This window comes from Micromonospora sp. NPDC051300 (assembly GCF_044455315.1).
In the GTDB taxonomy this organism is placed as follows: Bacteria; Actinomycetota; Actinomycetes; order Mycobacteriales; family Micromonosporaceae; genus Micromonospora; species Micromonospora robiginosa.
In genome coordinates, this window is record NZ_JBITEP010000040.1 from 1 (window position 1) to 42,093 (window position 42,093).

Below are 42,093 nucleotides of genomic sequence, written 5' to 3' on the forward strand. Positions count from 1 at the left end.
CGTTGCGGGCGGCGGCGGGGCCGCAGTAGTAGAAGTTCGGCTGCGCCTCGTAGCGCACGTCCAACTCCCGCTCACCGTGACCCTTGCGGTCGGCGACGACGGTGCTCTTCTCGGCCGGGGCGGCGTGGGCGGCGATGGCGGGGCCGGCGATGCCGCCGGCGGTGGCGGCGATACCGGCAGCGGTCAGCACGGTCTTACGCAGCAGGGTGGTAGCCATGATGGTTGCCTCCCAAAGGGGGTGGACGCGGCACGGGGGATGCCACGTGCGGGGGGAAGTCTTGAAGGGGGTGGGCCCGGCGGCGCGGGTGGCCTGCTCGGGGACCCGGGGAGCCGGTGCCGGCGGGGTGGCCTGCTCGGCGGCTCGGGGGGTGTAACCACGGCCGGTGGCCGGTCATTCCGACGCCTGCCGAGTCGTGCGCTCGGCGGCGCCAGGGGATGTAACGACGGCCGGTGGCCGGTCATTCCGACCGGGTGCCTGCGGCGGGGGCCGGGCTCCACGCGGTCTGCCAGGTATAACGCCGCGCCTGCGGCCCCGATTCCGTCAGGCTGATGGCACCGATCACAGCCAACCGCCCGAAACCGGACAAACTTCGCCGACGTCGGGTGGGGGCGTCGGGACTCCCGGGCGTGTCGCCGCCGGAGAAGAAGTAGCCCTGAGAGCGGTATGCCTCAGAGGCATATTTATGCCTCTGAGGTATACCGCGCAAAACTACACCTCACGTGGGAGCCGTTACGCACCGTGCGGGTGAGCCCGGGACGCGGTCGGTGCCCGCCTCGGCGTGCCCGGTGCGGTCAGCGGCGACTGCGGGATCGGCGAAGCGCCCAGAACCCGCCAGCCACGGCCGCGGCGGTCGGCAGAAGGCAGCAGAGCAGCAGGACGGACAGGTGCCACGGCTTGATCGCTCCCATGGGCCGAAGGGTAGGCGCCGGGGTCCACCACGGCCGCGATCAGGACGGTGTGGTCGCCGGGTCGGCGTCGAGGGCGGCCAGGATCGCCTCGGCCGTGCGCCGGCCCACGCCTGGCACCTCGGTGATCTCCTCCACGGTGGCGGAGGAGAGCCGCTTCAGCGAGCCGAAGTGCCGCAGCAGCGCCTTGCGCCGCACCTCGCCCAGGCCGGGCACGTTGTCCAGCGCGGACTCGGTCATCCGCTTGGAGCGCCGCTGGCGGTGGAACGTGATGGCGAAGCGGTGGGCCTCGTCGCGGACCCGTTGCAGCAGGTAGAGCGCCTCGGAGGTGCGCGGCAGGATGACCGGGTAGTCGTCGTCGGGCAGCCAGACCTCCTCCAGCCGCTTGGCCAGCCCGCACAGCGCCACGTCGTCGATGCCCAGCTCGGTGATCGCCTTCGCGGCGGCGGCCACCTGGGGCGGGCCGCCGTCGACCACCACCAGTTGCGGCGGGTAGGCGAACCGGCGCGGCCGACCGGTGGTCGGGTCGATGCCGGGCCGGTCGGGGTCGGCGGCGGTCTCCTCGCCCAGCTCACCGGTCTCGGCCCGCGCGTCCAGGTAGCGGGCGAAGCGCCGGCGCAGCACCTCGGACATGGCGGAGAGGTCGTCGGTGGCGCCCCGCACGATGAACCGCCGGTATTCGCTCTTGCGGGGCAGCCCGTCCTCGAACACGACCATGCTGGCGACCACGTCGGTGCCCTGGATCTGGGAGACGTCGTAGCACTCGATGCGCAACGGCGAGGTGCGCATGGCGAGCGCGTCGGCGATCTCGTCGAGGGCCTGACCGCGGGTCGTCAGGTCACCGGCGCGCTTGAGCTTGTGCCGGGCCAGCGCGTCCTTGGCGTTGCGCTCGACGGTCTCCAGCAACGACCGCTTGTCGCCGCGCTGCGGCACCCGCAGCGACACCCGGCTGCCCCGCCGGGTGGAGAGCCAGTCGGCGAGCGCGTCGGCGTCGGCGGGCAGCTCGGGGACGAGCAGTTCCCGGGGGACGTCGGCCTCACCCTGCTCGCCGCCGTAGACCTGGGTGCAGAAGTGGTGCACGAGGTCGCCGGTGGTCAGCTCCTCGGTCTTCTCCACCACCCAGCCGCGCTGGCCGCGCACCCGACCGTCGCGGACGTGGAAGACCTGCACCGCGGCTTCGAGCGGGTCGTCGGCGAACGCCACCACGTCGGCGTCGGTGCCGTCGCCGAGCACCACGGTCTGCTTCTCCATGGCCCGCCGCAACGCGGCCACGTCGTCGCGCAGCCGGGCGGCCCGCTCGAACTCCAACTGCTCGCTGGCCTCCAGCATGTCCTTCTCCAGCCGACGCACCATGGTGTCGGTGCGCCCGGCCATGAAGTCGCAGAAGCCGTCAACGATCTCCCGGTGGCGCTCCGCGCTGACCGTGCCCACGCACGGCGCCGAGCACTTGCCGATGTAGCCCAGCAGGCAGGGCCGGCCGACCTGGGCGGCCCGCTTGAACACCCCGGAGGAGCAGGTGCGCGCCGGGAAGACCCGCAGCAGCAGGTCGAGCGTCTCGCGGATGGCCCAGGCGTGCGAGTAGGGCCCGAAGTAGCGCACCCCCTTGCGCTTGGCGCCGCGCATCACCTGCAGGCGCGGGTATTCCTCGTCGAGGGTGACCGCCAGGTAGGGGTAGGACTTGTCGTCGCGGTAGCGGACGTTGAACCGCGGGTCGTACTGCTTGATCCAGGTGTATTCCTGCTGGAGCGCCTCGACCTCGGTGGCGACGGTGATCCAGTCGACCGACTCGGCGGTGAAGACCATCTGCCGGGTGCGCTGGTGCAGGTTGACCGGATCGGCGAAGTAGGAGTTGAGCCGGCTGCGCAGGTTGCGCGCCTTGCCGACGTAGATCACCCGGCCGGTGCCGTCGCGGAAGCGGTAGACCCCTGGAGACTCCGGGATGGTGCCGGTCGCGGGACGGTAGGTCGAGGGGTCAGCCACGCGTCAAGCCTAGTCCGCACCCCCGACAACCGGCCGTCGCCGCACCCCGCCCGCGGACGGCGGACGGAGGCGGCGCGGGCGGTCAGGCCAGCGTGATCTGGTCGCCCTCGACCTTGATCTCCTTGCCCGCCAACGGCTTGGTGGCGGGGCCCGCCTTGACCGAGCCGTCGGCGATCGAGAACCTGCTGTTGTGGCAGGTGCAGTTGATGGTGCCGCCGTCGACGTTCGACACCGGGCAGCCCTGGTGCGTGCAGATCGGGTCGAACCCCTTGAACTGGCCGGCCTCGGGCTGGGTGATCACGACGCCCTTGCTGGCGTACACCGCGCCGCCGCCGACCGGGATGTCGGTGGTGCGGGCCAGCGGACCGCTGCTGTCCCGGTTGCCGCCGCCGGCGTCACCGGTCCCGCTGGCGCCCGGTCCGCCGCTGCTCGGGGCCGTCCCCGGCGTCGCCTCGTCGTCGCCGCACCCCGCGAGCACCACGGCCGCGCCGACCGCGCCGGCGCCCGCGAGCAGGGCTCGGCGGCTCTGGGTGACCGGCCCGGTCAGCACCTGATCATCGCTCATCTCCGGCCTCTCTCTCGGCTGTCGCCACCAGTCATGATCCGTGGCCACACTGCGGTACACGCACCACCGTGGTGCACGGTTCATACTGGCGCGTCACGAAATGGGCACCGGCACGGGCCCCGGCGAGCGGGCCGACCGACCGGCCCGCTCGCCGTACGCGTCGGTCAGCGCACGCCCGCCGGCACCTTGCGGGTCCGCGACTTGGTGACGCCGTTGGCCTTGGCCGCCCGGGTGGTGGCCGCCTTGGCGCCCTTGGCCTCGCCGGCCAGCTTGAGGATCGGCCGCAGGAACTCGCCGGTGTGGCTCTCGGCGACCTCGGCGACCTCCTCCGGGGTGCCGGTGGCGAGCACCGTGCCACCCCGGTGGCCACCCTCCGGGCCCATGTCGATCAGCCAGTCGGCCGTCTTGATCACGTCGAGGTTGTGCTCGATGGTGATCACCGTGTTGCCCTTGTCGACCAGGCCCTCCAGCACCATCAGCAGCTTGCGGATGTCCTCGAAGTGCAGGCCGGTGGTGGGCTCGTCGAGCACGTAGACCGTCCGGCCGGTGGAGCGCTTCTGCAGCTCGGAGGCGAGCTTCACGCGCTGCGCCTCCCCGCCGGAGAGCGTCGGCGCCGGCTGGCCGAGCCGCACGTAGCCCAACCCGACGTCGACGAGCGTCTTCAGGTGGCGGTGGATGGCCGGGATGGCGGAGAAGAACTCGGCCGCCTCCTCGATCGGCATGTCCAGCACCTCGGCGACGGTGCGGCCCTTGTAGTGCACCTCCAGCGTCTCCCGGTTGTAGCGGGCGCCCTTGCACACCTCGCACGGGACGTAGACGTCCGGCAGGAAGTTCATCTCGATCTTGATGGTGCCGTCGCCGGAGCACGCCTCGCAGCGCCCGCCCTTGACGTTGAACGAGAACCGGCCCGGGCCGTACCCCCGGACCTTGGCCTCGGTGGTCTCGGCGAAGAGCTTGCGGACGTGGTCCCAGACCCCGGTGTAGGTGGCCGGGTTGGAGCGTGGGGTGCGCCCGATCGGCGACTGGTCCACGCCGACGACCTTGTCCACGTGCTCCAGGCCACTGACCCGGGTGTGCCGGCCGGGCACCAGCCGGGCGCCGTTGATCTGGTTGGCGAGCACCGCGTAGAGGATGTCGTTGACGAGCGTCGACTTGCCCGAGCCGCTGACCCCGGTGACCGCGATGAGCTGGCCCAGCGGAAAGCCGACGGTCAGGTTGCGCAGGTTGTGCTCGCGCGCGCCGTGCACCACCAGCTCGCGCCCCGGCGTCTGCGGCCGGCGGGTGGCCGGGGTCGGGATGGCCCGGCGCCCGGCGAGGTAGGCGCCGGTGACCGACTCGTCGTTGTCGAGCAGCGCCGGCACCGAACCGCTGTGCACGATCTTGCCGCCGTGCTCGCCCGCGCCCGGGCCGATGTCGACGATCCAGTCGGCCACCCGGATGGTGTCCTCGTCGTGCTCGACCACGATCAGCGTGTTGCCCAGCCCGCGCAGCCGCAGCAGCGTCTCGATCAGCCGGTGGTTGTCGCGCTGGTGCAGGCCGATCGACGGCTCGTCGAGCACGTAGAGCACGCCGACCAGACCGGAGCCGATCTGGGTGGCGAGCCGGATGCGCTGCGCCTCGCCGCCGGAGAGCGTGCCGGCCGGCCGGTCCAGGGAGAGGTAGTCCAGGCCGACGTCGAGCAGGAACTTCAGCCGGGCGTTGATCTCCTTGAGCACGCGCTCGGCGATCATCTTCTGCCGGTCGGTCAGCTCGATGCCGGCGAGCAGGTCGGCCGCCTCGCCGACGGAGAGGTTGCAGACCTCGGCGATGCTCTTGCCGGCCAGGGTGACCGCGAGCACCTCCGGCTTGAGCCGGGCGCCCCCGCAGGCCGCGCACGGCACGTCACGCATGTAGCCCTCGTACTTGTCGCGGGACCACTCCGACTCGGTGTCGTTGTGCCGGCGCTCGATCCACTGCACCACGCCCTCGAAGCCGGTGTAGTAGGAGCGCTCGCGGCCGTACTTGTTGCGGTAGCGCACGTGCACCTGGTCGTCGGAGCCGTGCAGGATCGTCTTCTGCGCCCGGGACGGCAGCGCCCGCCACGGCATGTCGACGTCGAAGTGCTGCGCCTCGCCGAGCGCCTCCAGCAGGCGCAGGAAGTATTCCAGGTTGTGCCCGGTGGCCCAGGGCTGGATCGCGCCCTCGCGCAGGGTGCGCTCCGGGTCCGGGATGACCAGTTCCGGGTCGACCTCCTTCTTGGTGCCGAGGCCGGTGCACTCGGGGCAGGCGCCGTAGGGCGCGTTGAAGGAGAAGACCCGGGGTTCCAGGTCCTCGATCGCCAGCGGGTGGTCGTTCGGGCAGGCCAGGTGCTCGGAGTAGCGCCGCTCCCGGGCCGGGTCGTCCTCCGGCAGGTCGACGAAGTCGAGCAGCACCAGGCCGCTGGAGAGGCCGAGCGCGGCCTCGACCGAGTCGGTCAGCCGCTGCTTGGCGCTCGGCTTCACGCTGAGCCGGTCGATCACCACCTCGATGGTGTGCTTCTCCTGCTTCTTGAGCTTCGGCGGCTCGGTCAGCGGGTGCACCACGCCGTCGACCCGGGCCCGGGCGTAGCCCTTGGCCTGCAGCTCGGCGAAGAGGTCGACGTATTCGCCCTTGCGGCCGCGCACCACCGGCGCGAGCACCATGAACTTGGTGCCCTCCGGCATGGCGAGCACCCGGTCGACGATCTGCTGCGGGCTCTGCTTGGAGATCCGCTCGCCGCAGATCGGGCAGTGCGGCTCGCCGATGCGGGCGAAGAGCAGGCGGAGGTAGTCGTAGACCTCGGTGATGGTGCCGACCGTGGAACGGGGGTTGCGGGAGGTCGACTTCTGGTCGATGGAGACCGCGGGGCTCAGGCCCTCGATGAAGTCGACGTCGGGCTTGTCCATCTGGCCGAGGAACTGCCGGGCGTACGACGACAGCGACTCGACGTAGCGGCGCTGCCCCTCGGCGAAGATGGTGTCGAACGCCAGGCTCGACTTGCCCGAACCGGAGAGCCCGGTGAAGACGATCAGGGCGTCCCGGGGCAGGTCGAGACTGACGTCACGCAGGTTGTGCTCGCGCGCGCCACGGATGATCAGACGGTCGGCCACGGTGCGTGTGCTCCCGGAAGAAGAATGTGAGGCGAAGTCTGTTTTTCATGAGTTGCCGGAGCGGTTTCCCGTAGTCGCAATGCGCAGGGAAAGCGCCCCGGCAACTCTAGCCCCGAGGTGTGACAACTTCCGTGGCGCGCACATTCCCCCAGCTCAGGACGCGCCGGGAGCGGGCGGGGTCGCCGGACGCCCGGCGCGTCGCCGCCCGCCCCGCCAGCCGCCCCGCCGCTCGGCGGCCAGCCGGACCGCGCGCCGGCCGCTCTCGTACGCGATCTCCCGCTGCAACCGCCGCAAACTTCCCCAGCGGCGCGCCGACAGCTCGCCCCGGTCCAGCGCGTCCCGCACCGCGCAGGCCGGCTCGGCGTCGTGCGCGCAGTCGGCGTACCGGCAGCCGGCGGCCAGCTCCGCGATGTCGGCGAACGCCCGGTCCAGCCCGGCGGCGCCGTCGAGCAGGCCGACCGCCCGTACGCCTGGGGTGTCCAGCACCGCTCCCCCGCCGGGCAGCGGCACCAGCGCCCGCCAGGTGGTGGTGTGCCGGCCCTTGCCGTCGACCCGGCGGATCGCCTGGGTGGGCATCACCTCCGCCCCGGCCAGCGCGTTGACCAGGCTCGACTTGCCGGCGCCGGAGGGGCCGAGCAGGCCCAGCGTGCGGCCCGGGGCGACGTGCCGGCGCAGCGGCGCCAGGCCGGTGCCCCGCTCGGCGCTGACCGGCAGCACCGGCACCCCGGGAGCCAGCTCGGCCAGGTGCCGGGCCACCGCTGCCGGGTCGGCGGCCAGGTCGGCCTTGGTGAGCAGCACCAGCGGCTCGGCTCCCGACTCGTGTACCAGGGAGAGCAGCCGCTCGATCCGGGCGGCGTCCGGCGCCGGGTGCACCGGCTCGACCACCGCGGCGGCGTCGACGTTGGCGGCCAGCACCTGGCCGCTGGCGTCCTTGCCGGCGGTGCGCCGCACCAGCGCGGTGCGCCGGGGCAGCACCGCCTCCACGGTCACCGGGCCGTCCGGCCAGGTGGCGAGCTGCACCCAGTCGCCCGCGCAGGGCAGCGCGGTCAGGTCGCGGGCCGCCGCCGCGAGCACGCCGCCGCCGAGGCTGGCCCGTACCGGGCCCTCCGGGCGCAGCACCGTGCACACGCCGCGGTCCACCCGGGCCACCCGCCCGGGTCGGTCGTCGAATCGTCGGTCGAGGTGGTCCGCCCAGTCGGCGTCCCAGCCGAGGGCGGTCAGGTCGAGGGTCATGGGGTCCTCATCGGTGTCGTGGAAGTGCGGGGCGGAACACGCGCTGCGACCGGCATGCCCACCACCTCCCTCCCGGCGCCGCGACCCGAACGTGTCGGCCCCGACGGTAAGGGGCGCGCCGACGCGCCGAAAGCGATTTCCCCGGCGGCGCGCCGCGCCCCGGCCCGCTACTGTCGAACCCGATGACGACTGATCCCCTGCTGCTGACCGGCGAGCTGGCCGCGGCCAACGACCGGCTGCTGCGTACCGTGACCGGCCTGACCGCCGCGGACGTCGCGGCGCCGTCGCCGCTGCCGGGTTGGACCCGCGCGCACGTGCTCACCCACCTGGCCCGCAACGCCGACGGCTTCGTCAACCTGCTCACCTCCGCGCGCACCGGCGAGTCGATCCCGATGTACGCGTCGCTGGACGCCCGCGCCGCCGACATCGAGGCGGGCGCCGGCCGGGGTCCCGCCGACCTGCTGGACGACCTGCGTCGCAGCGGCCAGCGGTTCGACGCGGCGGTGGCGCAGATGCCCGCCGAGGCGTGGGGCGCCACGGTGCAGACCCGGCGCGGCCCGTGGCCGGCGGCGCTGCTGGTCTGGGGCCGGTTGCGCGAGGTCGAGGTGCACCACGTCGACCTGGCCGCCGGCTACCGGCCGGCGGACTGGCCGGAGGCGTTCGCCCAACGGCTGCTGCACGAGGTGACGAACGGCCTGGCCGACAACCCCGGCGCGCCGGCCATGGTGTTGCGCGTCGAGGGCGGCGCGCACGAACTCGTCGTGGGCGACCCCGAGGGGGCGCCCACGATCACCGGCCCCGCGCCGGAACTCGCTGCCTGGCTGACCGGCCGGGGCACGGGCGAGCTGCTCACCGTCGACCCCGACGGCCCCCTGCCGACTCCACCGGAATGGATCTGAACGCCGTCATGACCTACACCGGAGACGTCACGCCCGGCGGCCCGCCGGCCGTACGCGAGCTCGACCGGCTCACCGTCAGCAAGCTGTCGGTGGGCCCGATGGACAACAACGCCTACCTGCTGCGCTGCCACGCCACCGGCGACCAGTTGCTCGTCGACGCCGCCAACGAGGCGCCCCGCCTGCTGGAGCTGATCGGCGACGGCGGGCTGGCGACGGTGGTCACCACCCACCGGCACATGGACCACTGGGTCGCGCTAGAGGAGGTCGTGGCCAAGACCGGCGCCCGCGCGCTGGTGCACGCCGACGACGCCGAGGGCCTGCCGATCGCCGCCGAGGCGCTGCGCGAGGGCGACACCGTCGCCGTCGGCGACTGCGAGCTGGAGGTGATCCACCTGCGCGGGCACACCCCGGGGTCGATCGCGCTGCTCTACCGCGACCCGGCCGGCACCCCGCACCTCTTCACCGGCGACTCGCTCTTCCCCGGCGGCGTGGGCAACACCGACCAGGACCCGGAGCGCTTCGGCCAGCTCATCGACGACGTCGAGGCGAGGATCTTCGACCGGCTGCCGGACGAGACCTGGTTCTACCCGGGCCACGGCAAGGACAGCACGCTCGGCGCGGAGCGGCCCGCCGTGCCGCAGTGGCGGGCGCGCGGCTGGTGACCGTGCCGGGCCCGGCCTCCCCCGTGGCGGCCGGGCCCGGCCCGTTCAGCCGGTCACCGCGCGCAACCGGCGGCGGGTGCCGAGCAGCACCGGGCCGGCGAGCAGCAGCCCGACCGCCATGGTGAGCACCGTCGGGTCGAGCGCGCCGGGCAGCAGCCCGGTGAGCGCCCGCGCGGCCAGCCCGAGCGCCACGTAGAGCCCGGCCCAGGCGGTGGCGCCGAGCGCCGCGCAGGCCACGAACCGCCGGTACGGCATCCGCAGCCCGCCGGCGGCCAGCGGCAGCAACGCGTTGAACACCGGCAGGAACGGCGCCACCAGCACGATCCGCCCGCCGCCGCGACGCAGCAGCGTCTCGGCGGCCGCCCAGCGGGACTCGCCGATCCAGTCGCCCAGCCGGCCCCGGCGCAGCCGCCCGCCCCAGAGCCGGCCGGGCGAGGAAGCTCAGCGACCACCCGGCCACGCAGCCGGCGACCACGACCGCGACGGTGACCAGGCCACCGACCGGCCGCCCGGTGCCGACCGCGGCCAGGACCGCGGCGTCGCCGGGCACCAGCACCCCGAGCAGCGGTACGGCGTCGGCGAGCATCACCGCGCCCAGCAGCCCCATCAGCAGTGTGGTGGGCAGCTGCCCGAACTGGGCGAGGAGATCCGTCATGCCTGGCACGCTATGCCCGCTCGGCCGTCCGGGACATCGGGCGTGATCCCCCACACGCCCCCGAGACCGCATCCGGCGGATTCCCCGAGGGTCAGCGTGGACGCAGCACCTGCACCCGGCGCACCGGGGAGTCGACGGCGGGCTCGGTGGTGGGCACCGGGTAGCTGGCCACCAGCTCCAGCCCGTCCGGCGGCAGGTGCCCCCGGTCCGGGTCGCCGAGGAGCACCTCGACACCCCGGTCGGCGCAGCGCCGCAGGTAGGGCAGGACCCGGGCGGCCAGGTCCGCGTCGTAGAGGACGTCGCCGGCCACCAGCAGGTCGGCGCCGGCCACGCCGTCGAGCAGGTCGTCGCCGTCGGCGGTGACCCGGACCCGGTTCGCCCGGGCGTTGACGGTCACGGCGGCCAGCGCGTACGGGTCGACGTCGTTGGCCATCACGTCGTCGGCGCCGGCCAGCGCGGCGGCGATGGCCACCAGTCCCGAGCCGGCGGCCAGGTCGAGCACGCGCCGCCCGGCGGCGAGTTCGGGGTGGTCGAGCAGGTGCCGGGCCAGCGCCTGCCCGCCGGCCCAGACGGAGGCCCAGTACGGCGGCGGAAGCGACCGGCCGGCGGCGGCCTCCATCCGGGCCCACCAGAGGATGGCGTCCTCGGCCAGGTGCAACCGCACCTCGGGGACGAACGGCGCGGCCATCAGGCGCAGCCGGTCCGGGCCCGCCCCGGGCGCCGTGATCTCCCGTTCCAGGTCGGTCAGCGCCGTCGGAGTGCTCATCGGGGCAAGCATGCCGCGCCCCGGCGGCCGGCGGCGGCATTTCCGGCGCCTAGGTATTCGCGTGCCACGCCGGCACTTCCGGCAGCGGATCCGGGTCGGGGCGGTTATCGTCGGACAGGTACAGGGCGATCACCGGCCGCGGGCCGGGGCTCACCCGCATTGAACAGGGAGAGACGCATGGCAACCGGCACGGTCAAGTGGTTCAACTCGGAAAAGGGCTTCGGCTTCATCGAGCAGGACGGCGGAGGCCCGGACGTGTTCGTCCACTACTCGGCCATCCAGAGCAATGGCTACCGCGAGCTGAACGAGGGCCAGAAGGTCGAGTTCGAGGTGACGCAGGGCCAGAAGGGCCCGCAGGCGGACAACGTTCGTCCGATGTGACGATGTGCCGGTGGCGGCGGTCGGTTCCCGACCGCCGCCGCAGCGCGCTACCCGACGGGCGTCGCCGGCAGGTTTCGGCGCCGGCGTAGCGGCCCGACCATCAGCAGCAGCGGGGTCAGCGCCAGCCAGGCGGTCATCACCCGGATCGCCCCGGCCGGCCCCCACGCCGCGCCCAGCGCGCCGGCCACCAGCGCGGCGAGCGGGATGGTGCCGTAGTTGAGCAACTGCATGCTCACGGTGACCCGGCCGAGCAGCCGGTGCGGCGTGTAGGTCTGCCGGAAGCTCCCCTTCACCACGTTGCCGATCGCCACGCCCAGGCTCACCAGCGCGCCGCCGAGCACCAGCCAGGCGGTCCGCGCGCCCGGGCCGGCGAGCGGGATCAGCAGTGCGGGCGGGCCGGTCAGCGCGCCGGCGAGCAGCAGCGCGCGGGCGCTGCCGACCCGGCGGGCCAGCGGGGCGGCCAGCGCCGCCCCGACCACCCCGCCGAGGCTGGCCAGTCCGATCAGGAGGCCGACCAGCCCGGCCGGCAGCTCCGCCGAGCGGACCAGGAAGACGACAAGCACCGCCTGGTAGCCGGTGAGCCCGATGTTGCTGGCCGCGCCGAACACCGTCAGCACCCGCAGGTACGGGTCCCGGGTGACGAAGCGCAGCCCGTCGGCCACCTCCCGGCGCATCGACGCGGTCGGCGAGGGGCGGCGCGGCCGGGGTTCGACCGCCCGGATGCGGTGCAGGCACAGCGCCGACACCAGGAAGCTCACCGCGTCCAGCGCCACGGCGGTCACCGCTCCGGCGAGTTGCGCGATCAGGCCGGCCAGGCCGGGGCCGAGCAGGTAGCTCGCGGTCTGCGTGGCGTGCAGCCGGGAGTTGGCCGGCGGCACCTGCTCGGGCGGCAGCAGGGTGGGCAGGTAGACCTGGTCGGCGGTCTCGAAGAAGACCCGGGCCAGCCCGGCGCCGAGCGCGACGGCCAGCAGGTGCCCGACGGTGAGCAGGTCCAGCAGCGCGGCCAGCGGGACGCTGGCGAACAACGCGGCGGCGCACAGGTCGGCGGCGATCATCACGGGGCGGCGGCGGACCCGGTCGACCCAGGCGCCGACCGGCAGACCGGCGAGCAGCCAGGGCAGCCAGGCCGCGGCGGTCAGCACCGCCACCTGGAACGTGCTGGCGTCCAGCACCGCCACGGCGACCAGCGGCAACGCCACGGTGGTCATGTTGCTGCCCACCGCGCTGATCGTGTGCCCGGTCCAGAGCAGCCGGAAGTCGCGGTGCCGGAACAGCCCGCCGGGCGGCGCGACGGCCTGCGGCGCGGGCGCGGCGGCCGGGGCGGTCACGGCCGGCCCGGGACGCCGTGGGCGAACACGAAGACCGGCTCCCGGGTCTGTCCGTCGTCGGGGACGGCGCGGTCCGCCCACCGCATGAGCAGCGCGACGACCTCGCCGCTGAGCTGGGCCAGCTCGTCCGGGGTCAGGTGCAGCCAGTGGTCGGTGCTGAACGGCCCGTCGCCCCAGGCGGCGTGGGCCTCCTCCCCGGCGGCATGCCAGGCCCGCACCAGCTCGGCGTGGCGCTCCAGGTTGAGCGAGCTGGCCGCGTCGGCCACCACCCGGGCGGACGGGTCGTCGTCGAAGTCGGTGTTGGACCAGCGGACTCCCCTGCTCCGGGGCTTCCACCAGCGCTCGCGGCGGTCGCGGGCCAGCTCGGGCGCCTCGACCAGCAGGTCGGCGCCGGCCAGCACCTTGAGGTGGTGGCTCACGTTCGCCGGGGACTGGTCGGTGCGCTCGGCGAGCATCCCGACGGTGCAGGGGCCGTAGACCTTGAGCACGTCCATGAGCCGGCGGCGGAGCGGGTGGGCGAGCGCGGCGAGCACCCGCGAGTCGGTGACCTGTCGGACCGTGGGCTGTTCCATGGGCCCGAGTCTGACATCCGCAAGAGATGTTGCGCAACACTCATTGCGGAACACTTGTTGCGGAAATCCGGCGCCCCGGCGTCGCGACGCTGCAGTCGTCGCGACGCCGGCGGATCAGGCGGTGAGCCGCCGGGACAACTCGTCGGCGACGTTCCGGGCGATCTGCGGCGGGATCGCCGCGGCGATCTTCTCCGGCGGCAACCCGGCCAGGACGCCGGTGATGATCTGCTGCTCGTCGGTGAAGTCCTTACCGGACAACGCGTTCACCTGGGCCACCAGCGCCGGCCAGCCCTGCAGCATCGTCAGCATCTGCTGCAACGGCGAGTTCGCCGCCGGCTGAGTGATCAGGCCGGTGGTGTTGGCCGGCGAGATCAGCCAGTTACGCAGGTTCTGCAGGTCGGCGAAGACGTCGCCGACGGTACGACTGGACGAGCCGGTGTCGCGCACGAGCTTGTCGGTCTGTTCCATCTCGGGCTCCGGTTTCGGTGGGGCGATCAGGCCGATCGCGGTGAGGTAGCGGCGGAACAGCGGGGTCTGGTCCCGGCCCGCCTTCGTCGAGTCGCGGAAGAAGCTGATGTGCGTGTGGTAGAGGTGGCTGCTGTCGCCTGTGGTGCGCTTGCCCAACCGGTCCCACCGCCGCACGGTGCGGCCGTCCGGGGAGTAGATGATCTCCCGGATGTCCCGGGAGTCGGTCGCGTTCGCCGCACACTGCGCCACCAGCCAGGTGGAGAACGTGCGCAGCGTGTGGGTGGCCCCGCCGGAGCGGACCGAGAACGTCCCCACGTCCAGTGCGGACGCGTACAACGTCAACCCGGAGCGGTCCCGGGTGGACTCCACCACCGAGTAGTCGTTGGTGACCACCCGGTCCGAGCCGCAGTGGTAGCCGCCCCGGTGGCTGGGATCACCGACGATGCCGACCTCCGCCGGCTCGAGGTCGGAGTCCCGGACGACGTTCTTGTCGACGTTGAGATAGGCGAGCAACAGGGTGCGGACGGCCAGCAGGTTTGCCGGGGCCGACGTCATGGCAGATCCCCTCCGATCGATGGCCGGCACGGGCACTGCAGTCACGACGCGTGATGAGGTGAGATCTGCGGACGCGCCCCTACCGGATGACTGCACGACAACGGGCACTTGCCTGAAGACTATCCCCCGTTCGGGGAAATGCCCAGGTCAAGGCCAAGATTTGCGATTATCTGCCCGGAGTGGACGACGCCGGCACGAGCGGCAGGAGCACCGCCGACGGGTGCGCGGGGTCGTGCAGCACCTCCCGCCAACCGGCACGGAGTGTGACGGCGGTGCCGAGCGGCTCGCCGGTGCCGGGATTGCGGGCGTACCTCGGGTGGGCGCCGCCGGAGACCTGCAGCCGCAACCGGTGCCCCGGGGCGAACCGGTGGGCGGCCGGCCAGAGCGCGACCGGCACCCGGAGCACGCCGGACCCGTCGGCCGGGAACCGTCCCGGCTCGACCCGGACCAGGCCGTCGCACACGTTCCAGGACCGTCCGCCGCGGTCCACGTCGCACAGCCGCACGAACACGTCCAGGTAGGACAGCTCGCTGCGCAGGTGGATCTCGGCGTGCACCGGCCCGAGCACCTCCACCGGCTCGCGCAGCGGGTCGGTGGTGTAGGTCAGCACGTCCGGCCGGGACTCCACCGCGCGGTTGTCCACCGCGCCCGCCCGCTGGGCGACAAGCAGCGGCCCGCCCAGCGACGGGGTCGGGTCGGCCGGGTCGTACCGGATCCGGTCCGGCCCGCCGCCGACCGGCGGGGCGGGGTCGAGGCCACCGTCGGGTTGCAGGTGCCAGCGCGTCACCGTGGCCGGCGGCGGCCAGTCCGGCAGGTCCCGCCAGCCGCCCCCGACGCCGCCGATGTGCACCCGCACCGGAGCCCGGGGCGGCACGGGCCGGCCGGCCAGGTGTTCGGCGAACCAGTCCAGACCCTCCCGCAGGGACGCGACCAGCAGCCCGGGGCTGCCGTGGGTCCACGGTCCGACAGTCAACGTCGGGCGGGCACCGGCGGCCCGCAGCCGCGTGTAGTCGTCGAGCTGGGCCGGCAGGAAGATGTCCTGCCAGCCGCTGACCATGGCGACCGGCGCGCGCACCTCGTCGATCCGGTCGCCGAACACCCGGGCCCGCCAGTAGTCGGCGCCCGGGGTGTGGTGGCGCAGCCACTCCTGGAAGAACGGCACCGTCACGCCGGTGGCGACCCGGTCCGCCTCGACCAGCGGCAGGTGGGTCAACGCCCGCACCAGCCGGGGCTGGCCCCGTTTCAGCTCCCACTGCCGGGCCAGCCAGGGCACGGTCTGCGCCTGGAGCAGCTCGGCCCAGGTCAGCACCGTGTCCAGCGCGAAGGACTCCCCCGCGTACGTCGAGTCGCGGGTGGCCGAGGCGGTCACCACCGCGACCATCGCGCGCAGCTCGTCACCGGCCTCGGCGGCCAGCGCCCACTGCACGAAGCCCTGGTAGCTGGCGCCGAACATGCCGAACGCGCCGGTCCACCACCGCTGGCGGCGCAGCCAGTCGAGGGTGTCCAGGCCGTCGTCTCGCTCGTGCACCAGCGGGGCGAACGCGCCCCCGGAGCCGTACGTGCCGCGGCAGGACTGGATCACCACGTGGAAGCCGCGCTCGGCGACCAGCAGGCCGAGCAGTCGGACCGGCCCACCCCGCCCGTACGGGGTGCGAATCAGCACGCAGGGCGCGCCGGGCAGGTCGGGCGCGTAGTGGTCGGTGCGCAGGGTGGTCCCGTCGCGGACCCGTACCGGGATGTCGCGGGTGACAGTGATCCGGCCCGTGCGGGCGGCGGGCAGTCGCAACGCCGCCGCGGCGAGCCGGGTGACCAGGCGCACGGTCAGTGGTCGCCGGCCGGCTCGGCGGCGCCGCGGGCGGCGCGCACCTCGTCCCGGTGTGCCCGCATGCTGTGCACCATCTCGCCCATGAACCGGTGCACCACGGCCAGCTCGTCGTCGGTGAACCGGCCCATCACCTCGTCGGTGCGCCGGCCCAGCGGCCCGAAGAAGCTCTGGGCCAGGGTGGCGCCCCGGTCGGCGTAGTGCAGCAGGATCTTGCGACGGTCGGCGGTGTCCCGGTCGCGCCGGATGTGCCCGGCGCGCTCCAGCCGGTCGACGAGCGCGGTGACCGAACCGGACGAGAGGTTGAGCACGTCGCCGAGCCGGCCGGGGGTGATCGGGTCGCCCACCAGCTCGGCCTCCATCACCGCGATCAGCGCCTGCAGGTCGGTGGGGTTGAGCCCGTGCAGGCTGGCGAACGCGTGCCCGACGTGCTGCGCGTCCGCGGAGTAGCGACGCAGGTCGTTGGTGATCTCGGCGACCAGGCGCCCCCGCGGGTCGTCCCGTCGCCGGTACATGCCGTGCCCCGTCACCGCTCGCCGCCACCCCCTGCCCGGTCCGGTTGCAGCATAGAGCCTGCCCGGATAATCTCGCTCATCAAGATACTCGGCCAGCGAGAATCATTCGCCCCAAGGCATGTGAGGCCTGACGATGTCACTGTTCACCCGCGTCGCCCGAGGCCGGTTGGCCGCCTGGCTCACCGTGGTCGCAGCGCTCGTCGTCGGCGCGGTCGTCTTCGGTCTACCCACGCCGGACAATCCCCAACCGGTCTCCGCCACCGGCCTGTCCGTGCAGTGGCAGTCGACCCAGGTCGAGCGGCTCCAGGACCAGCTCCCCTCCCGCGACACCCAGCCCGCGCTGGTGGTGGTCAGCCGCGCCGACCGGGCCCCGCTGAGCACCGCCGACCGCAGCGCGCTGGACGGCGCGGCCGGTAGGCTCGGCGCGCTCGCCGTCGGCGGCCGGGTCGCCCCGGCCCAGCTCTCCCCGGACGGCACGGTGGCCCTGGTCGCGGTGCCGCTGTCCACCGCCGGCGACCAGCAGGCCGTGGTCGACGAGGTGGTCAAGGTCCGCGACGCGGTGGCCGACCTGCCCGACGACCTGACCGTCGAGGTCACCGGTGGACCCGCCTTCACCGCCGACCTGAGCAAGGTGTTCCAGGGCGCCGACACCACGCTGCTGCTGGTCACCGCCGCGGTCGTCGCGCTGCTGCTGCTCGTCACCTACCGCAGCCCGTTCCTGTGGCTCGTGCCGCTGCTGGTGGTCGCCGCCGCCGAGCAGTTCACCCTGCGCACGGTGGAGACCGTCGTGCCCGCACTGGGGATCTACCTGCCCAGCGGCCAGGTCACCGGCATCGCCAGCGTGCTCGTCTTCGGCGCGGCCACCGACTACGCCCTGCTGCTCATCGCCCGCTACCGGGAGGAGCTGCGCCGCGAGGAGAACCGGTTCACCGCCATGCGGGCCGCCCTGCGCCGGACCGCCGAGCCGATCCTGGCCAGCGGCGGCACCGTCGTGCTCGGCGTGCTCACGCTGCTGCTGTCGGAGCAGGAGACCAACCGGGCGCTCGCAGTGGCCTGCGCGATCGGCGTCGTCTTCGCCATGCTCTCCGCCCTGTTCGTGCTTCCCGCCGCGCTGGTGCTCTTCGGCCGCGGCCTGTTCTGGCCCTTCGTCCCGAAGGTCGGCAGCGCCGCACGCGAGGGCCGGCTGTGGGGTCGCCTCGGCGAGCTGGTCGTCCGCCGGCCGCTGCCGGTAGCGGTGCTCGCCACCCTGCTGCTCGCCGGTCTCGCCCTGGGCGGCCTGGGCATCCGCACCGGCCTGTCCGAGACCGAGCAGTTCCGGGAGCGCCCCGAGGCCGTGACCGGCGCGGAGACCCTGGCGCGGGCCTTCCCGGCCGGCAGCACCCAGCCGGTCGCCGTGCTCACCAACCCCCAGGCGGCACCGGCGGTGCTCGCCGCCGCCACCGCGGTCGACGGCGTCGCCTCGGCCCGGCCGAGCACCGCCGGTGACCGGATCGCCCAGGTCGACGTGGTGCTGACCGCCGAGCCCGGGACCGCCGCCTCCGACCGCGCGGTCGTGGCGCTGCGCGACGCGGTGTCCGCCGTGCCGAACTCCGCGCCGCCCACCGTCGACGGCGCCGACGCCCCCGACGGCGCCCTGGTCGGCGGCACCGTGGCCGCCACCTACGACTCGGCGCAGGCCAACACCAAGGACCTGCGGCTGATCCTGCCGATCATCCTGCTGCTGGTCGGCGCCGTGCTGGTGCTGCTGCTGCGTGGCCTACTCGCCCCGCTGCTGCTGGTGCTGACCGTCATCGCGTCGTTCTTCGCCAGCCTCGGCGCGGCCTGGCTGATCTTCGACCACGTGCTGGACTTCCCGGCGCTGGACAGCGGCGTGCTGCTGCTGGCCTTCGTCTTCCTGGTCGCGCTCGGCGTGGACTACAACATCTTCCTGGTCACCCGCGCCCGTGAGGACGCCCGCCGCACCGGCACCCGCGACGGCATGCTGTCGGCGCTACGGGTCACCGGCGGCGTCATCACCAGCGCCGGCGTGCTGCTGGCCGCGGTCTTCGCGGTGCTGGGCGTGCTGCCGCTGATCACGCTCACCCAGATCGGGATCATCGTCTGCGTCGGCGTGCTGCTCGACACGCTGCTGGTGCGCACCGTGCTGGTGCCGGCGCTGGCGTTCCTGCTCGGCGACCGGTTCTGGTGGCCGGGCAAGATCACTCGCGAGCCCGACGCCCCCGCCGAGGCGGCCGACACGCCGGCCGAGCCGGTCACCGCCCGGGACTGACCCCGTCGGCCGGGGGCGGCGTGTCGCCGCCCCCGGCCGGTCGGAGTCAGAACGCCAGGCACTCGCAGCTGGTCATCAGCTCACGCACGTTGTAGACGTACTGCGGGTTGGGGACGGCCAGCGGCTTCCCCTCCCGGGCCACCGCGGCGTGCCCGAAGTTATACGCCGAGATCACGGCGTTGAGCAGGCAGGAGTTCAACTCGGCGGAGCACAGCGAGGCGTCGAGCCGGTAGTCCGACTCGAAGTACATGTCACCGATGTACTTGGTCAGCCACGCCAGGTAGGTGCCGCCCAGGTAGGCGTTGTCCCGATAGTCGTCGACGTCGTAGGACTGCTCGAACCGCTGGTTCATCCACTCGGCGGTGGCCGGCATGACCTGCATCAGCCCGACGCCTGTGTCGCAGGCGTAGATGTTCGACTGCCAGCCGCTCTCCTGCCAGGCGGTGGCCTTCATCAGGGCCGACGGGATGCGGATGTCCGGCGCCGAGGTGGGCCAGTAGGTGCGCGCCGCGGCGTCGGCGAGCGCCTGCTTCACCTGACCACGACTTGCCTTGGTGCCCTTGTAGCTCGGCTTGCAGCCGCTGGCCGGCGGCTTCGGCGCCGGCGGCACCCGGGTCTCGGTCGGCGGCTTCGGCCGCGCCAGCGGCGCGGTGGACGTGCGCGACGGCTTCGGCCGGGGCTTCGCGCTCGCCGACGCCGACGGGCTGGGCCGCCCGCCCATCGCCTCGACCCCCGGTGGCTCCTCGCTCGGCGCGTCGGCCGGCTCCTCCGCCGCGGGATCCTCGACCGGCGCGGCGGTGGGCAGCTCCGCCGCCACCCCCCGCACCGGTGGCTCCTCGTCGCCGCACCCGGTCACCGCCCCCGCCGCCAGCAGCGCCACCACCGCAGCCGCGGCCAACCGGCCGACTCCTCGCCGCATCGAACCTCCCCGTGGTTCCGTCGGCGCACCCTAACAGGCATCGACGGGTCAGCGTGGTCCCCGCGACGTCGGCCGGCGCTCCCGGGGCCGCGGCGGGCCCTCCCCCGGCTCCGCCCCGGCCGCACCGGCGTCCCCGACCTCCGGGCCGGCCCCCTCGCGGCCGGTGGTCGGGCCGGACCGGGCGGCGGCGAGCGGGTGCGCGCCGGCGGCGACCGCTGGGCCGGTGACCGCCACCCGCTCCCGGGTCGCCCACGCGACCACGAACACGGTGGTCCACGCGGCGCCGAGCAGCACCGACGAGGCGGTGCCGGTGACCGTGCTCCAGCCCAGATAGAGCCGGGCCCCGGCGGCCGCGACCACGCCGGCCGAGGCGACCGTCCAGACGGCCACCGCGACCGGCCACCGCGCCCCGCGCGCCAGCAGCCACGCCAGCGTGCCGAAGCTCGCCGTCACCACCGCGTTCTGGCCCGGGAACAGGTCCCGCGCCCGGTCCGGGCCGCCCGGGCCGGTCAGGTCGGTGACCAGCACCAGCAGCACCAGCGGCACGGCGGCGCCGACCGTGCCGACCACACCGAGCAGGTCGGCGCGCCAGGGCCGCTGCCGCCTGGCGACCACCGCCGCCACCACGGCCACCGCGGTGATCAGCACCCAGCCGCGCAACACCGACACCGCGCCCAGGGCCGCGTCGGCCACCCCTCGGGTACGCCGGGCGGCGAACCAGTCGGCGGCCAGCCCGTCGAGCACCCCGAGGCCGCTGTGCCGGACCACCGCCGCCAGCAACGCGGCCACCCCCAGCCCCAGGGCGAACAGCAGCGCCAGCCCGAGCGCCAGGTTGATCAACAGCGTCCAGACCGGGCCGACCCGCATCCCGACCAGGAAGAACAGCACCCCGTAGCGGGACCGCAGCCAGCGCAGCGGCGGCAGCGCGGCGGCGCGGACCGCCAGCGCCCGCACCGGATCCGGGTTACGCCCCAGCCAGCGGCCGGCGAGCACCACGCCGAGCAGGCACACCAGCAGCACCAGCACCGCGCCGGTGGCCCGCCCCAGCAGTTTCGACACCCGCTCGTACGACTCGCCGGCCAGGTAGCCGGCCAGCACCGAGGCACCGACCCAGCTCACCACCCCGGCCAGGTTCCACGGCGCGAACCGCCGGTACGGCAACCCACCCCCACCGGCCAGCCGGGGCGCCAGCGTCCGGGCGAACGCGATCCAGCGCGCGGCCAGCACGCCCCGCCCGCCGAGGCGGTCCAGCAACTCCTCGGCACGCCGCCACCGGTGCGGCCCGATCCGGGCCCCGAGCCCGGAGGCGCGCAGTCGTGGCCCGTACCGCCGCCCGGCGCGGTAGGCGAGTGTGTCTCCGATCACGGCGGCGGCCGTCATGGCCAGCAGCGCGGGGGCGAGCCGTAGCGTCCCCGCGTACGCTAGGAAGCCGACCAGCAGCAGGGTCGCCTCGCCCGGCACCAGCAGCCCGAAGATCACCGCGGTCTCACCCGCGACGATCGTCGCGGCGATCAGGTAGATCAGCAGGGGCGGCAGCCCCTGCAGCCAGTTCAGCAGGTCAGGCATTCGGCACCCCGCACGGGAGCCAGCATGCCAGTCGCTGCACCGGTCGGCCCAGCACTTTCGACACAGATCCGGGCCATCTCGGGGTGACCCCGAGGCGCGCCCCGGCAACCGCAGACAGGAGTATGGAGGGTATGCAGCTTCGCACCGACCTCCGCAACGTCGCCATCATCGCCCACGTCGACCACGGCAAGACGACCCTGGTCGACGCCATGTTGCGGCAGGCCGGCGCCTACGGCGCCCGCGGCGAGGACACCGAGCGGGTCATGGACTCGATGGACCTCGAGCGGGAGAAGGGCATCACCATCCTCGCCAAGAACACCGGCGTGCGATACCTGCCGGCGGACGGCGATCCGGTCACCATCAACATCATCGACACCCCCGGCCACGCCGACTTCGGTGGTGAGGTCGAGCGCGGCCTGACCATGGTCGACGGCGTGGTGCTGCTGGTCGACGCCAGCGAGGGCCCCCTGCCGCAGACCCGGTTCGTGCTCCGCAAGGCGCTGCGCGCCCGAATGCCGATCATCCTGGTGATCAACAAGGTGGACCGCCCGGACGCCCGGATCAAGGAGGTCGTGGACGACACCTACGAGCTCTTCCTCGACCTGGACGCCGACGAGGAGCAGATCGACTTCCCGATCGTCTACGCCTGCGCCCGCGACGGCATCGCCTCGCTGACCCAGCCGGCCGACGGCGCGGTCCCGGACGACAGCACCAGCCTGGAGCCGCTGTTCCGCACCCTGCTGGACACCATCCCGGCGCCCGCGTTCGAGGAGGACGCGCCGCTTCAGGCGCACGTCACCAACCTCGACGCCTCGCCGTTCCTGGGCCGGCTCGCGCTGTGCCGGGTCCGGCAGGGCACGATCAGCAAGGGCCAGACCGTGGCCTGGTGCCGCACCGACGGCAGCACCCAGCGGGTCCGCATCTCCGAGCTGCTGATGACCGAGGGCCTGGAGCGCAAGCCCGCCGAGTCCGCCGGTCCGGGCGACATCATCGCCGTCGCCGGCATCCCGGAGATCATGATCGGCGAGACCCTCGCCGACGCCGAGAACCCGATCCCGCTGCCGCTGATCACGGTGGACGAGCCGGCCATCTCGATGACCATCGGCACCAACACCTCGCCGCTTGTCGGCCGGGTCAAGGGCGCCAAGGTCACCGCCCGGATGGTCAAGGACCGGCTGGACAAGGAGCTGGTCGGCAACGTCTCGCTGCGGGTCCTGCCCACCGAGCGCCCGGACGCCTGGGAGGTGCAGGGCCGCGGCGAGCTGGCGCTGGCCATCCTGGTGGAGCAGATGCGCCGCGAGTCCTACGAGCTGACCGTCGGCAAGCCGCAGGTGGTCACCCGGGAGATCGACGGGAAGACTTGCGAGCCGGTCGAGCGGCTGACCATCGACTCCCCCGAGGAGTACCTGGGCGCGATCACCCAGCTCCTGGCCACCCGCAAGGGCCGGATGGAGCAGCTGGTCAACCACGGCACCGGCTGGATCCGGATGGAGTGGCTGGTCCCGGCGCGCGGCCTGATCGGCTTCCGCACCGAGTTCCTCACCGACACCCGGGGCACCGGCATCCTGCACCACGTCTTCGAGTCGTACGAGCCGTGGTTCGGCGAGCTGCGGACCCGCCAGAACGGGTCGCTGGTCGCCGACCGGGCCGGCGCGGTCACCTCGTTCGCCATGATCAACCTGCAGGAGCGCGGCCAGCTCTTCGTCGAGCCGACCACCGAGGTGTACGAGGGCATGATCGTCGGGGAGAACTCCCGCTCCGACGACATGGACGTCAACATCACCAAGGAGAAGAAGCTCACCAACATGCGGGCGTCGACCTCCGACGAGACCGAGAAGCTGATCCCGCCGCGCAAGCTGTCGCTGGAGCAGGCGCTGGAGTTCTGCCGCGAGGACGAGTGCGTCGAGGTCACCCCGACCGCGGTGCGCATCCGCAAGGTGGTGCTGGACCAGCAGCAGCGCGGCCGGGCCGCCGCCCGCCGCAAGCACGCCGGCTGACCCACCCCGCTCACCCGGAGCCCGGCCCGCCCTCGGCGGACCGGGCTCCACCCTTTCCCCCGTCGATCATGAAGTTGACGGTCGATTTGGAGATCGAGTTCGCCGCCAACTTCATGATCGACGCTCGAAGGGGGGTCAGTGGGGTTTGGTGGCGGTCAGGGCCAGGACGTCGGGAATCGGGCCGGAGCCGGACTCGACCACCCGGTCGAGCACCAGGCCGGCGGCGGCCACGGCGGTCAGCAGGTCCGCCAGCGGCAGGTGCCAGGCGCCCACCCGGGCCCGCACGCCTGCGGAGTTCCACGACCGGACCGTGCGCTCCCGCTCGGCGTAACCACCGTCGATCACGATCCGCTCCTGGTCGGACCGGTCGGCGAACGCGCCGCAGAAGCACGGATGCAGCCCGACGTGCACCAGCCGGCCGCCCGGCGCCAGCACCCGGGCCAGCTCCGCGACCGCCGCCGGATAGTCCGGCATGTCGGTGTGCGCCAGCAGGCAGACCGCGGCCGGCACCACGCCGTCGGCAAGCGGCAGCGCGGTCGCGTCGGCGCGGGCCACCGGCAGCCGGGACCGGGCATGCCGGAGCTGCCCCCCGGACAGGTCCACCCCCACCGGTGTCCAGCCCAGCCGGCGCAACTCGGCGGCGTGCGCCCCGGTGCCGCAACACAGGTCCAGGCACCGCCCCGGGCCGTCGCCCAGCAGCTCCGCCAGCACCGACCGGACCCGGTCCATGTAGGTCGCCGAACCGACCTCGGCGTACTCCTCGTACCAGTCGGCGATGTCGTCGTACAGGGGAGTCGTCATGCCCGCACGCTAGACCCGGCGACAGCGCCGCCGCAGCCCCGCGCCCGCCACGAAGATCCGCTACGGTCACCTGCATGACCTGGGCCGAACTCGACGCACACCTGGACAGGGTCCCCGGCACCGTCTCCGCGTACGTGGGGCGTCCCGGCGCCCGGCCGACCTGGACCCGGCGGGCCGACGCCACCCACTACGCGGCGAGCACCATGAAGGTCGCCGTGCTGGTGGCGCTGCACCGCGCCGCCGAGGCCGGCCGGCTCGACCTCGACGCGCCGGTGCCGGTGCGCAACTCGTTCGACTCCGCGCTGCCCGGCGCGCCCCGCTTCGCCAACGCCCGCGACTACGACAACGACGAGGCGGTCTGGGAGCGCGTCGGCGGCGCCGCGCCACTGCGCTGGCTCGCCGAACGGATGATCATCCGGTCCAGCAACCTGGCCACCAACCTCTGCATCGGCCAGGTCGGGCTGCCCGCCGTCGCCCGGGCGTGGGAGCTGGCCGGCGCACGGCACAGCGTCACCGGCCGCGGCATCGAGGACTTCGCCGCCCGAGACGCCGGCGTCGACAACCTGGTCACCGCCGCCGACCTGGCAGCCCTGCTCGGCGAGCTGACGCGGGGGGCGACCCGGCCCGGCCCGCTCGCCTCACCGGCCGGCTGCGCCGCCATGCTCGACGTGCTCGCCGCCCAGGAACACCGCGAGGACCTGGCCGCCGGGCTGCCCGACGGCACCCGCGTCGCGCACAAGAACGGCTGGGTACGCGGCGTCCGCCACGGCGCCGGCGTGGTGTTCCCGGACGACGCGCCGCCGTACCAGATCGTGGTGTGCACGACCACCGACCTGGCCGACGGCGGCGCGGACGGTGAGCAGGTCGAGGACGACGCCTGCCGGCTCATCGCGCACGTCTCCGCCCAGGTGTGGGCCGCCCGGCACGAACTGGCCGACTGACTACTCCAGCAACCGCTCCCGCAACGCGGCCCGCACCTCGTCGGTCACCCCCAGACCGTCGCGCAGGTACGCGTCGAACGACCCGTGCACCCGGCGCACCTCGTCGTAGGCGGCGTCCAGGTACTCCGGGCGCACCTCCAGCAGCGGCCGGGCCACCGCCGGGTCGAGATCCGGTCGCCGCCGCGTCATCGCCGTCAACAGCACCTCGCGCAGGCTCTCGGTCAACTCGTTGTGCCGCAGGTAGTCGGCCCGGATCGCCGGCTCCGGCACCCCCAGCGCGGTCAGCAACACCACCGACAACCAGCCGGTCCGGTCCTTGCCGGCCGAGCAGTGGAACAGCAGCGGCAGGTTCGCGCCGTCCGCGGCCAGCCGCACCGCCTCACCGAACCCGGCCCGCGCCGGCTCACCGGTGACGAACCAGCGGTAGATCGCGGTCATCGCCCCGGGCATCCCCTCGCGGGCCAACTCCGCGTACGCGCCCAGGTCGTGCCCCTGCACCACGGCCGAGACGTAGGTGAACACCGGGTGGGCCGCGTCGTAGACCGGCAGGTGCACGACGCGTGGCTCGCCCACCAGCCGGTCCGGCGGGGCCACCTCCTGCTCCTGCACCGCGCGCAGGTCCACCACGCACGCCGGGCCGAGCTTGGCCAGCACCGGCAGGTCCTCGTCGGTGAGCCGCCCCAGCGCCGCGGTGCGGACCAGCCGACCGGCGCGAACCCGCCGCCCGTCGACGGTCGGCAACCCGCCCAGGTCACGCGCGTTCGGCGCGCCCACCAGCTCCCAGTCCCGCCCGGTCATCGGCCCTCCCCTGCTCGCCACCAGTTGCCTATAGGGTGCCCCACATGACGATCGCCGCGGTACGCACCCACCGGCTCTCGGCCCCCTTACACACCCCGTTCGTCACCGCGCTGCGCAGCACCACCACGGTGGAGACGCTCGTCGTCGAGGTGGTCGACAGCGACGGCCGCTCGGGCTTCGGCGAGGCCCCGCAGGTCTGGCAGGTCACCGGCGCGTCGATCGGCGGCGCCGAGGCGTGCGTCCGCGAACTGCTCGCGCCGCTGCTGGCCGGCCGCGACCCCGACGACCTCCAGGCCCGCTGCGCGCAGGTGCGCCGCGCGGTGGTCGGCAACGAGTCCGCGAAGGCGGCCGTCGACGTGGCGCTGCACGACCTGGCGGCGCGGCGGCTCGGCGTACCCCTGGTGCGGTTGCTCGGCGGCACGACGCTGCGCGTGCCGACGGACGTCACGCTGGCCGCCGGCGAGGCGGTCGACCTGGCCACGGCGGCCGGCCGGCGGCGCGCCGAGGGGTTCACCGTGCTCAAGCTCAAGGTCGGCACCGACGCCCGCGGCGACCTGGACCGGGTCCGCGCGGTGCGCGCCGCGGTCGGCCCGGACGTGCGGATCCGGCTGGACGCCAACCAGGGCTGGACGCCGCGCGAGGCGGTCCGGGTGATCCGGGGCATCGTCGACGCCGGCCTCGACGTCGAGCTGGTCGAGCAGCCGGTGCACCGCCGCGACCTGGACGGGCTGGCCTGGGTCAGCGACCGGGTGGAGGTGCCGATCCTCGCCGACGAGTCGGTGTTCGACGTGCGTGACCTGGTCGAGGTGATCCGGCGCCGGGCGGCCGACATGGTCAACGTGAAGCTCGCCAAGTGCGGCGGCCTGCAGGCGGCCCGCACGCTGCTGGACCTGGCCGCCGCACACGGGATGGGCACGATCGTCGGTTCGATGATGGAGGGACCGATCGGCGTGGGCGCGGCCGCCAGCCTGGTCGCCGCCCAGGGCACCACGGCCGTGTCGGACCTCGACGCCGCCTGGTGGCTCGCCTGGTCGCCGGTCGCCGGCGGCATCCGGTACGAGGACGCGCACGTGCTGCTGCCGGACGCGCCCGGGCTCGGCGTCGCCGACGTGAGTGAAGCTAAAGTTCAGCGCCGTGGTTGAGTGTCGTTGGATTTTTTCATAGGGTCGCCCACAGGAGTGTGGGAGGAGGGGTGCGGATGGCGCCTCAGCCGGGCCACCGGGCCGTCGTGCGGGTTCCGGTGGCGACCCTGTGGACAGACCCCGACGCGGTCCGCCCGATCGACGAGCCCGCGCTGCGCGACTCCCCCGACGTCGCCGCCTGGACCGCCGGGATGGACCACGACCAGCAGGTCGGCGACTGCGTGCTGACCCAACTGCTGCTCGACGAGCCGGTGCTGGTCACCGCGACCGGGCCGGACGGCTGGGTCCGGGTCGTCGCCCTCGGGCAGCCAGCCGCCAAGTTGGACCCCCGCGGCTATCCGGGCTGGATGCGCGCCGCCCACCTGGCCGCGCCCGCCGACACCGGGCCGCCCGCGCCCGCGCTCGCGCTCGTCGTCGACGTCCGCCGCGCCACGCTGCACGAGGCGGCGGACGGACCCCCGGCGCTCTCCGGAGTGGTCCTGGGCACCCACCTCGCCTCCGCCGGACGGCCGGTGGACGGCTGGCGGCCGGTCCGGGCGCCCGGCCCGGCGGCCCCGCTCTGGGCCCCCGAGGGCGACCTCGTGCCGGTGCCCGCCGAGCGACCCGAGGCCAAGGAGGTGCTGGCCGTCGCCGAGCGGCTGCGCGACCTGCGCTACATCTGGGGCGGCCTCTCCACCGACGGCATCGACTGCTCCGGGCTGGTCCACCTGGCCTGGCGGCGGTACGGCGTGACGCTGCCCCGCGACGCCGACGACCAGGCCGAGGCGACCACCCCGCTGGCGCTTGACGACGAGCGCCCCGGCGACCTCTATTTCTTCGCCCGCCCGGGCCGACGCATCCACCACGTCGGCATCGTCTCGGCCGAGCCGCACGGCGGCCGGCGGCGGATGCTGCACGCGTGCTATCTCACCCGCCGGGTGGTCGAGGAGGAACTACCCGCGGCCCGGGTCGCCACCCTGGTCGGCGCGCACCGGGTCTGAGCCCTCGGTGTCCGGGGCCGCACGGCCCCGGACACCCGACGCGGTCAGCGACGCGCCTCGGCCAACTCCCGGCGCCGGTCCCGCGACGACTTGACCAGGCTCGCCGCCGTGGCCACGGCCAGCGTGCCGAGGATGACGGTCAGCGAGAGCCAGATCGGGATGTGCGGCGCCCAGCCCACGTGCTCGCCGCCGTTGATGAACGGCAGGTTGTTGTCGGCGAGCGCCTCCAGGACCAGCTTGACGCCGATGAAGCCGAGCACCACGGCCAGCCCGTAGCTGAGGTAGATGAGCCGGTCCAGCAGGCCGCCCAGCAGGAAGTAGAGCTGCCGCAGCCCCATCAGCGCGAACACGTTGGCGGTGAAGACCAGGTAGGGCTCCTGGGTGATGCCGAAGATCGCCGGGATCGAGTCGAGCGCGAAGATGAGGTCGGTGGTGCCGATCGCGATCATCACGATCAGCATCGGGGTGAACAGCCGGCGCCCGTTCTCCCGGGTGGTCATCCGCGCCCCGTCGAAGTCGCGGGACAGCGGCAGCGCCTTGCGGCTCCACCGGATCAGCACGTTCTCGCTGAACTCGTCCTCGTCCGGCTCGCCCTGACGGGCCAGGTTGACCGCCGTGTAGATCAGGAACGCGCCGAAGATGTAGAAGACCCAGGAGAACTGGGCGATCAGCGCGGCGCCGGCGGCGATGAACCCGCCCCGCATGACGAGCGCCAGCAGGATGCCGATGAGCAGCACCTTCTGCTGGTACTGCCGGGGCACCCCGAAGCGGGCCATGATGATCACGAAGACGAAGAGGTTGTCGACCGAGAGGCTGTACTCGGTGAGCCAACCGGTGTAGAACTGCCCGGCCACGCTCGCCCCGGCGGTCAGCCAGAGCACCACGCCGAAGAGCAGGGCCAGCGCGACGTAGAAGCCGACCCAGAGGCTGGACTCACGGACGCTGGGCTCGTGCGGGCGTCGACCGATGATGAACAGGTCGGCCAGCAGGACCGCGATCATCGCGGTCAGGGTTACCGCCCACACCAATGCGGACACGTTCAAATCCATCCTCCGGCAGACACGCAGCGTCGGGCACACCGTACGCCGGGTGTGGAGCCGGGGTGCGTCGACGCTGACTGTGGTGACTGTCGGAGGTCTCTTCCGCCGGGGCCCGTGCGGGCTCCGACCGACGGAGCCGGGTCGAGCCACCGGGGGTGCTGGCGCTCTTCCGTGCTGACGACTCCGTCGCGGGGGAATACTCCCCTCCTCGGCCGCCATTGTTCACCATCGCACCCGGGTAGCGCATCTCCGGGCGCCGATCCGGTGTTCCCACGTGCCCGGTCTCACGTTTGCCAGAGCAACCTAGGAGACTAGCCGCGTTCCGCATCCGGAACGCGGCGCAGGCGACACCACGCCTTGCGAGCGACATACCTCCTGGTCATATTTATGACTGAGAGGCATATCGCTAGCGGTCGGCCTTCTTTTCCGGCCACGACACGCCCGACGGCCGGCAGGACGTCGCCGGAACATGATCGGGACACGGCACGGGCCTGCTCCAGGCCCGCCGTCGCGTCGACTGCCGCCGGCACACGACCGCCGTCAGGATCCCCGGGGCCCGCCACCGCGTCGACCGTTGCCGGTCGGCGACCGACTCACGGTCTCCCGGGCCGGAGGTCTGCCGGGCGGCGCCGGATCACGCGCGGTCGGACGGCACGGGACCGACGGACGACACCGGGTCGGCGGGGAGCAGCGGGTCGGCGAAGGACCAGCCGGCGGCGAGCAGGGCGTCGCACGCGGCGGTCGCGACGGCCATCCGCTCCTCGTGGGTCCCCCGCAGCTCGACGACCGGCACCCCGAGCCCGGCCAGCTCCGCGCGGAACCGGTCGGTCATCCAGGCGCGCAGGTGTCCGCCGTCGCGCAGGCCGTCGTCCGCGAAGGGCACTCCCTCGTGGTCGGTGAGCAGATAGAGCGCCGGACGTCGGGCGGCCGCGCGTACCTCGTCGCTCGCCGAACCGAGGTAGCGCTCCTCCCAGACCGCGGTCGCGCGGGCGTCGGTGTCGCCGAACAGCAACGGCCCGCTCACCCGCGCCGCCGCGTCCTCGGCGGCCTGCTGCTCGCGCACCACCTCGACGAAGTCGCCCCGATCCCAGGTGACGTCGAAGACCGTCGCGTCCGGCCGGGACCGGCGCAACGTGGCGAGCTTGCGTTCGGTCAGTTCCCGGCCGTACTCCGGTACCCAGGCGGTGCGGTAGTGCCCGGCGAGCGCCCGCGCCATGGTCGTGGTGCCGGTGGACTCGGCGCCGACCACGACCACCCGCCGGACCAGCCACGCCCGCACCGGCGGGCTCAACCACCGCCAGTGCGCCGCCGGGTCCGCCCGTACGGCGGTCCCGGAGACCGGCACCGCCGCCCGGCGCGGATCCACGTCGACCGCGACCGCCGCGAACCGGCGGGCCAACTCCGCGCCGTACGCCTCGGAGGAGAAGACCGCGTCCACCGACGCCCCGCCGAGCGCGTCGGCGAACACCGCGCAGTGCAGGTCCCAGACCGCCGGGTCGGCGTAGTCGACCGGGTGGTCGTCGTGCCGGCCCACGAACCGCACCCACGGCGTGCCGGCGTGCACCTCGCGCAGCCAGTCCAGCCGCAGCTCCAGCGGGATCGACTCCCGCCGGGACGGCGCCACCACCACGGTGACCGCCGCGCACCGGGCCGCGGCGGCCTCGACGAGCGCGTGGTGCCCGGCGTGCGGTGGATAGAACTTGCCGACCACCAGCCCGTGCCGGAACCGCCGCGGCCCGGCCACGCTCACGCGGCGACCGGCGCCGGTCCGGGCGGCACCGGCGCGGCCGTCGCCCGCCGGCGCAGGTCCGCCCGCCACGCCCGCAGGCCGACCACGCACAGGGCCAGGAAGATCAGGTAGAGACCGCCGGTCAGCCAGAGCCCCTTGTACGCGTAGAGCGGGATGTAGATCAGGTCGGCGGCGATCCACAGCCACCAGCTCTCCACCAGCTTGCGGGTCTGGCCGTAGGTGGCCAGCAGCGACAGCGCGGTGGTGACCGCGTCGGCCAACGGGACGGTGGAGTCGGTGGCCCGGTCCAGGAACGCCCACAGCCCGGCGGTGAGCAGCAGCCCGGCCGCGCCCAGCGCCCACCACTCGCGCCGGCCGGTGCGGGCCACCGTGAGCCGGCCGCGCCGCTCACCGCCGAACAGCCAGTGCCACCAGCCGTAGACGCCGAGCGCCACGTAGACGATCTGCAACCCGGCGTCGGCGTACAGGCCGGCGGTCCAGAACAGCACCATCAGCAGCAGCACGTTGGCGATGCCGATCGGCCAGTTCGCGATGTGCTGGCGGGCGACCAGCCAGACGTTTACCACGCCGGTGACGAAGCCGAGCAGTTCGGCCCAGGTGGTGCCGGTGCCCCACACGGTGAACGCGGTGCCGGTCAGCCAGTCGAGCATGATGTCCTCCCCCGAGCGCACCCGGAGCGTACCGGTGGACCGCCGGCATGGGAGGCTTCGGGCATGGTTCTTGAGGTCGCACTGATCGACGTGACGCCCGGGCACGAGGACGACTTCGCCGCCGCCTACGCGGAGGCGCGGCCGATCCTCGCCGGCAGCGAGGGCTGCCGCTCGGTGCGGATGACCCGCGGGGTGGAGTCGCCCACCCGGTTCGTGCTGCTCGTCGAGTGGGACTCGGTCGAGGCGCACGACGCGAACTTCCGGCAGACCGAGCGGTTCGGGCGGTGGCGCGGGCTGATCGGGCCCCACTTCGCCGGCCCGCCGCTCGTCGAGCACTTCGTCGACGTGCCCGCCTGAACTGTCGTACCCCTCACGTAGCCTGCGCCCGACGCGCGGCCACCGGTCCCGGCGGGCATCGGGGGCGCCGGGCCCGGTGGGCGCGCGACGACCTCACTCCAGCGCGTGCGGGTCGCGCTGCCGGGGCACCGCCGGGGCACCGAGCCGGCGGGTCAGCAGCTCGACCGTCGCCTCCTCCGACAGCGCCGCCGCGAGCAGCCGCTCGATCACCTGCTCGTAGCGCGCCACGTCGGCCTCGGCGACCAGCCGCAGGTCGGTGGTGAGCGTCTCCACCAGCACGGTGCGCGGGTCGTCCGGGTCGGGATAGGCGTAGTAGGAGAACGGCGCCAGCGGGTGCAGGTCGTCGCCGGACGAGGGGCCGCGGGGCAGCACCCGGATCGTCACGTGCGACCGCTCGGCCAGCGCCAGCAGGTGCCGCACCTGCTCCCGCCACACCTCGGCCGGCAGGCCGTTGGGCTCGCACGCCCGCTCGTCGAGCAGCGCGGTGTAGTGCGGGGGATCCGGCCGGACCAGCAGCTCCTGACGCACGGCCCGGGCCCGCACGTCGGCATCGACGTCCACCTCACCGGCCAGCGACGCGCCGGCCGTGACCCGCAGCCGGGCGTACGCCGGGGTCTGCAGCAGGCCGGGCACGAGCGCCGGTTGGTATTCCACGATGCGTTCGGCGCCCGCCTCCAGTTCCGCGTACGCCCGCTGCCGCTCACCCATCTCGCCCAGCGCCTTGGACCAGCCGCGCCCGGTGGCGGCGTCGCGCGCGATGACGATCAGGTCGTCGCGTTGGTGCGACGGCACCTCGTAGACGTCGAGCAGGTCGAGGACGTCGGCCAGGTCGGGTCGGCTCTGCCCCAGCTCGATGCGGGACAGCTTCGACGTGGAGGCCCAGCCCAGACGGGTGCAGACCTGTTCGAGCGTGAGCGACTCACGGCGACGCAGTCGGCGCAGCTCCACGCCGAGCCGCACCCGCCGCACCACAGGACTTGCTGACAACGCCATGCGCGCCTCCCGGTGGGAGCGTACGCATGACCATCACGCACGGCAATACCTCGCTCGCGCAGAGCGACAGGCGCTCGTCACCGCACCCCGGCCGCGTCCATCCCCCGCAGTTCCTTCTTGAGGTCGGCGACCTCGTCGCGGATGCGCGCGGCCAGCTCGAACTGCAGCTCCCGCGCGGCGGCCAGCATCTGGTCGTTGAGCTCCTGGATGAGGTTGGCCAGGTCGGCCCGGGCCATCCCCTCGCGCGACGGGGTCGTCGGACCGCCCCGGCCGCCCCGACTGCGGGTCTCCTTGACCGGCGCCTTGCCTCGGGAGAGCTGCCGCGCGGCGCCGCCGACGGTGGTGCTCTCGGTGTCCTCCGCCTCGCGGTAGATGTCGTCGAGGATGTCGTGGATCTTCTTGCGCAGCGGCTCCGGGCTGATCCCGTTCGCCTCGTTGTGCGCGATCTGCTTGGCCCGACGCCGGTTCGTCTCGTCGATCGCGGACGCCATCGACGGGGTGATCTTGTCGGCGTACATGTGGACCTGGCCGGAGACGTTGCGGGCCGCGCGACCGATGGTCTGGATCAGCGACCGGCCGCTGCGCAGGAAGCCCTCCTTGTCGGCGTCGAGGATCGCCACCAGGGAGACCTCGGGCAGGTCGAGGCCCTCCCGGAGCAGGTTGATGCCGACCAGCACGTCGTAGTCGCCCTTGCGCAGCTCGCTCAGCAACTCGACCCGGCGCAGCGTGTCCACCTCGGAGTGCAGGTAACGCACCCGGATGCCGTTCTCCAGGAGATAGTCGGAGAGATCCTCGGCCATCTTCTTGGTCAGCGTGGTGACCAGCACCCGCTCGTCGCGCTCGGTGCGCAGCTTGATCTCGTGCATGAGGTCGTCGATCTGCCCCTTGGTCGGCTTCACCACCACCTCGGGGTCGATCAGGCCGGTCGGCCGGATCACCTGCTCGACGAACTCGCCCTGGGCCTGCTCCAGCTCCCACGGGCCGGGGGTGGCGGAAAGGAAGACCGACTGGCCCACCCGTTCCAGGTATTCGTCGAAGCGCAGCGGCCGGTTGTCGGCGGCGCTGGGCAGCCGGAAGCCGTGGTCGATCAGCATCCGCTTGCGGGAGGCGTCGCCCTCGTACATCCCGCCGATCTGCGGGATCGTCACGTGCGACTCGTCGACCACGGTGAGGAAGTCGTCGGGGAAGTAGTCGAGCAGGCAGTGCGGCGGGCTGCCGGGGAGCCGGCCGTCCATGTGCATGGAGTAGTTCTCGATGCCGGAGCAGAAACCGACCTGCCGCATCATCTCGATGTCGTAGGTGGTGCGCATCCGCAGCCGCTGCGCCTCCAGCAGCTTGCCCTGCCGCTCCAGCTCGGCCAGCCGCTCGGCCAGCTCGGCCTCGATGTCGCGGATCGCCCGCTCCATGCGCTCCGGGCCGGCCGCGTAGTGCGTCGCCGGGAAGATCACCAGGCTGTCCACCTCACGGACCACGTCACCGGTCAACGGGTTGAGGTAGTAGAGCTTCTCGATCTCGTCGCCGAACAGCTCGATCCGGACGGCCAGTTCCTCGTAGGCCGGGATGATCTCCAGCGTGTCGCCGCGGACCCGGAAGGTGCCGCGCTGGAAGGCCATGTCGTTGCGGGTGTACTGGATGTCGACCAGCCGGCGCAGCAACTGGTCGCGGTCCAGCTCCTGCCCCACCGCGACGCGCACGGCGCGGTCGAGATATTCCTCAGGCGTGCCCAGGCCGTAGATCGCCGACACGGTCGCGACCACGATCACGTCACGCCGGGTGAGCAGCGACATCGTGGCCGAGTGCCGCAGCCGCTCGACCTCCTCGTTGATCGAGGAGTCCTTCTCGATGTAGGTGTCGGTCTGCGGGATGTAGGCCTCGGGCTGGTAGTAGTCGTAGTAGGAGACGAAGTATTCGACCGCGTTGTGCGGCAGCAGCTCGCTGAACTCCTTGGCCAGCTGCGCGGCGAGGGTCTTGTTGGGCGCGAGCACCAGGGTGGGCCGCTGCAACCGCTCGACCAGCCACGCAGTGGTGGCGCTCTTGCCGGTGCCGGTCGCGCCGAGCAGCACCGTGTTGCGGTCGCCGCGGCGCACGCGACGCTCAAGGTCGTCGATGGCCGCCGGCTGGTCGCCGGCCGGCTGGAAATCGCTGACGACCTGGAAACGACCGTCGAGCCGGGGAATGTCGAGCGCCATGACACCAACGGTACGCCCGCGGTCCGACACTTCCGGCACGACCACGGACCGTCCCTGACCGGCTTCGATATTCCCATTGTGTGGCTCATCTCACCGGACTACCCTCGTACCGTAGGCCGCTCGCGGCGGCCGACCGGGCCGGTGGCCGCCCCTCACGGGGCCCGGCCGCCCCCGGCGCCAGGGGCCGCAGCACCCGGGACGACCGGCGTGCGCGCCCCACGGTGGTTGCGCTGAGGCGCTCACCGGCCGCCGCGAGCGCCCCTGCCACGTCACCCGGAACCCCTCAGTCGCGTTCACCACTCGTGGGGACCTCTCCCGATCGCCGGCCGCGGCGCGACCACGCGCCCGGCGGGGCGCCGGAGCCGGCGCGGCAGCACACCGGAGGACGCCCGCACCGGCCCACCGCACGCGGCGGCGGCGACCAGCCGGTCCCCCGCGAACCGGGCCGGGGTCACCGTCGCGGCCGCACCAACACCCCGGCCCGCCCGGCCACCGGTCGGCGCCGGCGCGTCGATCCCGCCACCGGCCGTTCCCCGACCGCCGCGCCGGGCGGCGGCACCGAGCTGGACGGCGCGGACGACCAGCCGGAACGCCCGACCCGCCGCCGGGTCGTGCTCGCCGCGCTCGTGGTGGCCGCCGCCGCGTCGGCGACCGTCCTGGTCACCGGCCTGCCCGGCGGGCCGACGCGGCCCGGCCCGGCCGACGCGGAGCGCCCGCTGAGCGCGGCCGAGGCGGACCGGGTGGCCGCGCTGCGGGTCACCGACCTGCGGGACGTCCGGGCCGGCGTCCGGGTCACCGTCGGCACCGGCCCGGACCGCACCGACCTGCTCGGCTGGGTCGACTGGGCCCGGCCGCTGGTCTACCTGGACGTCGGCGGTCCCGGCGCGGGAGCCGACCGGGGCCTCGTCCAGGCCACCGCGTCGGCGCTGCTGGTACGCCCCGACGCGACCGCGCTGCCCACCCCCGCGCGCCCCCCGCTGGTGCCGCCGCAGGACCGGTGGCGGCTTCGCGAGCCGGTGTCCGGGTACGGCCTGGACGCGGTCCGCGACCTGCTGCTCGGACTCGGCGCGGACCGGGTCGACCCGGCCGGGCGGGACGGCCGCTGGCTGCGCCGGGAGAGCGTCGCCGGCGTACCCGTGGACGTGCTCCGGGCGCCGCTGGCCACCCCGACCGGCGACTGGCCGACGCTCTGGCTCGACCAGGACGCCCGCCTGCACCGGCTCACCGGCCGGCTGCCCGACGGCACGGCGGTCGCGGTCGACCTGGTGCGTGCGGACCGGCCGGCCACGCACCCGGTGGACGCGCTCGGCGGCCGGCCCGGCCAACCCCGGCCGCTGACCGACGAGGAGGCCGACCGGCTGGCCCGGCTGCCCGCGCGTCTCCGGGCCACCGGCGTGGCGGCGGTGTCCGTGGCCGCCCCGCTCGGCCCGTCCGTCAACCTCGCCGGCGTCGGCACGCTGAGCTGGGCGACGTCCTCGGCCTCCCTCACCGTGACCGACGAGGACACCGGCCGGCGCACCCGGCGCGAGGTCCGCACCGGTGTGGTGTCCCACCCGGACGATCCCGCGCCGCAGGCGCCCGGCGACGAGGTGGACCGCCTGCTCTCCGCGACGCTGCGGGCCGGCGTCCACCCGCCGGGCGGGCCGGCGACCCGGATCCGAGAGGACCAGGTCGCCGACCGCGCGGTCGACGTCGTCGAGGTGCCCGGCGGCCTGCGCTGGTGGTTCGACCGGACCGGGCTGCCGCACCGGGTGGAGCTGCGCACCGGGCGGGGCGTGTGGCTCCGCCTCGACCTCTCCCCCGGCCCCGCGGCGGCGTCCTGACCGCCGCCGGTCAGGGCCGCCAGCCGGTCTGCGCGGCCCACTCCTCGGCCCGCAGGCGCTCCTCGTCGAACCACGGGTCGGTGAGCGTGCCCTGCTCGGCGCTCTCCGGCGCGGCCGCCATCAGATCGCGCTTGACCTGCAGATACGCGGCCCGGCGTGCCGGGTCGGCCCGCAGGTGGTCGCGCATCAGCAACGCGTGGCGCCAGCCGGACGAACCGGCCACCCGCAGGTGGACGACCACCGGGCGGCCGGGGTCGGCGCCGGCGTGCACCCGCTTCGCCCAGTGCCCGTGGTCGGGCCGGCGCGGGGCGTCCCACCACTCGCCGGGCAGCCGGGGAAAGCCCGCCTCGGCCAACCGGTCGGCGAGCGGACCGTCCGCCTCGGCCAACGAGGGCACGGTGAGCTGGACGTCGACGACGTCCGGCGCGGTCAGCCCGGGCACCGCGGTGGAGCCGACGTGGTCGACCCGGAGGTCGCCGCCGGCCGCGTGCCGGATCCGGGCGGCCAGCCGGGCGTACTGCTCGGCCCAGGTCAGGTCCGGCTCGGCGAGCGTCGACCGGTCGGGACGCACCGCGCGCCGCTCGCGGACGTTGCGCTCGTAGGGCAGCAGCCGGTCGTGCCACAGGTGGTCCACCGCGCCGTGCAGGTCGGCGAGCGTGCCGTCGTTGGTGAGCACCACGTCCGCCGCCGCCCGCCGGCGGGCGTCGTCGGCCTGCGCGGCGATCCGCCGCTCGGCCTCGGCCGGATCCATCCCCCGGTCGCGCGACAGCCGCGCCAACCGGGTCGGCACGGCCGTCTGCACCACGAGCACCAGGTGGTACGTCGGCGCGAGTCCCACCTCGACCAGCAGCGGCACGTCGTTGACCACGACCGCGTCGGCGGGCGCGGCGGCGACCAGCTCGGCCGCACGCGCGCGTACCCGGGGGTGGGTGATCGCCTCCAGCCGGCGGCGCGCCGACTCGTCGGCGAAGACCAACGCGCCCAGGGCGGCGCGGTCCAGCGCTCCGTCGGGGCCGAGGACCCGGTCGGAGAACGCGGCGACCACCTCGGCCAGCCCTTCGGTGCCCGGGGCGACGATCTCGCGGGCGATCCGGTCGGAGTCGACGACCACCGCGCCGAGCGCCGCGAGGCGGCTCGCGACAGCGCTCTTGCCGGACCCGATCCCGCCCGTCAGCCCCACCTTCAGCATCGGGACAGTCAACCCGATCACCGTGCCTGCGCCAAACCGGGCTCGCCGGCCCGGGAACGACAGCGGGCCCCGCCCCCGACGCTCCGCTGGTGCGGAACGCGGGGACGGGGCCCGTCGTCAGAGCTGGTTCGTCGCTACGGACGGACCGGCGTCAGCGACCTGTCACTTGCCGCCGGCGAGCTTCTCGCGCAGCGCGGCGAGCGCCTCGTCGGTGGCCAGCGTGCCGGCCGGCTCCTCGGCCTGACGGCTCGGGGCCGACGAGGTCGAGGAGGAGGTGGAGGTCGACGCGCTGGTGGCCGGAGCCGGGTTGGCAGCGGCCTCGGCGTCGGCGGCGCGGGAGGTCTGCACCTGCTTGGTGTGGGCCTCCCAACGCTGACGCGCCTCGGCGTACTGGTTCTCCCAGGTCTCCCGCTGCTTGTCGTAGCCCTCGAGCCACTCGCCCGTCTCCGGGTCGAAGCCCTCCGGGTAGATGTAGTTGCCCTCGTTGTCGTACGTGGCAGCCATGCCGTAGAGGGTCGGGTCGAAGTGCTCCTCGCCCTCGACGAAGCCCTCGTTGGCCTGCTTGAGCGACAGCGAGATCCGGCGGCGCTCCAGGTCGATGTCGATGACCTTGACCATGACCTCGGAGCCGACCTGCACGACCTGCTCCGGGATCTCCACGTGGCGCTCGGCCAGCTCGGAGATGTGGACCAGGCCCTCGATGCCGTCGTCCACCCGGACGAACGCGCCGAACGGCACCAGCTTGGTGACCTTACCCGGCACGATCTGCTGGATCGCGTGGGTGCGGGCGAACTGACGCCACGGGTCCTCCTGGGTCGCCTTCAGCGACAGCGAGACCCGCTCGCGGTCCAGGTCGACGTCCAGGACCTCGACCTCGACCTCCTGGCCGACCTCGACGACCTCGGACGGGTGGTCGATGTGCTTCCAGGACAGCTCGGAGACGTGCACGAGGCCGTCCACGCCGCCCAGGTCGACGAACGCGCCGAAGTTGACGATCGACGAGACGACGCCCTTGCGGACCTGGCCCTTCTGCAGCTTGTTGAGGAACTCGGTGCGCACCTCGGACTGCGTCTGCTCCAGCCAGGCACGGCGGGACAGGACCACGTTGTTGCGGTTCTTGTCCAGCTCGATGATCTTGGCTTCGAGCTCGCGGCCGACGTACGGCTGCAGGTCACGCACCCGCCGCATCTCGACCAGCGACGCGGGCAGGAAGCCGCGCAGGCCGATGTCGAGGATGAGACCACCCTTGACGACCTCGATGACCGAGCCGCGGACGACGCCGTCCTCGTCCTTGATCTTCTCGATCGTGCCCCAGGCCCGCTCGTACTGCGCCCGCTTCTTGGAGAGGATCAGCCGACCCTCCTTGTCCTCCTTCTGGAGGACGAGGGCCTCGATGTGGTCGCCGACCGAAACCACCTCGGCCGGGTCCACGTCGTGCTTGATCGACAGCTCCCGAGAGGGGATCACGCCCTCGGTCTTGTAGCCGATGTCGAGCAGGACCTCGTCCCGATCGACCTTGACGACGGTGCCTTCGACAATGTCGCCGTCGTTGAAGTACTTGATGGTCTCGTCGATAGCGGCGAGGAAAGCTTCCTCAGAGCCGAGATCGTCGTGCGTGACCTTGTTGGCGCTCGAGGTGGCCTCGATGCTGCTCGTCATGTGGGCGGTTGCTCCGGTCGGATGGGTTGTCACAGCGGGCATGGGTGTCGCGGTGACTCTTCCGCGCCAACGGATCCGCCGCCGGGCACACCGAACGATCGACGCGAGAAGATCATTAGTGGCTCCGGTGACCGCGCACCTGCTCCCTGCCGAGGCACACGATCCGCGAGCGCATCGTCTAGCCTACCCGCTGCATTACCACAGCGTGCAAGCCCTCCCGGGTCCGTGCGAGCGCACCGGCTGCGAAAGCGGAGATTTCGCGCGGTAAGGGGCCACTGCTGTCTCGTCCGTCACATCCGTCCCACCGGCAACACGCCGGACCCGATCGCACCGTCCGCCGCCGCCGGCCATAGCGTGAACGGGTGGACGACGACAGGGTGACCCGCCGGCGGGTCGGCGCCGCCGAGATCCGCCGCGCCAACCGCGGCTGGTGGGACACCGACGCCGACGCCTACCAGGCCGAGCACGGCACGTTCCTCGGCGACGTCGACTTCGTCTGGTGCCCGGAGGGGCTGCGCGAGGCCGACGCCCGGCTGCTCGGCGACGTCACCGGCCGGCGGATCCTCGAACTCGGCGCCGGCGCGGCCGCCGCCGCCCGCTGGCTCGCCGCCGAGGGCGCCCGGCCGGTCGCCCTGGACCTGTCCGCCGGCATGTTGCGGCACGCCGCCGACGCCGCCGACCGGACCGGGGTACGCGTGCCGCTGGTCCAGGCCGACGCGCTGGCGCTGCCGTTCGCCGACGCCGCCTTCGACACCGTCTGCACCGCGTTCGGCGCGATCCCGTTCGTGGACGACTCGGCGGCGGCGATGCGCGAGGTGGCGCGGGTGCTGCGCCCCGGCGGCCGGTGGGTCTTCTCGGTCACCCACCCGATGCGCTGGATCTTCCTCGACGACCCCGGCGAAGGCGGGCTGACCGCCGTGCACTCGTACTTCGACCGCTCCCCCTACGTCGAGCAGGACGCGCACGGCGTGGCCAGCTACGTGGAGCAGCACCGCACACTCGGCGACCGGATCCGGGAACTGGTCGGCGCCGGCTTCCGCCTGCTCGACCTGGTGGAGCCGGAGTGGCCGGCCGGGCACGAGGGGATCTGGGGCCAGTGGAGCCCGCTGCGCGGCCGACTCTTCCCCGGCACCGCCATCTTCGTCGCCGAGAAGCCGGCCGGCTGAGCGCGTCGCACCTCCGGTGCGACGTCGGTGACGCCACGCGGCGGTACGCTCGCCGCATGAGCGCCGAGCCCATCCCGACATCACCTGGCCCATGGTGTCCGGACCCGATGCGGCAGCAGCGTGCGGACTACACGCTGGAGGACCTGCTCACCCTGCCGGACGACGCCCCCCGCGTCGAACTCGTCGACGGAGTAATCCAGGTGACACCCTCCCCCACCCTGGGCCACCAAGACGTCTCGTTCCTGCTGAGCCTGTGGCTACGGACCCACGCACCGGCCCAACTGCGCGTCGCACAAGCAGTCGGTGTCGGGCTCAGCCCGAACACCAGCCGGCAGCCGGACGTGCTGCTGCACCATGCCGGGCTGCCGACCGACAGGTCCCGGCTGCGGCCGGCCGACGTCGTGCTCGCCGTCGAGATCGTCTCCCCGGGCACCCGGCGGGTCGACCGGTTCGCCAAGCCCGGCGAGTACGCCGCCGCCGGCATCCCGTTCTACTGGCGGATCGAGCAGGACCCGGTGCACCTCTACGCGTACCGCCTCGGTGACCGCATCGGGCCGGGCGGTGAGCGCCAGTACGAGCTGGTCGCCGACGGCAGCGAGGTGATCGAGCTGACCGAGCCCTTCGTGCTCAAGCTGCCGGTCGCCGAGATCCGTCACTGACCGCAGACGACCTGTTACTCGTCTCCGGCCTCGGGTAACCGGGCGGCATGGCCGCCCACCGACCGGAGGTGCTGCGCGATGAGCCGCAGTGAGGACCCGCAGCAGACGTACCGGGAGTTCACCGACGCGGTGAACATGAAGCCCGCCGAGCTGACCCGCTGGCTGGAGACCGACGAGTCCAAGCACGTCGGCTGGCACAAGCCTGGCACCTCCGGCGGCGAGTCGGTCGGGCACGACTCCGGCCGCAAGATCGTGGACCTGCTGCGCCGCAAGCGCGACCAGCTCACCGCCGCCGACTACAAGCACATGCGCAAGGTGATCGGGTACGTGCACCGTCACCTCGCCCAGCGCCCGTCCGGCGACGTCCGGGACACCAAGTGGCGCTGGTCGCTGATGAACTGGGGCCACGACCCGCTCAAGGGCTGAGCCTCGCCGGAGACGGTCCGGTCGCGCCGCGTTGGTACCGTGCCGGCGATGACGACCGCCGTATCCACCGCCCGCCGTCATCCCCGCGCCGGACGCCTGGTCCTCGTGGTCGGTCTGGCGCTCATCGGCCTCGCCGCGCTCTGGCTGCTGCTGACCGGGAACACCGGCGTCCGCTACAGCGCCGACCACACCGACACCGTGCCGATGTGGCACCGGTGGATCCCCGCCCTGGTCGGCATCGCGCTGATCCGGCTGATCCCGCCCCCGACAGACAGAGATGATGTTTGTGAGCACCTCCCGCCGAGGTCTGACCCACCGACTGACTGACTTCGGGTCTTCAACGGGATTTGTCGGCCTCGGTCGGG

General features: G+C 73.5%; 34 protein-coding genes and 3 pseudogenes. 14 read left to right on the forward strand and 23 right to left on the reverse strand.

The genetic code is table 11. The annotated features are described in order from the left end of the window. The 5 genes and pseudogenes from ACIA5A_RS28375 to rsgA all read right to left on the reverse strand — a co-directional run. Positions 1-217 (reverse strand): annotated as a pseudogene (locus ACIA5A_RS28375) (phytochelatin synthase); the annotation flags it as partial. A gap of 731 nt (positions 218-948) precedes the next feature. After that, on the reverse strand, positions 949-2,886 hold the full coding sequence (uvrC, locus tag ACIA5A_RS28380; RefSeq protein WP_396767493.1) for an excinuclease ABC subunit UvrC: 1,938 nt from the start codon (positions 2,884-2,886) through the stop codon (positions 949-951). Between the two features lie 82 nt (positions 2,887-2,968). After that, a complete protein-coding gene (locus ACIA5A_RS28385; RefSeq protein ID WP_396767494.1) occupies positions 2,969-3,451 on the reverse strand; it encodes a Rieske (2Fe-2S) protein in 483 nt (160 codons plus the stop codon). Positions 3,452-3,615: 164 nt separating this feature from the next. Continuing rightward, entirely contained in the window at positions 3,616-6,558 is a 2,943-nt protein-coding gene (uvrA, locus tag ACIA5A_RS28390) for an excinuclease ABC subunit UvrA (protein ID WP_396767495.1), read from the reverse strand. 153 nt (positions 6,559-6,711) lie between these two features. Beyond that, positions 6,712-7,791, reverse strand: a complete 1,080-nt coding sequence (gene rsgA / locus ACIA5A_RS28395) for a ribosome small subunit-dependent GTPase A (RefSeq protein ID WP_396767496.1) — start codon at positions 7,789-7,791, stop codon at positions 6,712-6,714. A 182-nt stretch (positions 7,792-7,973) separates the two neighbouring features. Here rsgA and ACIA5A_RS28400 point away from each other — a divergent pair, with 182 nt between their 5' ends. Both ACIA5A_RS28400 and ACIA5A_RS28405 read left to right on the forward strand, forming a co-directional pair. After that, positions 7,974-8,690, forward strand: a complete 717-nt coding sequence (locus ACIA5A_RS28400) for a maleylpyruvate isomerase family mycothiol-dependent enzyme (protein ID WP_396767497.1) — start codon at positions 7,974-7,976, stop codon at positions 8,688-8,690. Between the two features lie 8 nt (positions 8,691-8,698). Then, entirely contained in the window at positions 8,699-9,352 is a 654-nt protein-coding gene (locus ACIA5A_RS28405) for an MBL fold metallo-hydrolase (RefSeq protein WP_396767498.1), read from the forward strand. 45 nt (positions 9,353-9,397) lie between these two features. Here the strand turns inward: ACIA5A_RS28405 and ACIA5A_RS28410 are convergent. Both ACIA5A_RS28410 and ACIA5A_RS28415 read right to left on the reverse strand, forming a co-directional pair. Continuing rightward, positions 9,398-10,007: pseudogene (locus tag ACIA5A_RS28410) on the reverse strand (DedA family protein). A 91-nt stretch (positions 10,008-10,098) separates the two neighbouring features. Next, positions 10,099-10,773, reverse strand: coding sequence for a class I SAM-dependent methyltransferase (locus ACIA5A_RS28415; RefSeq protein ID WP_396767499.1), 675 nt, complete (start codon positions 10,771-10,773; stop codon positions 10,099-10,101). A 177-nt stretch (positions 10,774-10,950) separates the two neighbouring features. Here ACIA5A_RS28415 and ACIA5A_RS28420 point away from each other — a divergent pair, with 177 nt between their 5' ends. Next, positions 10,951-11,154, forward strand: coding sequence for a cold-shock protein (locus ACIA5A_RS28420; RefSeq protein WP_184686822.1), 204 nt, complete (start codon positions 10,951-10,953; stop codon positions 11,152-11,154). Positions 11,155-11,201: 47 nt separating this feature from the next. On the opposite strand, the gene ACIA5A_RS28425 is transcribed toward ACIA5A_RS28420, so the two are convergent. From ACIA5A_RS28425 to ACIA5A_RS28445, 5 genes are all read right to left on the reverse strand, one after another. Further along, a complete protein-coding gene (locus ACIA5A_RS28425; protein ID WP_396767500.1) occupies positions 11,202-12,482 on the reverse strand; it encodes an MFS transporter in 1,281 nt (426 codons plus the stop codon). After that, entirely contained in the window at positions 12,479-13,054 is a 576-nt protein-coding gene (locus ACIA5A_RS28430; protein WP_396767501.1) for an ArsR/SmtB family transcription factor, read from the reverse strand. Before ACIA5A_RS28430 ends, ACIA5A_RS28425 begins: the two co-directional genes overlap by 4 nt. A gap of 114 nt (positions 13,055-13,168) precedes the next feature. After that, on the reverse strand, positions 13,169-14,077 hold the full coding sequence (locus ACIA5A_RS28435) for a hypothetical protein (protein ID WP_396767502.1): 909 nt from the start codon (positions 14,075-14,077) through the stop codon (positions 13,169-13,171). A gap of 166 nt (positions 14,078-14,243) precedes the next feature. Beyond that, the gene (locus ACIA5A_RS28440) at positions 14,244-15,896 is read right to left on the reverse strand and encodes a CocE/NonD family hydrolase (protein ID WP_396767503.1); all 1,653 of its coding nucleotides are present in this window, start codon (positions 15,894-15,896) and stop codon (positions 14,244-14,246) included. Positions 15,897-15,898: 2 nt separating this feature from the next. After that, positions 15,899-16,414, reverse strand: a complete 516-nt coding sequence (locus tag ACIA5A_RS28445; RefSeq protein ID WP_396767504.1) for a MarR family winged helix-turn-helix transcriptional regulator — start codon at positions 16,412-16,414, stop codon at positions 15,899-15,901. Positions 16,415-16,547: 133 nt separating this feature from the next. On the opposite strand from ACIA5A_RS28445, the gene ACIA5A_RS28450 reads away from it, so the two are divergent. Beyond that, entirely contained in the window at positions 16,548-18,683 is a 2,136-nt protein-coding gene (locus ACIA5A_RS28450) for an MMPL family transporter (RefSeq protein WP_396767505.1), read from the forward strand. A gap of 46 nt (positions 18,684-18,729) precedes the next feature. On the opposite strand, the gene ACIA5A_RS28455 is transcribed toward ACIA5A_RS28450, so the two are convergent. Continuing rightward, positions 18,730-19,602, reverse strand: a complete 873-nt coding sequence (locus tag ACIA5A_RS28455) for a transglycosylase SLT domain-containing protein (protein ID WP_396767506.1) — start codon at positions 19,600-19,602, stop codon at positions 18,730-18,732. A 48-nt stretch (positions 19,603-19,650) separates the two neighbouring features. Further along, positions 19,651-21,168 (reverse strand): DedA family protein, encoded by a 1,518-nt coding sequence (locus ACIA5A_RS28460; protein WP_396767507.1) that lies wholly within the window; start codon positions 21,166-21,168, stop codon positions 19,651-19,653. A 131-nt stretch (positions 21,169-21,299) separates the two neighbouring features. Here ACIA5A_RS28460 and typA point away from each other — a divergent pair, with 131 nt between their 5' ends. Next, the gene (gene typA / locus ACIA5A_RS28465; protein WP_396767508.1) at positions 21,300-23,165 is read left to right on the forward strand and encodes a translational GTPase TypA; all 1,866 of its coding nucleotides are present in this window, start codon (positions 21,300-21,302) and stop codon (positions 23,163-23,165) included. A 135-nt stretch (positions 23,166-23,300) separates the two neighbouring features. Here the strand turns inward: typA and ACIA5A_RS28470 are convergent, their stop codons facing one another. Further along, a complete protein-coding gene (locus ACIA5A_RS28470) occupies positions 23,301-23,966 on the reverse strand; it encodes a class I SAM-dependent methyltransferase (RefSeq protein ID WP_396767509.1) in 666 nt (221 codons plus the stop codon). Positions 23,967-24,040: 74 nt separating this feature from the next. Here ACIA5A_RS28470 and ACIA5A_RS28475 point away from each other — a divergent pair, with 74 nt between their 5' ends. Beyond that, a complete protein-coding gene (locus ACIA5A_RS28475) occupies positions 24,041-24,907 on the forward strand; it encodes a serine hydrolase (RefSeq protein ID WP_396767510.1) in 867 nt (288 codons plus the stop codon). Here ACIA5A_RS28475 and ACIA5A_RS28480 read toward each other — a convergent pair whose 3' ends face one another. Further along, positions 24,908-25,705 (reverse strand): tyrosine-protein phosphatase, encoded by a 798-nt coding sequence (locus ACIA5A_RS28480; protein WP_396767511.1) that lies wholly within the window; start codon positions 25,703-25,705, stop codon positions 24,908-24,910. A gap of 44 nt (positions 25,706-25,749) precedes the next feature. Between ACIA5A_RS28480 and ACIA5A_RS28485 the strand changes: the two genes are divergently transcribed. After that, on the forward strand, positions 25,750-26,847 hold the full coding sequence (locus ACIA5A_RS28485; RefSeq protein WP_396767512.1) for a mandelate racemase/muconate lactonizing enzyme family protein: 1,098 nt from the start codon (positions 25,750-25,752) through the stop codon (positions 26,845-26,847). A 56-nt stretch (positions 26,848-26,903) separates the two neighbouring features. Continuing rightward, positions 26,904-27,827 carry an NlpC/P60 family protein gene (locus ACIA5A_RS28490; protein WP_396767513.1) on the forward strand — a complete coding sequence of 308 codons (924 nt, stop codon included), beginning with the start codon at positions 26,904-26,906 and terminating at the stop codon, positions 27,825-27,827. Between the two features lie 44 nt (positions 27,828-27,871). On the opposite strand, the gene ACIA5A_RS28495 is transcribed toward ACIA5A_RS28490, so the two are convergent. The 3 genes from ACIA5A_RS28495 to pnuC all read right to left on the reverse strand — a co-directional run bounded on the left by ACIA5A_RS28495 (position 27,872) and on the right by pnuC (position 31,267). Beyond that, a complete protein-coding gene (locus ACIA5A_RS28495) occupies positions 27,872-28,870 on the reverse strand; it encodes a TerC family protein (protein WP_181569420.1) in 999 nt (332 codons plus the stop codon). 631 nt (positions 28,871-29,501) lie between these two features. Beyond that, a complete protein-coding gene (locus tag ACIA5A_RS28500) occupies positions 29,502-30,617 on the reverse strand; it encodes an AAA family ATPase (protein ID WP_396767514.1) in 1,116 nt (371 codons plus the stop codon). After that, complete coding sequence (gene pnuC / locus ACIA5A_RS28505; protein WP_396767515.1) at positions 30,614-31,267, reverse strand: nicotinamide riboside transporter PnuC; 654 nt, start codon at positions 31,265-31,267, stop codon at positions 30,614-30,616. The genes ACIA5A_RS28500 and pnuC overlap by 4 nt, the downstream gene beginning before the upstream one ends. Before the next feature lie 63 nt (positions 31,268-31,330). Here pnuC and ACIA5A_RS28510 point away from each other — a divergent pair, with 63 nt between their 5' ends. Further along, complete coding sequence (locus ACIA5A_RS28510; RefSeq protein ID WP_396767516.1) at positions 31,331-31,624, forward strand: antibiotic biosynthesis monooxygenase family protein; 294 nt, start codon at positions 31,331-31,333, stop codon at positions 31,622-31,624. Positions 31,625-31,717: 93 nt separating this feature from the next. Here ACIA5A_RS28510 and ACIA5A_RS28515 read toward each other — a convergent pair whose 3' ends face one another. Together ACIA5A_RS28515 and uvrB are read right to left on the reverse strand one after the other, a co-directional pair. Next, entirely contained in the window at positions 31,718-32,617 is a 900-nt protein-coding gene (locus ACIA5A_RS28515; RefSeq protein ID WP_396767517.1) for a DUF5753 domain-containing protein, read from the reverse strand. 77 nt (positions 32,618-32,694) lie between these two features. Continuing rightward, the gene (gene uvrB, locus ACIA5A_RS28520) at positions 32,695-34,806 is read right to left on the reverse strand and encodes an excinuclease ABC subunit UvrB (protein ID WP_396767518.1); all 2,112 of its coding nucleotides are present in this window, start codon (positions 34,804-34,806) and stop codon (positions 32,695-32,697) included. Between the two features lie 302 nt (positions 34,807-35,108). Here uvrB and ACIA5A_RS28525 point away from each other — a divergent pair, with 302 nt between their 5' ends. Beyond that, positions 35,109-36,629: a hypothetical protein gene (locus ACIA5A_RS28525; RefSeq protein WP_396767519.1), complete on the forward strand. Its 1,521-nt coding sequence runs from the start codon at positions 35,109-35,111 to the stop codon at positions 36,627-36,629. A 10-nt stretch (positions 36,630-36,639) separates the two neighbouring features. Here the strand turns inward: ACIA5A_RS28525 and coaE are convergent, their stop codons facing one another. Together coaE and rpsA are read right to left on the reverse strand one after the other, a co-directional pair. Beyond that, a complete protein-coding gene (gene coaE, locus ACIA5A_RS28530) occupies positions 36,640-37,818 on the reverse strand; it encodes a dephospho-CoA kinase (RefSeq protein ID WP_396767520.1) in 1,179 nt (392 codons plus the stop codon). Between the two features lie 162 nt (positions 37,819-37,980). Then, positions 37,981-39,519 carry a 30S ribosomal protein S1 gene (rpsA, locus tag ACIA5A_RS28535; RefSeq protein ID WP_181569427.1) on the reverse strand — a complete coding sequence of 513 codons (1,539 nt, stop codon included), beginning with the start codon at positions 39,517-39,519 and terminating at the stop codon, positions 37,981-37,983. A gap of 320 nt (positions 39,520-39,839) precedes the next feature. Between rpsA and ACIA5A_RS28540 the strand changes: the two genes are divergently transcribed. From ACIA5A_RS28540 to ACIA5A_RS28555, 4 genes and pseudogenes are all read left to right on the forward strand, one after another. Further along, a complete protein-coding gene (locus ACIA5A_RS28540) occupies positions 39,840-40,643 on the forward strand; it encodes a class I SAM-dependent methyltransferase (RefSeq protein ID WP_396767521.1) in 804 nt (267 codons plus the stop codon). A 107-nt stretch (positions 40,644-40,750) separates the two neighbouring features. Continuing rightward, positions 40,751-41,302, forward strand: a complete 552-nt coding sequence (locus ACIA5A_RS28545; RefSeq protein WP_396767522.1) for a Uma2 family endonuclease — start codon at positions 40,751-40,753, stop codon at positions 41,300-41,302. 78 nt (positions 41,303-41,380) lie between these two features. Next, positions 41,381-41,725, forward strand: a pseudogene (locus tag ACIA5A_RS28550) (DUF3140 domain-containing protein); the annotation flags it as partial. A gap of 51 nt (positions 41,726-41,776) precedes the next feature. Continuing rightward, complete coding sequence (locus tag ACIA5A_RS28555) at positions 41,777-42,055, forward strand: hypothetical protein (protein WP_396767523.1); 279 nt, start codon at positions 41,777-41,779, stop codon at positions 42,053-42,055. Positions 42,056-42,093: the final 38 nt, after the last annotated feature.

Coding starts and splice junctions, on each gene's coding strand:
- ACIA5A_RS28480 (WP_396767511.1), bottom strand. CDS start 25,705: ATGACCGGGCGGGACTGGGAGCTGGTGGGCGCGCCGAACGCGCGTGAC.
- ACIA5A_RS28415 (WP_396767499.1), bottom strand. CDS start 10,773: ATGAGCACTCCGACGGCGCTGACCGACCTGGAACGGGAGATCACGGCG.
- ACIA5A_RS28510 (WP_396767516.1), top strand. CDS start 31,331: ATGGTTCTTGAGGTCGCACTGATCGACGTGACGCCCGGGCACGAGGAC.
- coaE (WP_396767520.1), bottom strand. CDS start 37,818: ATGCTGAAGGTGGGGCTGACGGGCGGGATCGGGTCCGGCAAGAGCGCT.
- rpsA (WP_181569427.1), bottom strand. CDS start 39,519: ATGCCCGCTGTGACAACCCATCCGACCGGAGCAACCGCCCACATGACG.
- ACIA5A_RS28460 (WP_396767507.1), bottom strand. CDS start 21,168: ATGCCTGACCTGCTGAACTGGCTGCAGGGGCTGCCGCCCCTGCTGATC.
- ACIA5A_RS28435 (WP_396767502.1), bottom strand. CDS start 14,077: ATGACGTCGGCCCCGGCAAACCTGCTGGCCGTCCGCACCCTGTTGCTC.
- ACIA5A_RS28405 (WP_396767498.1), top strand. CDS start 8,699: ATGACCTACACCGGAGACGTCACGCCCGGCGGCCCGCCGGCCGTACGC.
- ACIA5A_RS28485 (WP_396767512.1), top strand. CDS start 25,750: ATGACGATCGCCGCGGTACGCACCCACCGGCTCTCGGCCCCCTTACAC.
- ACIA5A_RS28545 (WP_396767522.1), top strand. CDS start 40,751: ATGCGGCAGCAGCGTGCGGACTACACGCTGGAGGACCTGCTCACCCTG.
- pnuC (WP_396767515.1), bottom strand. CDS start 31,267: ATGCTCGACTGGCTGACCGGCACCGCGTTCACCGTGTGGGGCACCGGC.
- ACIA5A_RS28515 (WP_396767517.1), bottom strand. CDS start 32,617: ATGGCGTTGTCAGCAAGTCCTGTGGTGCGGCGGGTGCGGCTCGGCGTG.
- ACIA5A_RS28490 (WP_396767513.1), top strand. CDS start 26,904: ATGGCGCCTCAGCCGGGCCACCGGGCCGTCGTGCGGGTTCCGGTGGCG.
- ACIA5A_RS28470 (WP_396767509.1), bottom strand. CDS start 23,966: ATGACGACTCCCCTGTACGACGACATCGCCGACTGGTACGAGGAGTAC.
- ACIA5A_RS28385 (WP_396767494.1), bottom strand. CDS start 3,451: ATGAGCGATGATCAGGTGCTGACCGGGCCGGTCACCCAGAGCCGCCGA.
- ACIA5A_RS28555 (WP_396767523.1), top strand. CDS start 41,777: ATGACGACCGCCGTATCCACCGCCCGCCGTCATCCCCGCGCCGGACGC.
- ACIA5A_RS28455 (WP_396767506.1), bottom strand. CDS start 19,602: ATGCGGCGAGGAGTCGGCCGGTTGGCCGCGGCTGCGGTGGTGGCGCTG.
- ACIA5A_RS28450 (WP_396767505.1), top strand. CDS start 16,548: ATGTCACTGTTCACCCGCGTCGCCCGAGGCCGGTTGGCCGCCTGGCTC.
- ACIA5A_RS28475 (WP_396767510.1), top strand. CDS start 24,041: ATGACCTGGGCCGAACTCGACGCACACCTGGACAGGGTCCCCGGCACC.
- ACIA5A_RS28420 (WP_184686822.1), top strand. CDS start 10,951: ATGGCAACCGGCACGGTCAAGTGGTTCAACTCGGAAAAGGGCTTCGGC.
- typA (WP_396767508.1), top strand. CDS start 21,300: ATGCAGCTTCGCACCGACCTCCGCAACGTCGCCATCATCGCCCACGTC.
- uvrB (WP_396767518.1), bottom strand. CDS start 34,806: ATGGCGCTCGACATTCCCCGGCTCGACGGTCGTTTCCAGGTCGTCAGC.
- ACIA5A_RS28400 (WP_396767497.1), top strand. CDS start 7,974: ATGACGACTGATCCCCTGCTGCTGACCGGCGAGCTGGCCGCGGCCAAC.
- rsgA (WP_396767496.1), bottom strand. CDS start 7,791: ATGACCCTCGACCTGACCGCCCTCGGCTGGGACGCCGACTGGGCGGAC.
- ACIA5A_RS28430 (WP_396767501.1), bottom strand. CDS start 13,054: ATGGAACAGCCCACGGTCCGACAGGTCACCGACTCGCGGGTGCTCGCC.
- ACIA5A_RS28445 (WP_396767504.1), bottom strand. CDS start 16,414: ATGTACCGGCGACGGGACGACCCGCGGGGGCGCCTGGTCGCCGAGATC.